Annotated in this window: 43 protein-coding genes and 2 tRNA genes (1 of these 45 cut by a window edge); 26 read left to right on the forward strand and 19 right to left on the reverse strand. The window is 59.3% G+C overall.

The window, feature by feature from the left end:
* The 3 genes in view from wecB to JNM28_00595 are tightly spaced (each overlapping or abutting the next) and all read right to left on the reverse strand, a layout consistent with a single transcriptional unit that may run on beyond the window.
* Positions 1-1,091 carry the 5' portion of a UDP-N-acetylglucosamine 2-epimerase (non-hydrolyzing) gene (gene wecB, locus JNM28_00585; GenBank protein ID MBL8066927.1) on the reverse strand. It extends 46 nt beyond the left edge of the window, so the window shows 1,091 of its 1,137 coding nt (coding positions 1-1,091); it begins with the start codon at positions 1,089-1,091; its stop codon lies off the left edge, out of view.
* Positions 1,084-2,106, reverse strand: coding sequence for an undecaprenyl/decaprenyl-phosphate alpha-N-acetylglucosaminyl 1-phosphate transferase (locus tag JNM28_00590; protein MBL8066928.1), 1,023 nt, complete (start codon positions 2,104-2,106; stop codon positions 1,084-1,086). Before JNM28_00590 ends, wecB begins: the two co-directional genes overlap by 8 nt.
* A complete protein-coding gene (locus JNM28_00595; protein ID MBL8066929.1) occupies positions 2,103-2,579 on the reverse strand; it encodes a cytidine/deoxycytidylate deaminase family protein in 477 nt (158 codons plus the stop codon). Before JNM28_00595 ends, JNM28_00590 begins: the two co-directional genes overlap by 4 nt.
* A 148-nt stretch (positions 2,580-2,727) precedes the next feature.
* Here JNM28_00595 and JNM28_00600 point away from each other — a divergent pair, with 148 nt between their 5' ends.
* The 8 genes from JNM28_00600 to JNM28_00635 all read left to right on the forward strand — a co-directional run bounded on the left by JNM28_00600 (position 2,728) and on the right by JNM28_00635 (position 8,637).
* Positions 2,728-3,642, forward strand: coding sequence for a TIM barrel protein (locus JNM28_00600; protein ID MBL8066930.1), 915 nt, complete (start codon positions 2,728-2,730; stop codon positions 3,640-3,642).
* A gap of 73 nt (positions 3,643-3,715) precedes the next feature.
* Positions 3,716-4,486 carry a carbonic anhydrase gene (locus JNM28_00605; protein ID MBL8066931.1) on the forward strand — a complete coding sequence of 257 codons (771 nt, stop codon included), beginning with the start codon at positions 3,716-3,718 and terminating at the stop codon, positions 4,484-4,486.
* 63 nt (positions 4,487-4,549) lie between these two features.
* On the forward strand, positions 4,550-5,542 hold the full coding sequence (locus JNM28_00610) for a peptidylprolyl isomerase (protein MBL8066932.1): 993 nt from the start codon (positions 4,550-4,552) through the stop codon (positions 5,540-5,542).
* Between the two features lie 4 nt (positions 5,543-5,546).
* On the forward strand, positions 5,547-6,173 hold the full coding sequence (locus tag JNM28_00615; GenBank protein ID MBL8066933.1) for a peptidylprolyl isomerase: 627 nt from the start codon (positions 5,547-5,549) through the stop codon (positions 6,171-6,173).
* 4 nt (positions 6,174-6,177) lie between these two features.
* Positions 6,178-6,732, forward strand: coding sequence for a peptidylprolyl isomerase (locus JNM28_00620; protein MBL8066934.1), 555 nt, complete (start codon positions 6,178-6,180; stop codon positions 6,730-6,732).
* Between the two features lie 40 nt (positions 6,733-6,772).
* Positions 6,773-7,501, forward strand: coding sequence for a DUF3137 domain-containing protein (locus JNM28_00625; protein MBL8066935.1), 729 nt, complete (start codon positions 6,773-6,775; stop codon positions 7,499-7,501).
* Positions 7,501-8,055: a LemA family protein gene (locus JNM28_00630; protein MBL8066936.1), complete on the forward strand. Its 555-nt coding sequence runs from the start codon at positions 7,501-7,503 to the stop codon at positions 8,053-8,055. The genes JNM28_00625 and JNM28_00630 overlap by 1 nt, the downstream gene beginning before the upstream one ends.
* A 24-nt stretch (positions 8,056-8,079) precedes the next feature.
* Entirely contained in the window at positions 8,080-8,637 is a 558-nt protein-coding gene (locus JNM28_00635; GenBank protein ID MBL8066937.1) for an acyl-CoA thioesterase, read from the forward strand.
* A gap of 32 nt (positions 8,638-8,669) precedes the next feature.
* Here the strand turns inward: JNM28_00635 and JNM28_00640 are convergent, their stop codons facing one another.
* The 4 genes from JNM28_00640 to JNM28_00655 are packed head-to-tail and all read right to left on the reverse strand — an operon-like array spanning position 8,670 to position 13,421.
* On the reverse strand, positions 8,670-10,148 hold the full coding sequence (locus JNM28_00640) for a hypothetical protein (GenBank protein MBL8066938.1): 1,479 nt from the start codon (positions 10,146-10,148) through the stop codon (positions 8,670-8,672).
* Positions 10,133-11,113 (reverse strand): NAD-dependent epimerase/dehydratase family protein, encoded by a 981-nt coding sequence (locus JNM28_00645; GenBank protein ID MBL8066939.1) that lies wholly within the window; start codon positions 11,111-11,113, stop codon positions 10,133-10,135. The genes JNM28_00640 and JNM28_00645 overlap by 16 nt, the downstream gene beginning before the upstream one ends.
* A 16-nt stretch (positions 11,114-11,129) precedes the next feature.
* Complete coding sequence (locus JNM28_00650) at positions 11,130-12,026, reverse strand: sugar phosphate isomerase/epimerase (protein ID MBL8066940.1); 897 nt, start codon at positions 12,024-12,026, stop codon at positions 11,130-11,132.
* A 51-nt stretch (positions 12,027-12,077) separates the two neighbouring features.
* Positions 12,078-13,421, reverse strand: a complete 1,344-nt coding sequence (locus JNM28_00655; GenBank protein ID MBL8066941.1) for a hypothetical protein — start codon at positions 13,419-13,421, stop codon at positions 12,078-12,080.
* A gap of 76 nt (positions 13,422-13,497) precedes the next feature.
* On the opposite strand from JNM28_00655, the gene JNM28_00660 reads away from it, so the two are divergent.
* Positions 13,498-14,022, forward strand: a complete 525-nt coding sequence (locus tag JNM28_00660; GenBank protein ID MBL8066942.1) for a redoxin family protein — start codon at positions 13,498-13,500, stop codon at positions 14,020-14,022.
* A gap of 60 nt (positions 14,023-14,082) precedes the next feature.
* Positions 14,083-15,039 carry a hypothetical protein gene (locus JNM28_00665; protein MBL8066943.1) on the forward strand — a complete coding sequence of 319 codons (957 nt, stop codon included), beginning with the start codon at positions 14,083-14,085 and terminating at the stop codon, positions 15,037-15,039.
* Here JNM28_00665 and nrdR read toward each other — a convergent pair.
* Both nrdR and JNM28_00675 read right to left on the reverse strand, forming a co-directional pair.
* Entirely contained in the window at positions 15,036-15,515 is a 480-nt protein-coding gene (gene nrdR / locus JNM28_00670) for a transcriptional repressor NrdR (protein MBL8066944.1), read from the reverse strand. The genes JNM28_00665 and nrdR overlap by 4 nt on opposite strands.
* A gap of 414 nt (positions 15,516-15,929) precedes the next feature.
* Positions 15,930-17,096, reverse strand: coding sequence for a phosphoglycerate kinase (locus tag JNM28_00675; protein MBL8066945.1), 1,167 nt, complete (start codon positions 17,094-17,096; stop codon positions 15,930-15,932).
* Positions 17,097-17,432: 336 nt separating this feature from the next.
* Between JNM28_00675 and JNM28_00680 the strand changes: the two genes are divergently transcribed.
* From JNM28_00680 to JNM28_00700, 5 genes are all read left to right on the forward strand, one after another.
* Positions 17,433-17,508: transfer RNA gene (locus JNM28_00680), tRNA-Cys, on the forward strand.
* A 74-nt stretch (positions 17,509-17,582) separates the two neighbouring features.
* On the forward strand, positions 17,583-18,365 hold the full coding sequence (locus JNM28_00685; protein ID MBL8066946.1) for a hypothetical protein: 783 nt from the start codon (positions 17,583-17,585) through the stop codon (positions 18,363-18,365).
* Positions 18,362-18,949 carry an SMC-Scp complex subunit ScpB gene (gene scpB / locus JNM28_00690; GenBank protein MBL8066947.1) on the forward strand — a complete coding sequence of 196 codons (588 nt, stop codon included), beginning with the start codon at positions 18,362-18,364 and terminating at the stop codon, positions 18,947-18,949. The genes JNM28_00685 and scpB overlap by 4 nt, the downstream gene beginning before the upstream one ends.
* Positions 18,946-20,106, forward strand: coding sequence for a D-alanyl-D-alanine carboxypeptidase (locus tag JNM28_00695; GenBank protein MBL8066948.1), 1,161 nt, complete (start codon positions 18,946-18,948; stop codon positions 20,104-20,106). Before scpB ends, JNM28_00695 begins: the two co-directional genes overlap by 4 nt.
* 4 nt (positions 20,107-20,110) lie before the next feature.
* Entirely contained in the window at positions 20,111-20,872 is a 762-nt protein-coding gene (locus JNM28_00700) for an rRNA pseudouridine synthase (GenBank protein MBL8066949.1), read from the forward strand.
* On the opposite strand, the gene JNM28_00705 is transcribed toward JNM28_00700, so the two are convergent.
* The 3 genes from JNM28_00705 to JNM28_00715 form a co-directional block, all read right to left on the reverse strand.
* On the reverse strand, positions 20,869-21,426 hold the full coding sequence (locus tag JNM28_00705) for a DUF429 domain-containing protein (protein MBL8066950.1): 558 nt from the start codon (positions 21,424-21,426) through the stop codon (positions 20,869-20,871). The two genes, JNM28_00700 and JNM28_00705, sit on opposite strands and share 4 nt — an antisense overlap.
* Positions 21,423-22,115, reverse strand: a complete 693-nt coding sequence (locus tag JNM28_00710) for a hypothetical protein (protein ID MBL8066951.1) — start codon at positions 22,113-22,115, stop codon at positions 21,423-21,425. The genes JNM28_00705 and JNM28_00710 overlap by 4 nt, the downstream gene beginning before the upstream one ends.
* Before the next feature lie 273 nt (positions 22,116-22,388).
* The gene (locus tag JNM28_00715) at positions 22,389-23,678 is read right to left on the reverse strand and encodes an adenylosuccinate synthase (protein ID MBL8066952.1); all 1,290 of its coding nucleotides are present in this window, start codon (positions 23,676-23,678) and stop codon (positions 22,389-22,391) included.
* A gap of 203 nt (positions 23,679-23,881) precedes the next feature.
* Here JNM28_00715 and JNM28_00720 point away from each other — a divergent pair, with 203 nt between their 5' ends.
* Positions 23,882-25,066 (forward strand): thiolase family protein, encoded by a 1,185-nt coding sequence (locus JNM28_00720; protein ID MBL8066953.1) that lies wholly within the window; start codon positions 23,882-23,884, stop codon positions 25,064-25,066.
* A gap of 150 nt (positions 25,067-25,216) precedes the next feature.
* Here the strand turns inward: JNM28_00720 and JNM28_00725 are convergent, their stop codons facing one another.
* Positions 25,217-25,879, reverse strand: coding sequence for a response regulator transcription factor (locus tag JNM28_00725; protein ID MBL8066954.1), 663 nt, complete (start codon positions 25,877-25,879; stop codon positions 25,217-25,219).
* Positions 25,880-25,936: 57 nt separating this feature from the next.
* On the opposite strand from JNM28_00725, the gene JNM28_00730 reads away from it, so the two are divergent.
* A complete protein-coding gene (locus tag JNM28_00730; protein MBL8066955.1) occupies positions 25,937-26,896 on the forward strand; it encodes an ABC transporter ATP-binding protein in 960 nt (319 codons plus the stop codon).
* 31 nt (positions 26,897-26,927) lie between these two features.
* On the opposite strand, the gene JNM28_00735 is transcribed toward JNM28_00730, so the two are convergent.
* A complete protein-coding gene (locus JNM28_00735) occupies positions 26,928-27,479 on the reverse strand; it encodes a TetR/AcrR family transcriptional regulator (GenBank protein MBL8066956.1) in 552 nt (183 codons plus the stop codon).
* Between the two features lie 68 nt (positions 27,480-27,547).
* On the opposite strand from JNM28_00735, the gene alr reads away from it, so the two are divergent.
* Positions 27,548-28,642: an alanine racemase gene (gene alr / locus JNM28_00740; GenBank protein ID MBL8066957.1), complete on the forward strand. Its 1,095-nt coding sequence runs from the start codon at positions 27,548-27,550 to the stop codon at positions 28,640-28,642.
* 55 nt (positions 28,643-28,697) lie between these two features.
* On the opposite strand, the gene JNM28_00745 is transcribed toward alr, so the two are convergent.
* On the reverse strand, positions 28,698-29,660 hold the full coding sequence (locus tag JNM28_00745) for a hypothetical protein (GenBank protein ID MBL8066958.1): 963 nt from the start codon (positions 29,658-29,660) through the stop codon (positions 28,698-28,700).
* 25 nt (positions 29,661-29,685) lie between these two features.
* Positions 29,686-31,761 (reverse strand): thioredoxin domain-containing protein, encoded by a 2,076-nt coding sequence (locus tag JNM28_00750; GenBank protein MBL8066959.1) that lies wholly within the window; start codon positions 31,759-31,761, stop codon positions 29,686-29,688.
* Between the two features lie 85 nt (positions 31,762-31,846).
* Between JNM28_00750 and murJ the strand changes: the two genes are divergently transcribed.
* From murJ to JNM28_00765, 3 genes are all read left to right on the forward strand, one after another.
* Entirely contained in the window at positions 31,847-33,481 is a 1,635-nt protein-coding gene (gene murJ, locus JNM28_00755; GenBank protein MBL8066960.1) for a murein biosynthesis integral membrane protein MurJ, read from the forward strand.
* 290 nt (positions 33,482-33,771) lie between these two features.
* Positions 33,772-34,293, forward strand: coding sequence for a hypothetical protein (locus JNM28_00760; protein MBL8066961.1), 522 nt, complete (start codon positions 33,772-33,774; stop codon positions 34,291-34,293).
* 137 nt (positions 34,294-34,430) lie between these two features.
* Positions 34,431-35,369 carry an aldo/keto reductase gene (locus JNM28_00765; GenBank protein ID MBL8066962.1) on the forward strand — a complete coding sequence of 313 codons (939 nt, stop codon included), beginning with the start codon at positions 34,431-34,433 and terminating at the stop codon, positions 35,367-35,369.
* On the opposite strand, the gene JNM28_00770 is transcribed toward JNM28_00765, so the two are convergent.
* Positions 35,366-36,457 carry a tetratricopeptide repeat protein gene (locus JNM28_00770; GenBank protein MBL8066963.1) on the reverse strand — a complete coding sequence of 364 codons (1,092 nt, stop codon included), beginning with the start codon at positions 36,455-36,457 and terminating at the stop codon, positions 35,366-35,368. The genes JNM28_00765 and JNM28_00770 overlap by 4 nt on opposite strands.
* Positions 36,435-36,884 carry a dUTP diphosphatase gene (dut, locus tag JNM28_00775; protein MBL8066964.1) on the reverse strand — a complete coding sequence of 150 codons (450 nt, stop codon included), beginning with the start codon at positions 36,882-36,884 and terminating at the stop codon, positions 36,435-36,437. The genes JNM28_00770 and dut overlap by 23 nt, the downstream gene beginning before the upstream one ends.
* Before the next feature lie 22 nt (positions 36,885-36,906).
* Between dut and JNM28_00780 the strand changes: the two genes are divergently transcribed.
* From JNM28_00780 to JNM28_00795, 4 genes are read left to right on the forward strand one after another with little or no spacing between them, the layout of a single operon-like run.
* Positions 36,907-37,575: a carboxyltransferase domain-containing protein gene (locus JNM28_00780; protein ID MBL8066965.1), complete on the forward strand. Its 669-nt coding sequence runs from the start codon at positions 36,907-36,909 to the stop codon at positions 37,573-37,575.
* Complete coding sequence (locus JNM28_00785) at positions 37,572-38,330, forward strand: LamB/YcsF family protein (GenBank protein ID MBL8066966.1); 759 nt, start codon at positions 37,572-37,574, stop codon at positions 38,328-38,330. The genes JNM28_00780 and JNM28_00785 overlap by 4 nt, the downstream gene beginning before the upstream one ends.
* Positions 38,327-39,187, forward strand: coding sequence for a hypothetical protein (locus JNM28_00790; protein MBL8066967.1), 861 nt, complete (start codon positions 38,327-38,329; stop codon positions 39,185-39,187). The genes JNM28_00785 and JNM28_00790 overlap by 4 nt, the downstream gene beginning before the upstream one ends.
* Positions 39,188-39,200: 13 nt before the next feature.
* The gene (locus JNM28_00795) at positions 39,201-39,584 is read left to right on the forward strand and encodes a DUF393 domain-containing protein (protein ID MBL8066968.1); all 384 of its coding nucleotides are present in this window, start codon (positions 39,201-39,203) and stop codon (positions 39,582-39,584) included.
* 3 nt (positions 39,585-39,587) lie between these two features.
* On the opposite strand, the gene JNM28_00800 is transcribed toward JNM28_00795, so the two are convergent.
* On the reverse strand, positions 39,588-40,904 hold the full coding sequence (locus tag JNM28_00800; GenBank protein MBL8066969.1) for a PDZ domain-containing protein: 1,317 nt from the start codon (positions 40,902-40,904) through the stop codon (positions 39,588-39,590).
* Positions 40,905-41,002: 98 nt separating this feature from the next.
* On the opposite strand from JNM28_00800, the gene JNM28_00805 reads away from it, so the two are divergent.
* A tRNA-Ala gene (locus JNM28_00805) sits at positions 41,003-41,078 on the forward strand.
* Positions 41,079-41,256 lie beyond the last annotated feature (178 nt).

Genomic DNA, 41,256 nt, shown 5'->3' on the forward strand with positions numbered 1-41,256 from the left:
TTTAAGGCGGCAAACCGGATCCTCTGCGCCGCCCGCCCGTCGCCATAAGGGGAGACCGCGTGTGCCATCTCCTGGTAAGACGCCCCATCTTCCAAGAGGAAAGCGGCCGCAAGGTACACGTCGTCTTCCCCGGTGCCCACCAGCTTAGCCGTGCCACGCTCGACTCCTTCTGGCCGCTCCGTGGTCGTGCGCAAGACGAGCACCGGGATGCCAAATGTCGGGGCTTCTTCTTGAACTCCGCCGGAATCGGTGAGGATCAGGTGTGCCCGTTGCATCAGTTTCACAAAGTCGGCGTAGTCGGGCGGTTCGATCAGGTCGATCCGCTCATGCCCCGCCAGAATCGAAGTGAGGGTTTTGCGCACAACCGGGTTGCGGTGCATCGCCACAACCAGTTTGAGATCGGGGAAATGATCGACCAACCGTCGGGCCGCCCGGGCGATTTGGAGCTGGGGTTCACCCCAGTTTTCGCGGCGGTGGGTGGTCAAGAGCACCACCCTGCCCTCCCATTCGGGATACCAATCCTTGTCGACAGCTTTGGCGGTGTGGAGCACGGCGTCGATCCCCGTGTTCCCCGTCACAAAGATCTTGGAGCTCGGGACGCCTTCTCGGAGCAGGTTTTCGGCACTCCAGGTTGTTGGCGGAAAGTGGAGGGCGGCAAACAACCCCACGGCGCGACGGTTGAACTCTTCGGGGAAAGGGTTAAAAATGTCGGGAGTGCGGAGTCCGGCTTCGATATGGGCAAACGGGATTTGCCGGTAGAAGCTGGCCAATCCGGCAACAAATGTCGTTGTGGTGTCGCCTTGGGCAAAAACCAGGTTTGGTGCCTCGGCTTCCAAGATCCCATCCAGTCCCCCCAGGACTTTTTGGGTAACGCCGGCAAGGGTTTGGCCGTGCGCCATCACGTCGAGGTCGTGGTCGGGTCTCAGGCCAAATGCGGCCAGGGCCTGTTGGAGCATTTCGCGGTGTTGCCCCGTGCTGACCAGCACCGTCTCGACCTGGTCAGAGTACCGCTGGAATTCCACAACGACGGGCGCGGTTTTAATCGCATCGGGCCGGGTGCCGACGACAAAGAGCACTTTGGGCTTAGCCATTTGACCTCACAAGGAACAGGATTACCCCGCTGAGCGCGATGGCAGCCAGGTAGAGGATCCAAACGGCTTGCTTTTGCGTGAATCCAAATTTGAGCAGTGTGTGGTGGACATGCCGCTTATCCGGGCTAGAGATCGGGCTGCCGCTCAACAGCCGCCGGACCACGACGAACCCCGCGTCGAACAAGGGGATTCCAAAAATAAAGATCGGGATCGCAAGCGCCAGGGTGGCGGCCGTTTTCATCGTGCCGACCACGCTCAAACTGGCCAAGAGGAACCCGACGACCGGCGCGCCTCCGGCAAGGAATATTTTGGCCGGGTTGTAGTTGTATCGCAAAAATCCAAGGCACGCGCCGGCGACTGCCATCGCCAAAATGGCCACACGGGGTTGGCCTTCGATCACGCCGATCACCCCGATCGTTCCCGCACTGATGGTGGCGATCCCCGATGCCAAACCGTCGATGCCGTCGATCGTGTCCATGGTTTTTGAGACCACAAAGATGTAGACCGCGGTCAGTGGGTAAGACCACCACCCGAAATCGATCCAGTGCCCGGCCAAGTTGACTCCGGCGACATGCACACGTCCGACATCGCTCCCCAACGCCTGCACGCCGAATCCGGCAGCCAACAAAATCAAAAGCTGGGCTTTGGCCGAAAGCGGTTTGACATCATCCATCAAACCCATGGCCAAAACGATCAGGCTGGCCACAAAGACACACATGAGATAAGGGGGAACCGGAACCTGCGGGTAGGCAAACGGCAACACGGCCGCCCATGCCACAACAATCCCCAACCAAACCGGCAACCCGCCCCACCGAGGCGTGACTTGCGTGTGCACCCTCCGTTCGTCGCGGGTGGGGTCGTCCATCGCGCCGAATTTTTGGGCCAACTTCATGGCAAAGGGGGTTGTGACTAAAACAACGGCCATTGCGATAAAAGCGGTAGCCAGCGGGGTGCCGAATCCCCCCAACCCGCCCTTAGGGAGGCTGTCGCAGAGCATGTGCCAGAAGGCGTTCACCCGGCGGCCCCTACCCTCTCCAGGCCCAGGCCATCAAACCGGAAGAGTTCCAACCCCGATTCCCGGAAAAGCTCTAAAGAAAAATCGTCCGGGTAATCACCTTCATAGATCACCTGCCGAATGCCGGCATTGATGATCATTTTCGCGCAGGTGTTGCATGGCTGGCACGTCACGTACATCCCCGCGCCATCGCAAGGGACACCGATCATGGCGGCTTGCAGCAGGGCGTTTTGCTCCGCATGCAGGCTGCGGATGCAATGCCCGGCCCTCATGCACCCGGTCGGCCAATCGTGATCCGGCCCGCCTTCCGGACAATGGCTGAGTCCCCGGGGGGCACCGTTGTAGCCGGTCGCGAGGATGCGGCGGTCGCGGACGATGACCGCCCCGACTTGGCGCCGGGGGCAAGTCGCCCGGGTTTTGACAAGGTGGGCGATCTGCATGAAGTAGGCGTCCCAACTCGGCCGCTCGGTCATCACCGGCAATTATGACTGCTTGCGGGATGGAACGGCGGGGCTGGGCTTTTACCCCGTTCCGATGGACGGCCATCCCCATCCGCCCTTCACGGAGAATCTGCGCCTTGACTTGCCCCACAGGCCCCGACCCAGCTAAACTGGCCCCGCAATGAACCCCTCCCGCCGCGACGTCCTTAAAGCTTCTGCCGGGTTGGCCGCCGGGCTCGCCGCCGGAACCGGGTTTGCCGGATCCGCCATGCCCCAATCCACCAAGTTCAAACTCAAATACGCCCCCCACTTCGGCATGTTCGAGAACCATGCGGGCAAAGACCCGGTCGACCAACTCAAGTTCGCCGCCGACCAAGGTTTCACCGCGTGGGAAGACAACGGCATGATGGGCAACGACCCCGCCATGCAAGAAAAGCTGGGCAATGCCATGAAGAGCCTGGGAATGACTTTTGGCGTTTTTGTTGCCGATGCCGAATGGAGCAACCCGGTTTACGCCCTTGGCGGGGAGGAAACCCGGGCGAACCTACGGAAAAAAGCTCAAGCCGCCGTGGAATGCGCCAAGCGGGTGGGGGCCAAGTGGATGACAGTGGTTCCTGGCCCTTACGACAAGCGACTGGCCTGGGATTACCAAACCGCCAATGTCATCGACTGCCTCAAGACCATGGCCGAAGTGTTCGAACCGCATGGTCTGGTGATGGTGATCGAATCCCTCAACCCCTACCGCGACCACCCGGGGATGTTCCTCAGCCGAATCCCGCAGGCGTTCCAGATCTGCAAAGCCGTAGGCTCGCCCAGTTGCAAGATCCTGTTCGACATGTACCACCAGCAGATCACCGAGGGGAACATCATCCCCAACATCGACCTCGCTTGGTCGGAAATTGCCTACTTCCAGCTGGGCGACAACCCCGGTCGCAATGAGCCATTGACCGGCGAGATGAACTATCGCAACATCTTCAAGCACATTCACGGCAAGTCGACCGAACTGGTCATCGGCATGGAGCATGGCAAGTCAGTCGGCGGCAAGGAAGGCGAGGTCAAACTGCTCGACGCCTACCGCTGGTGCGACGATTTTTGACGTGAATTCCCCGCAAAATTGCGGGGAAAAGGCTCGGACTGGCCGATAACTGGATCAGGAAGGATCCCCAGTTATGATCGCCTGTCTCACCACTGCCCTGCAGCTTGTGCTGCTCAACAACCAGATTTCCACCCGGACTTCGGTCCAAGTCGACAACGCGACGGTTGCCAAAAAGCTTAACCCGTACGCCGAAAATGCTTTCAAGCGCTTGGTGGAAGGCAATGCCCGCTTTGCCGAGGGCTTAAACGAGCACGTCCGCCAAAATCCTGAAGCCCGCAAAGTGGCCGCTTCGGGCCAAGCCCCGCACACGATCGTCGTCACCTGTGCCGATAGCCGGGTCAGCCCAGAAATCCTGTTCGACCAGGGTCTGGGCGACCTCTTCGTCATTCGTGTGGCGGGCAACGTGGTGGATCAATTTGGCATCGCCAGCATCGAATATGCGGCGGAGCACCTGAACTCCCCACTGCTGGTTGTGCTCGGCCATGAACGCTGCGGTGCTGTCAAAGCGGCGGTCGAGACCTACCAAGCCAAGCTGGAATCCCACAATGAATCCACTGGCGACCATGGCTCTGATCTGGCCAACATCAATGCCCTGATCGAAGAGATCTTGCCCAGCGTGATGGAAGCCGCCCGCAAACCCGGGGACCTGCTGGCCAATGCCGTGGACATCAATGTTGAAAACAGCATCAACCAGGCCATGGGGCGGTCGGCAATCCTCCGAAAACGGGCCGAAGAATCGAAATTCGACGTCATCGGGGCGACCTACGACCTGGATACCGGCCGGGTGGCGTTCACCGCCCCCAAAGACATTCGGTCGTTTGTCCGGCTCGTCGACAAAAAGTAAGAACTGCAAGGACGGGGGCCAGGTCCGGCCCCTTTTCCATCCCGGGACTTATACTGTGTGAATATGAACAAGGTTTTCCCGATGCTGGCCGTGCTTGTTGCCGGAGCATTGCTGGGCGGATGCGCCAAAGACCCCGAACCGATGGCGGGCGGAACCAAGACCGAAACCACCGCCGCACCGGAAGTCAAACACGAACTCACCCTCACCGGCTCGACTTATGAAGGTGAGAAAGATGGCAAGCCGGTCAAATTGGTTCTGACCCCGGACGGCAAGTTCGAAATGGTGCTTCCCGAAACCGGAAAAGATTCCACAATTCTGCTCGCCGGAACGTATTACCGCGCCGACAGCCGCTATGCCCTCCGGGTCGAGACAAACAATGGCACCGCCCAGGAACTGGAAATGGTCGCCACCAAACGGGGGGATGGAACGATGCAAGCCCCCTCCCAGCTGGGCAATGTCGAACTGAAGAATACGGCCAAGGGCGATGAAGTTGCGCCCATCGACCTTTCCGCAGACCCCAAACCGGGCGACGAAGTCGCCGTTTTTGAAACGGGCAAAGGGAAAATCGTCATCATGTTCTATCCCCAGATCGCGCCCAAAAGCGTGGCCAACTTCAAGGAGCTCATCTCGAGCGGGTTCTACAACGGAACCCGGTTCCATCGGTGCATCGAAAACTTCATGGTCCAAGGGGGCGACCCCAAATCCAAAGATGTCAAGTTGGCTAGCGAGTGGGGCACCGGCGGCAACATGAAGGACGGGGTCGAGGTCAACGTCCCCCACGAATTCGGCTATATTCTGCTCCACAAGCGCGGGGTCGTCAGCATGGCCCGTTCGAATGACGTGGATTCCGCAAGCAGCCAGTTCTTTTTGATGCAACACGACTACCCCTCGCTGGATGGTCAATACTCTGCCTTTGGCCGGATCGTCAAAGGATTGGATGTCGTCGACCAGATCGTCAAAACCGGTTCGAAAGATCCGAACGCGAACGGTTCCGTAAAGCCGGATGACGCTGTCCTTTTGAACAAAGCCACCTTGGCCAAATGGCCGGTCAACTAACCCCATGATTTCCGCACTCTTCACCCTCGCCCTCACCCAGCAGGACATCAGCGTCAAGCGCTCAGCCGACATCGACCAGCGAACCATTGCCCCCCAAGCCGGCGACGAAGTCGGCGTTTTGGAGACGACCAAAGGGAAAATCGTCGTGATGTTTTTCCCGAGCGTGGCCCCCAAACACGTCGATAACTTCATCAAGCTCAGCAAACAGGGGTTTTATGACGGCACCCGTTTCCACCGGTGCATACCGGGCTTTATGGTCCAAGGCGGCGACCCCAACAGCAGAAGGATGGAGGCCTCGGATATGTGGGGCACCGGCGGGCCGTTGGATAGCCAAGGTAACCGGCAGACTGTCAACGCCGAGTTCAGCGACCTCAAACACCTGCGCGGGGTGCTGAGCATGGCCCGTTCCAGCGACCCGAATTCAGCGGGGAGCCAATTCTTCATCATGGTCGCCGATTACCCATCTCTGGATGGGAAATATTCGGCTTTTGGCAAAGTCGTCCAAGGCATGGATGTCGTCGATGAAATCGTGAAGACCGGATCTGCCGACCGTTCCGCCAATGGCAAGGTTGCCCCTAAAGACGCCGTTGAAATCACCAAAGCCACCGTTGTCAAGTGGCCCCTGCAATAAAAGAATGAGCCAACTCTCTCCAACCGCTGCCCCGGGGGCCACCGTCCCGGCCGACGGCGATCCGATCGCTGTCATCCAAACCAACCACGGACGCATCGTCCTCCGGTTTTTCCCGGAAGTCGCCCCGAACCATGTGGCCAACTTCATCGAACTGGCCGAATCGGGCTATTACGATGGCATTCGGTTCCACCGGGTTATTCCTGGTTTCATGATCCAAGGTGGCGACCCCCATTCCCGCGACGAACCTCGCCATATGCATGGCAGCGGCGGCCCGGGGTACAGCATCGCGGCCGAGTTCAACGAAATCCCCCACACCCCGGGCATTTTGAGCGCCGCAAGGACGAGCGACCCCAATTCCGCGGGCTCCCAGTTCTTTCTTATGCACCGCACAGCGCCCCATTTGGACCGGCAATATTCCGTCTATGGCCAAGTGATAGAAGGCATGGATGTCGTGGAAATGATTGTCAACCTCCCCAAAGACCACAACGACAATCCGCTGGAAGAAAACCCGGCGATTATGGAAAAGGTCACAATTTCCACTTGGCCTCTGGAGGGCTGAACCTTCCGGGGCCATAGGCCAAAATAGCCTCGGGAGAACTGTGGAATCGATCGCCAAAACTGCGATTTCTTATGCCCCAATCGTGTTTGGGGCAATCGTCGTCTTGGTCATCGTCGCCCAATACCTTAATGAGAAATCCAAGAGCGAGCGGTTCTTCCGGCTGGCCCAGAGCTTGGGGCTCTCCTATGTCCCCAGTCTCGAAGGAGGCACTGGCGGACTGTTTGAAACCCTGTTCAACCAGTATTCGGCGACCACCTCTTTCGTCGCCAAATATGAAGGCTTTGCCCCCATGGGCCGGCCGCGCGACCGTGTTCGGCACATCTTTTCCGGCCACAAAGGAGAGATGGGGGTCGAGGTGTTCCAATACCAATACACCACGAGCAGCGGCAAAAACTCCTCGACCCACTACTATTCGGTGGCCAGTGCCACGTTCGGATCCGCGCTCCCGGCGATGAGTGTGTCTCCAGAGGGGTTCGCCGACCGGTTCATCAAGTTTTTCGGGGGCCAAGACATCCAGTTCGAATCCAACGAATTCAATGAACGGTTCGTGGTCACCGGTGCCGATGAGCAGGCCGTTCACGCTATCCTCCACCCCCAGATGATGCAATGGATCATGGATCGCAAGCCGCCATCGTTACAGACCGGGCTCAACCGGGTGGTTCTCCACCAAAGCGGCAAGTTGTCCGACGGGTTCTTGACCGACAGCTTGGCCATCATGGCCGAGTTTTGGAGCCTCGTGCCGCCATACGTCAAAGAGGAAGGGGCTTGATGCAGAACGCCATTTTTTTGCTTCTCGGGTCGGTGGCTGTTTTTGTCGCCTGGTTCCTGGCGACGTTCAACCGGGGGGTGCGGCTCCGCCAGAACATAGTGGAAAGCCGGGCCAACATCGATGTCCAACTCAAGCGTCGGCATGACCTCGTGCCAAACCTGGTCGCGGTCTGCAAAGGGTATGCCAGCCACGAGCAAGCCGTCTTTGAATCGATTTCAGCTGCCCGAGCCAATGCCATTGAGAGCCTGGCCCACCACGAAACCGGCTACGAGACGGAAGCGCAGCTCGTCTCGGCGATGAACCGGCTGGTTGCACTGGTTGAAGCGTATCCACAGATCAAAGCCGACTCCCAATTCCTCGCGCTTCAAAAAGAATTGGTCAATACCGAAGACCGCATCGCCGCCGCTCGGCGGTTTTACAATGCGAATTGCCGGGGGTGGAACGTGCTCCGCGAGTCGTTCCCCAGTTCCCTCGTGGTCAAAGGGCCAGAAGCTTTTTACTACGAGGTCGAAGGCGTGGACTTGGTGCCGGTCATCGACCTGAACCGTTCCTGAACCCGCCGGTAGACTCGGTTACCCATGGAAGCCAAACGCGTCCAAGAGACCAAGCTCCGCATGGCGCAGGTGATGACCCCCAACGACGCCAACTTCCTTGGCAAAGTGTTCGGCGGTTCCATCCTCGCCCTCATCGACCTCACCGCCAGTGCCGTGAGCTCCAAATTTGCCGGACGGGTCTGCGTGACAGCCGCCTTTGAGCGGGTGGACTTTTTGGCCCCGGTGGAAATCGGAGAGCTTTTGGAACTCGACGGATACGTCTCTTATGTTGGCCGGACTTCGGTGGAAGTCACGATTGACGTCCATGCCACCCATTTGCGGACCGACACGACCCGCCACGTGAACACGGCCCGGGTCACGATGGTCGCGGTGGAAGATGGGCGGCCCGTCGCCGTCCCCCGGTTGATCTGCGAAACCCGCGAAGAGAAGCTCCGATTCTTAGAAGGCCGGCTGAGGCGGGAACTCCGATCAGAGCGGTCACGCCAGATGACCGGGCTGCTCGAAAAGCTCTCTGGCCTGGATGACACCCAAGTCGAATCCCTTTACGCCAACGACGCGCCGCTCGAACTGCAACTCATCTGATTGACAATCTGAGGAGCGTCCAGGAGAGCAGGTCAACCTTTGCCGAAAAAGGATTCAAAAACCGCTGTCGCCTCTTCCCCGGCGTTTTCTGATTTCACGAGGCGGCCGTTGCGATCCGCTAACCCGGCAGATTGCAACATCCTCGCCCATTCGATCGGTTTTGCAGTCTCCACCCAGTCGGTGTAACTGGGGGGAATCATTTCATGCCGGGAATCCATGGCGATGGAATAGTAAATCCAAAAGCTGTCTTCGGCATAGCCCTTGCCATCCTGGCAATCGGCATAAATGCGGCGGATCATGTCGTCGATAGATTTTTGGCCTTTCGTCGCTGACCTGATCGATATATCTAACAAAAAGCCGACTAATTTGCCTTTAGTGTAGTAACTGACGCCGCCAAAGCCCTGGCTCCCGCTGTTGTCCCAAACCTTGAGGCTCGCCTCTTGGGCGCTGATCTGCGAGTAGGCGGCATTCCGGGATACCGATTGGTATTTGCGGTTCATTTCGTTCAAGAACCCGTCCTTGTCCAGCAGTCCAGCCCGGAGTTGCAACAGGTCGGCAAAGTAGTCCGTCACCCCTTCCAGCCACCAAAGGGTTTTGAGCCGGGGCGCGCGCAACGGGTCGATGGGGCGCAGCTGGGCGGGCCGGATGGCTTTGACGTTCAGAGAGTGAAAGTACTCGTGGAAGATGATGCCGGCCGCCTGCTTGGGATCCCGGCTCCACATGCCGATCCGGCAACTGGTCCCATGCTCCAATCCGGCCGGGAAACTGGCCCACAACCCAAAAAAGGTGTATTCCTTGTAAGGGAGTTCACCGATCAACAGGTGGGTTTGTTCAACCGCCGATTTGGCCACAGCGGCAAAAGCTGCCACATCCACGCCAGACGTGTTGCCAACGGCCACAAAAGTGTGCTTCCGGTTGTCCACCATGAATTCGGATCGTTTGATTTCGGGCGCGAATAAAAACGGCGAATCGCCCAACGTCTCATGGTCTTTGGCCTGCATCGATAAGATGCCGCCTCTATTGGAGCTTGGGATCGAACCTTGGAAATCCCACCCTACGGGTCCGCTCACAGTCAGCTCGACCGGCTTTTGGAGGTTGCCATCCGCAAAGCCGATTACGCCAGCCGGGTTGACAAAAACCAAGTTCGGGGAGATTAGCAGGTTGTCGCTGAAATTGCCTTTGCTTTGGCGGACGGTATAGCGGACAGTGTCCCACTTCCCTTCAGCGACGAATCCGTTTGCCCCGTCGCGGCCGGAAAGTTTGACGGGTTCTCCCTCTTTGGAGAATTCGATTGCGGTGACGGTGTTGCCAAAATCCCACACCTGGTAGTCGCCGGGAATCCAGGCGCTCATCCAAAACTTGGTGGCGGTCTGGCCGTCGGGCAGGCGCATTTCGACTTTGGCGACCCCTGCTTCTTGGTCGAACGTCATGGCATACCGCACATCGTTCGGTTCCGCCCACCCCAGCGCGGCGGTTGCCGCCAATGCCATTCCAATCAGCCATTTCGCCATTTTTCCAACACCTCTCTTTCTTGTTCGACGGTCAACCCGGCCTTGAGGGGTCGGCCCCTGCCGGTTTCTTGCATCCACGCCCAAGTGTCGCGGATGGATTCGATGACCGGACGCTCCGTCAACCCGTTCGACACGGCCGCCGAGACGTCGCCGGTCGCTGCGCCTTCTGGCAACAGCCCCGGGAGCTCCGCCCACCTGCGCACCCCCAGATCGACAAGGTGTTCAAGGGGGATTTCAACCGGGTTGAGTTGAACCCCGATCTCCTGGGCAAAATCGAAGATTGCCGAGCGGAGGTCGCCAAATGTGGCGGCGCGCCGATCCACATTGTAAATCCCCGTGATCCCCTTTTCGATGCAATTGCCCAGGAATCTGGCAAAGTCTCGGACGTCGAGGCAGGTGATCGCTAGGTGATCTGCATCTTGCGGAATGACCATATCGCCCCCCTCGCTGGCGCGCAAAGGCCAATAGGCGAACCGGTCGGTGTGGTCGTTGGGGCCGACGATCACTCCCGGCCTCAATATCGTCGCTTTGTCGCCCCAGCGCTCCTGCACAAGCCGTTCGCAGATGACCTTGTACGGGCCATAGGTTTCATTGGTGAGTTCGCCCGTGTCCTCCTTGAGTTCAAGGAGCTTGGCCGACTCGGGCAACCGCTGGCCATCGCCTTGGTCGTAGACGCTGATTGTGCTGATGTAAATGAAGTGCCGCACCGAGTCGTTCAGGGCTTCGTTCAGCCTTTGGGTCTGGTGGGGGAAGTAGGAATTCACGTCCACGACGGCATCCCATTCCCGGTTGGCAATCAAATCGAGCGGATTGTTCCGGTCACCGACGAGTGATTCCACCCCGGGGAAAAGTCCGGGGTTGGTTTTGCCCCGGTTGAAGTGGGTGACTTGGTGCCCAGCGGCCAGAAGGGTTTCGGTGAACGCGCGCCCCACGAACTGGGTGCCGCCCATCATGAGGATGCGCATCCCCTTACATTACCGGCTAAGGGTTGGCGACGAACGGCCCGCCCCGGCAAGCCTTGAGAAAGTTGAGCCCGTAAACCTGCCCCGTCATCTCCAAGTCGTCTCGGTACACGGGGTCGTGCCATCCTTCGATGTCGATGCACCCTTCCCAACCGGCCTGCCGCAGAATGGAGATCACGTCGTGCCAGTTGGTGTCCCCAAAACCGGGAGTGCGGTGGAAGACCACGTATTCGCCGCACCGGATTCCTTCGGATCTAATTTTTGCCCAGTCGATGGTGGCGTCCTTGCCGTGAATGTGAACGACTTTGCCAACCCACTTCCTCAGTTGGGGCAGGGGGTCGATCAGGCTGACCATTTGGTGGCAAGGCTCCCATTCCAGCCCGATGTGTGCGCTGTCCACGGTGTTGAACATCATTTCCCAGGCCCGAGGTGCGTGAGCAATGTTCCAGGCCGGCTTATCCCAAGTTCCCCCCATGTCGCAGTTTTCAAACCCGATCTTGACGTTGTGGTCTTCGGCCATTTTTGTAAGGGGACCGAAGACTTCGCCAAACCGGGCCATGGTGTCGCCGACGGCGGTGTCGGGCAGGCACCCGGTGAAACCGCAGACCGTTGTGGCACCCCACGCAGCCGCCGAGCGGATCAAAACCTCCCACGCTTCACGGGTCGCCTCTTCGGTCATCGGGTTGCCATAAATGCCGATGCTGTCGATAACCGCTCGTCCATCGAGCATGTCCAAGGTGCTTTTGGCCAATTCGGCCTGGCCCTCAACGGTGTCGGCCCCTTCTGGAAGCTTGGCCCAGTTCGTCAGTTCAAAGCTCTCAAAACCATGGCCGACAATTTGCGAGAGGTATTCCCTGCACCCCTCCATTTTTGCCAGCGTCCCAATGCGGATATCCCGATGCCCCGTGCGATCCATGACGATCCAGGTTTACCAGAATCCGCCGGGGAACCCTGGGGGATTTCTGCCTTAACCCGGTCGGGCTGGGGCCGCCATCGGCGGAGGGCTAACCGCTTCGGCCACCCACCGCAAGACGATCTGAGCAAGCACCGCCAGGAAGAGGCAGTAAAAAACGGCCGGGAAATAGTGGTAATGAGCAAAGAACTTGAGCCAGGCCATTGGGAGGAAGGCGACAAACCCCATGAGCAACAGACCGATGGCCAGCCACCGCCTCCGGTCGTGCCAGATCCCGGCCACCGATGCGATATTTCCGGCCACAAGCGCCCCGTAGAGCCAAGGTGCTGCCGTCAGAAGGGAAAAGAGCCCAGTTTCGAGCGTGATTTGGAGCTGCGGCAGTACCGTCAAGCCCGGCACCAGATAGTTCCCCAAATCAAGGAAAACCCCGGGGCCATCCCGGAATTGCTGCGCCTGATACCCGCTGACCTGGCTGGGCACAACTTGATGCCGCAACACCAAGTAGCCGACCAAGACGGCCCAAAACAAGACAGGACACACCCAGTGAACCCGGCGCCCCTGCAAGGCGAACATGACAGCCACGCCGGTCAGCAATCCGGGCAGCACGACGGCTTGCTCATAGGAGCCCAAGGCCAGGGCAAGGGCCAAGGCGGAAACAACCACCCAAATCCAGGGCATCTTCCCGGGCTGGGCGGCGACCGTCCCCTTCGTCGCCGGCAGATCCATCGGTGTCGGCGGAGAGGGTTTTTGCCCGGCTGTCAACCGCTCATATCGGGCATAGGCGGCGACGCTGGCCAAGGCAAAAATCGCCATCACGCTGGCTGTCCTCCCCGGGAGCCACCCCGTGATCCGGCTGGCAAAACCCAATGGGCCCGGAACAAGAGAGGCCAAAAAGACACAGCCTAAAAAACCCAGCGCCACCGGAACCACCTTGAGTTTCCAAGGACCCCGAGCGAATCCGGCCAGGCACACCCAAGCCAAAATCCAGAACAAACCGAATGCGGCGGCCACCCATTCCAGCCGAACGTGGGCGAGCCCAAAGGCCAAAGTGGCCAAGCCGACGGTCGGAGCATGGTCGGTCAATTCCCGACCTACCCAAAAAGCAACCCAAATGCAAACACTGGCAACGGCGGCGTTGGTGAGGCCAAAACCCGAACCGTTCATACCCCACCGCCAAAGGTCGAACTCAAAAGCGAGCGTGGAAACCGGCCGATAGAAGTGGTTGAACAGCGGCCAGTCCCCGGCAAACCAACTCAACGGGTTGTGGCGGGCTTGGATGTTGGCCAGCAAGACCTTGGTGTCCGTGTCCTCCAGCAAACCGTTGCCGCGCGCATGGGTGACTAACACCCAAACACTCAAAACCAGTGGGATCACCAGCCAAGGCAGCCAACGCTTCATGCCGAACGGATTATCCCCTATGCTCCCGGGACGCAGAACTCCCAACCACGCCAAAGCGTTATCATGGTAAGGAACCATGTCAAGGAAGCTCGTGAAACTCAGCCTCACCGCCGCCGTCCTCATTGCCGGCACCGCGCTTGTTGCAGTGGCGCAAAACAAGACCGCGACGTTTGAAGGCAAAACAGCCCCGTCCTTTAAGCTCAAAATCACCGACGGAACCACCGCGACCAACGCCAGCTTGAAAGGGAAAGTAGTTCTCCTGGACTTCTGGGCAACATGGTGTGGCCCCTGCAAAAAAGCCAGCCCCACCATGCAAAACCTCCACAAAACCTATTCTTCCAAAGGGTTGAAGGTCATTGGCGTCAGCGTCATGGAAGAGGAAAAGGGCAAAGCGGGGGTCGTCAAGTACAAAACCGACCACAAATACACGTACCCGTTTGCCTACGAAGGCGACGACCTGGCCAAGTCTCTCAAAGTTTCGAGCATCCCCCAATTCGTCCTGATCGACAAGAAGGGCAAGATCGTCAAGACCTGGGAAGGCTACAGCGAATCCATCATGGGTGACATCACGGCCAAGGTCAAGGCCGAAATCGCCAAGTAACCCCCGATTGGCCACGCCCCGAACCAGATTTGCGTTTGGGGCGTCTTTGCCTATGCGCCTATGACAAGCCTAATCCTGAGCATTGCCGCGATAGCCGCCGACGACACCTGGCACGACGTCCGGGTTGGAAAGTCGGGCCTTGTCCTGAGCCTGCCGGTGGCGCCTGAAATCGCCACCACCCGCGAAGAGATCCATTTAACCGGCAAATACAAAAGCGTGGTGGTCTCGGTGGTGGCGGCCGAAAAATCCGCCGACCAAACCCAACCGCTATCTGCCGCCCATTCGGAAAAACAAAAGGCGCTCCGAGAACTCTATGGCCGGAAGATTACGGCCACGATGAATGAACAACCGGTAGAAGAAGCCGCCACGTTTGGTGCCGATGAATCGATCGGCTTCGTCGTCGAGGTCAACGACGGCCCGGGACGGGCGGTCGCCTGGCAAAGGGTTTTGGCCGATGGCTGGGAGTACGACATCAATGTGACGTGCGACCGCCGTGACCAACCGGTGTTGGAGCGGATCCTTGGCTCGGCCCGCTATGTCGACCCGGCAACCGGCGATTTCCGGATTACCGCCTTGGGCGCTACTGGCCTTCAAAGCTATCTTGGGATCGCTTTCCTGCCAAAAGAGAATGTTGCCCGCTCAGAAGCCACTAGCGTTGTCCTGGATTCGGGTCAGTTTCCGGCGATGGTTTTGGCGACCCTGTGGCAAAACCCCGAAGTCGATTACGAAAACGAAGCCCAACTGCGCAAAGCGATGACGAAGTGGCTGAGCGCCTTTGTGCAAGGGGCCGAAAGCCGGCTGGAATTCAAGGCGGAAAAGGGTGAAGGCGAAACGCATTTCGACATTTCGGGGACGGTTGTGATCCAGGGGATCGAGATCAAACTGCTCGGCGTCGCCTACGGCCACCGGGACGATGCCCAAGCCGTGATTGCCGTCATTGACCCGCGCCAAGAAGGAGCCGAAGCCTTTGCCCGCAAAATCCTGGCATCTGTTTCAAAACTGCCCGCCAAGGGCTAAACCGGCGTCGTCTGCTTTCTTTTGCCGGGCTTGGGCATCCGGCGGACGATTTCGGCAAAGTCGCTAGGGCAATCGAATGCGCGATAAACACTGCTGTAGCGGATGAAAGCGACGGCATCGATTTCGAAAAGCTCTTCCATGGCCCGTTCGCCGATTTCGCTAGAAGCCACCTCCAAATCCGACTGATCGAACAGATCCCGCTCGATGTTGGCCACGGCCTCCTCAAGCCGTTCGGCGCTGACCGGCCTTTTGCCGCAGGCGAGCAAGAGCGAGTTGAGGAGCTTGTCGCGGTCGAACAGTTGGCGGCCCCCGCCGCTCTTGATCACATAGAGCCTCGGCCGTTCCGGTTCTTCAAACGTTGTGAATCGCCGCCCGCAGGATTCGCATTCGCGCCGGCGGCGGATGGCTCCACCGTCTCGGGCCGGTCTGGAATCGAACACCTTTTGTTCGGCGTGGCCGCAATAGGGGCACTTCATGGGCGGATCACTGAGGATACAAGCCGACTTATGGACGGGATCCGGCTTGCCCACATAGTTTTCCACAGGCCTTTGGGAGAAAACCGGGGATGTTTTCCCCATTGTTAACGGGCTTTAGAAATTTTTCCGGGCGGGCCAAATTGTAATAGGGATCCACATCGGGCAACTTTCGATCATTTGCATTGGCGCACTATTCTCGAAACCGAAGCACCATTGATGCGCCCCCGGCTCAGTTCCTGCTTGTGAGCGCAGCCAAAAGGCCAAGAAGGGCCCCTGCGGCAACCGGCACCGCCGGTTGGTGGCAACTGATTCATCCGGAATTGCCGGCTTTCATCAACAGGTGGTATCCAAACCCACAGGCCGCCCCGATCGCGACCATCGCTGTCGCTTTTAAAAGGTGAGTCCCCATTTCTGTCACTTATCCATTAATGCGGCAATGCCAGGCAAAGTTCTCCCTTCCAAAAACTCAAGAGAAGCACCGCCTCCGGTTGAGACATGCGTGACCTTGTCGGCAAGGCCAAATTTTTCGATGGCCGCTGCAGAATCGCCGCCTCCGACGATAGAGGTGCCGTGGCACTCGGTCAGCCCCATGGCGACCTGTTTCGTCCCATTGGCAAAAGCATCGAACTCGAAAACGCCCATGGGACCGTTCCACAAAACCGTCTTGGCATTCGCGGCGATCTGCCGGAATGTTTGGGCGGATTCCGGGCCGATGTCCAAACCCATCTGGTCGGCCGGTATGGCATTGCTGGCCACAACCGTCGGCTGGGCATCGGGAGCAAAGGCGGGGGCCGCCACCGTGTCCGCTGGGAGCACGATCTTTGGGTTCTCCATCAATCCTCGACAATAGTCGAGCGAATCTTCATCAAGCAAGGATTTCCCGATTTCATCGCCTCGGGCTTTGAAAAAGGTGAAGGCCATTCCGCCGCCGATGACCAATTGGTCGACCTTTGGCAAAAGGGAGTCGATCACCTGGATCTTGTCTTTGACCTTGGCGCCTCCCATGATGGCACCGACCGGCCGTTGAGGGTTTTCCACGGCATTCCCCAAAAAGTCGATCTCCTTTTCGATTAAGAACCCGGCCACGGCAGGGAGGAGATGGGCAACCCCTTCGGTCGAAGCATGGGCCCGGTGGGCCGTGCCGAAGGCGTCATTGACAAAAACCTCCGCCAATGAGGCGAGTTTTTGGGCAAACACGGGGTCGTTGTCCTCTTCCTCCGCGTAAAACCGGACGTTTTCCAGCAGGACGGCATGCCCCGGCTGCAAATGGGCACTTGCCTCCTCGGCATCCGGCCCGATGCAATCCGCTGCGAGCGGCACTTGTTGGCCCAAGAGTTCGCTGAGCCGCTTGGCCACCGGCCCCAGCGTAAACTCCATGTCGCGCTTCCCTTTTGGCCGGCCGAGGTGAGAACAGAGCAAAACCGCCGCGCCCTGATCCAAACAGTAGCGGATGGTGGGGAGACTCGCCGTGATTCGGATGTCATCGGTGATTTGGCCGTTTTCCATTGGGACATTAAAATCGCACCGCATCAGCACTTTTTTGCCATTCAAATCAATGTCGCGGACGGTTTTCTTGCTCAGGGCCATGCCGGCATTTTACAGGTCAGGGGTTCAGGGTCGGGCCGTCTTGCGATTCTTGGCAGGATTTTCGAACCATTGGGGGTGGAACCGCATTCCTGGATGGCAAGGAAGTTTTTCCTTTCCTTAAACCCTCAAGGCCCTCGCTTGTCGGGGGCCTGCATTTTTGTTGGAGCATTGGCCGACAGGCACCAATCAAAAGGGGAACTCATGACACCGTGGTGCAACTTGCCACTTCGGGTGGCAAGGATGCAAACATCTGGCCCATGCCCATGATGGCTGGCTCTGCCGGCGTCCCCTTCACCAGTTCAATTGCCCAGGTATCATGGCTCTCCCCGAGGCGACGTACCCAAGTGGTTAAGGGGAGGGACTGCAAATCCTTTACGCACCGGTTCGAATCCGGTCGTCGCCTCCACTTTTTATTCTTCTGGGGTGTGGAAAACCCAAGCCCCGTTCCCCGCTCTCCATTCGTCTTGAACGCTCAGACCGATGAGCGCCATCGCCCATGTGCCGTACCAACCAACCCAGCGTCAGCTGTCGGCGGCATTCGGCGTCATCGAGCCCCCGCCGATCCAAATCGACACCGCCGCCTTCCAAGGCCCGTTGGCGACATTGTTCGTGATGGTCCGGGATCATAAGGTCGATCTCCTTGGCGTTCCGCTGGGCCCAGTGTGCGAGGCCTACCTCCGCTACCTTCTGGAAGGGGCGGCCGACTGCTTGGAATCCCATGCGGTTGCCGTGAGTGCCCTTTGCTGGCTATTGGAGCGCAAAGCCTGGATGCTCCTCCCCGTTGAGGCCGCAGAAGAAGAGCCCGAAAGCCACGATTCGTTCGAGCTGATAGAGCCTTACGTCCAAGAATTCCTGCCCGCCATCGATTCCTTGATGGGCAAAAAAGGCGAACGGGAGCATCTGTTCTTCCGCACCGGCGACCAATCTTCGTTATACGAACTGCCGTTTGAGACCTCGGCCGTCACTACACTTGACTTGGCCAAAGCGCTGGAGGCCGTGCTTGCCCGCGCCAAACCGGACACGGTGGAACGGCTCGACAAACCTCGGCGCAGCATCAGCGAGCAGATGGTTTTGGTTTTGCGCGAATTGCGGGACATCCCCTTGCCCTTAGAGGATCTGATTCCGGGCGAATTCACCCGCTCCGAGGTAGTCTGGTGGTTCTTGGCCTTGCTGGAATTGATCCGGCTCGGCCAGGCGTCCGTGACCATGCAAGACTGCACCGTCCGATTCAGCCGGTTCCAGCCGCCCAAGGAGCGTGGATGAGGCTGGCCCAAGCGTTGGAAGCCCTCCTTTTCGTTGCCGATAGCCCCGCCACTCCCGAAGAACTCGCCCGCGCACTGGGAGTTCCGATCTTTGAAGTCGAAGAGGCGCTCGAAAAGCTCGGCGGACGGCTCCACCACACCTCGGCCCTCCAATTGGTGCGCATCGCCGGCGGATACCAGCTTTGCACCAAACCCGAATTCGCCGAACCGGTGGCCCGGTTCACCCAACCCCAAGGGAGCAAGCTCTCCCGTTCGCTGATGGAGGTTCTTGCCGTTGTCGCCTACAAGCAACCGGTCACGCTCGCAGAATTGGAGCAAGTCCGTGGGGTGGATAGCGGTTACGGGATTCGCCAACTTGTGGACCGCCGCCTGGTCTGCGAAATTGGCCGCCGCTCAACCCCCGGGCGGCCCGCCGAATATGGGACGACCCAGCAATTCCTCCACGCCTTCAATTTGCAATCGCTTGAGGATTTGCCGGTCGTCAATTTCGAATCCCCGATGCTCCCCCAAGCCGTCGGCACCGCCGAGCCGCCCGACCAGCCGTCGCTGCTTGAAGCCGAGGACGGCCAGCCCAGCCTGGCATGACGCCCTTTGTCCTGTTGTGTGCCATCCGGCATGTCTGCACCGAAGTGGGGCAACCGGCCGGCCCAACTGTCACGGCCGATGCGGCGATCGTGGTGCACGCCGACACCGGACGCATCCTATGGGGCCGCAACATCCACCGTAAGACTTATCCGGCAAGCACGACCAAGATCTTGACCACGCTGATCCTGCTCGAAAACTCCAATCCGGACGACCGGATCACCGCCCCCCAAGACACCAAGAAGATCCCCGAGTCGTCCCTCCATCTTGTCCCGGGGGAATCGATCTCCGCCAAAGATGCGGCCTACGCGTTGATGCTCCGCAGCGCCAACGATGTTGCGCACGCGGTCGCCGTCCATTTCGACGGGTCTGACGCGGGGTTTGCGCGCCGCATGGACGCCTACGCAATCAAGATCGGGATGCGGGATTCCCATTTTGAAAACCCCAACGGTTTGCCATCTCCCTGGCACAAAACAACCGCCTATGACCTTGCGGTCTTGGGAATCCATGCCCGAAAAAACAACCAATTGGTGGAAATTTCCCGCACTCAAACCTACAGCGTGACCAGGGATCCGTTGCAGAAAGACACGTTGTTGGTCAACCGGAATAAGCTCCTGAAAGAAGATCCAAACAATTGGGGGTTCAAAACGGGATTCACCAACGATGCCGGGAGGTGTTTTGTCGGGTATGTCAAGTCGCCGGTCGGTGATTTGGTCACGGTCATCTTGGGAAGCGTGGATTGGGCCGGAGACCAGACCGCCCTGTCCCGGTGGGCGGCTGGGACATTCAAACTCATTCCGGATATCGCCGAGGCTCACCCGGTCAGCATCCGGGCCCAGAACCAAAGCGGCGACATCCCCCTCAGCCTGGCGCCCGCCAAACCGGTGGCTGCCATTCTCAGCCAAAACGACATGGATAAGATGAAGGTCGAATTGCCAGTCTTGAAGGCTCCCATCAAAAAGGGTGAGCCGGTCGGGATGGTCGCCTATTCCCTGCCGGATGGGACGGTGTACAAGGTGCCCGTGGTCGCCGCCAATGCCGTAGAAGCCCAGTTTGCCCCCGCAGATGCTTTGCGGAATCCGGCGGCTTGGGTGTTTCTTGCGGCTGCCGGCGGAGCCTACTGGTACCGCCGCCGGGCTTACGACCGGCTAAACTCCTGAGCCTATGGCCGGCGGCGAACCAGAAACCGATGGCGCAATGCGCCTCCACCGTTACCTGGCCCAATGCGGCGTGGCAAGCCGGCGCAAAGCCGAGGAGATCATCGCTCAGGGGAGGGTTGCGGTCAACGGCGAAATCGTGGTCCAACAGGGATCCAAGGTTAACCTCGGAGATGTTGTCGAAGTAGACGGGGCCCGAGTTGCCCCTCCGGAACCCAGGCTTTACCTGCTAAACAAGCCTTTGGGGGTTGTGACGACCATGGATGACGAACGCGGACGCACCGCCATCGCCGACCTTTTGCCCCCCAGCGCTCAGGGCGTTAAGCCCGTCGGGCGATTGGACATGAACACCGACGGGCTCATTTTCCTAACCAATGACGGCGACCTGGCCCACCGTCTCTCTCACCCCAGATTCGGGATCGAAAAAGAATACGTCGCCACGGTGCAAGGCATGCCAACCGACAAAACTTTGCAAAGGCTCAGCCGGGGCATCACCATCGACGGCGAAAAAACCGCACCGAGCCGTTGGGAGTTCATCAGCCAGGTGAAGAACGAGAATCAGGCCCGGTTGCGCATCATCTTGCACGAAGGGCGTAACCGCCAAATCCGGAAAATGGCGGATGCGGTCGGTCATCCGGTCATCGCCCTCCGCAGGGTGAGAATCGGCAGCTACAGCGTCAAGGGGATGTCACAAGGGGAACTCCGGCTGATCGGCAAAAAAGACTACGACGCCCTCCGCAAAAAGCTCGGCCTTCCCCCGATGGGTTAAACCCAAATGGGTCCCAATTCGTCGCCCAATCCGTAAGGTTTGGCTTGCCCGAGCAGGTACCTCTCGGCAACCCAGGCGCAAAGGCATGCGTCGACGAAATCTTTATATCCTTCCCGCTTTGCGATACCCCCTTCCAACAATTTCAGGGGAAGGATGAAATCACAATCCCCCAATTGCCGGCTGACGGCAGTCGGAAATGTTTCGATGACTTTCACTTGGGGGATAAGTGTCGCGATCGACTCCCAGAGGATTTCCCCATTGACCATCCATTCAGGCGGGACGTTTTCCGGCCGCCTTGTCCATTGCATCCGGAATCCCAATCCGCTAAGTGCCCTCTCGGCTTCCCGAGATTTCGGTCCGACGATCTCCGCTTGGGGCGGGCAATCGATGGCGATGCACGCAAGAGAATCGAACTCCAACAGAAGCCGGGCGGCTTGCCCCGGGTCGTGCACGTTGCCCAGATGGATGACCTGACGGCTCGCCGTATCCAGTATCGCGATATGGAATCCCCGCCTTTTTCCAGCGACGTCTATTCCGGCGACGACTTGATTCATCCAGTCAGCTTTTTGAACAGCCCCTCGCCAAACCACACTTTTTTGCGCTCCATTTGAAAATGCCCGGCTTTGAGCAGCGGGTCGGCCGCATTAAGTTTGTCGATTTTCTCATCGCTGTCCGTCAGGAAAAGATAGAACCCGCGCCCTCGCTCGTTTTTGTCGGCGGCTGGTCCAACCAATCCGGCATCGCCGTTCCTCATCAAATCCAAATTGTGGTTGATATGCCCGGCCATGGCCTTGTTGAACTCGTCCCCCTTCATCTCACCATAATGGGGGCCTTCTTTCACCCAGGCCAGGGTGCCCCGAATCATCTTGGTTTTGCCCTCCACCCATTCATAGGTGAATAGCCCCTTCGGAGCCATCCACGAGTACAGCTCGAGCTTCAACAACCCATTTTTGACGAAGGGGTCGGATTCGAATTCTGCGGCGACTTTGTCTTTTGGGAGCTGCAATATGACGATCCCCCGGTCGTCACCGCCGTCGTCGAACGGCCCGGCGCAAGGCGACTTGCGTTCATTAAAGAGCCGGCCTAAGTTGGCGATATGCCCTTTTTGCATCTCCTCCAACGCTTCTTCGGTGATGCCCTGGGGCCGGGTTCCCCGCTTGAAGATCAGCAGGGTCACCGTCTCCATCGGCGGGAGCTTGACGTCTTGGGCGGCCATTGTGATTCCTAGGATTGCGGCGAGCATTGTGGTTCCTCAGTTTACTTGTCGCACCAAGTTCGGCGTTCCCGACAAAGTCCGTTGCAATTTCCCCAGGAGCGATAGATTTGACCAGCGAACCGTTCGTTTGCTGCTTTGAAACGGTTTGAAGCGCCGGTTCCCCGGTCAGTTTCACCCGCAGAGACACAAAGCAGATTGCCCCCTCCCCAAGTTTGGGGAGGGTTGGGGAAGGGTTACCGCTTTCTTAACAAGGGCGGGACTCTGAGAAGGGCACTGGTTTCACCAGCGGCACCCCCGCACTCAGCTCCAAATCAAATCCGTGCGCAAGACAATCGTCTGATCGCGATCCGGCCCGACGCTGAGAATCGCCGCCGGCGTTCCGGTGTACTCCTCAATGAACCGGACGTATGCCTGCACATGGGCGGGTAAGGCATCCCACGACTTCACCTCACGGATGTCTTCATCCCAACCAGCCAAAGTTTGGTACTGCGGCTGAACCGCCGACCATTCGCCGATTGAGCCCGGCACGTAGTCGATCGGCCCCGCGCCCAAGTCGTAAGCCGTGCAAACCTCTGGATTCTTAACCCCCGCCAGGGTGTCCAGACGCGTGATGATGAGCCCGCTCATCGAATTCACCCGGGCCGAGTGACGCAGGGCCACCAGGTCGAGCCAACCACATCGGCGAGGGCGGCCGGTGGTGGTGCCGTATTCGTGCCCTTGTTCGCGGATCTGGTGGCCGATTTCGTTGTCCTGCTCGGTCGGGAACGGCCCTTCGCCCACACGGGTCGCGTACGCTTTGCACACCCCCAGCACGTTGTGGATGTCGCGCGGCCCGATGCCCGTGCCAAGGCACGCGCCGCCCGCTGTGGGGTGGCTACTCGTGACATACGGGTAGGTGCCGTGGTCGAGGTCGAGAAAGGTGCCCTGCGCCCCTTCGAACAACACCCGATCGCCCCGGCGGACGGCCTCTTGCAAAATAGATTCGGTGTCGCTGACATAGGGGGCAATCCGCTCGGCATAGCTGCAGTATTCGGCGTAGAGCGAATCGAACGCCACCGGCTCCCCGCCCAGCAGTTGGATCAACCGGTTCTTGAATTCCAAAACTTGGCGCAGGCGTTCGGCAAAGACCTGCTGATCCACAAACTCGCCCATGCGGATGCCGACGCGTTGGACTTTATCGGTATACATGGGGCCGATTCCGCGCGAGGTCGTGCCGATCTTGTTGTCACCCCGGGCGGATTCTTCAAGTTGGTCGAGCAGCCGGTGGTACGGGAACACCACATGGGCGGCGGGCGAAATTTTAAGGTCGCCGAGTTCGGGTTGCAACTCGCGGGTACGGTCGATTTCCTCCAGCAGGGCCTTGGGGCAAACCGCCATGCCGCCGCCCAAAATGCTGAGCGTGTTGCGGTGGAGGATGCCCGCGGGGAGCAGGTGGAATTTGAAGGTCTTTCCGCCCGTGATGACGGTGTGCCCGGCATTGTTGCCGCCTGAATACCGGACGACATAGGCGGCTTGGTTGCCGAGCACGTCGACGATCTTGCCTTTGGCTTCATCGCCCCATTGGGCGCCGACGATGACGAGGGTGGACATGGATTTTGGTGTTCTCCGGTCTCCGCCGGGCACAAATAACGAGCCGGCGGGTCTGTGATGCCGGTGGGTTCAACCACCGCATCGAGGATCCGCCGGCAATTGCCGATAGCCTTATCTCGACTGGCTTATTGTATCGGAATCTGCGCCGGAGGGTGTTGCCCCTGGGACCCCGGGTCTCGGAGACGCATGGGTAACCTCCAATCATGAACGACAGCGCAGTCTATATCCTCGGCGGCAAGCGGACGCCGATCGGCGCGTTCCAGGGGGCCCTTGGCACCCTGACGGCCCCTCAACTCGGAACCGCCGCCATCCACGCCGCCCTTGAAGCCAGCGGTGTCAACGCCGACCAGGTGGACGAAGTGCTGATGGGCAACGTGCTCAGCGCCGGGATCGGCCAAGCCCCCGCCCGCCAAGCCAGTCGAGGGGCCGGGATCCCCGATTCCACCCCCTGCACAACCATCAACAAGGTGTGCGGGAGCGGGATGAAAACCATCATGATGGCGGCCCAGGCGATCAAATGCGGCGATGCCCAAATTGTTGTGGCCGGGGGCATGGAAAGCATGACCAATACCCCCTATGCCCTGCCGACTGCCCGGGCCGGGATGCGCATGGGCAACCAATCCGCCGTTGACCTCATGATCCACGATGGGCTTTGGGATCCTTACGACAATATGCACATGGGCAGCTGCGGCGACCTGTGCGCCAGCGAAAAGGGGTTCAGCCGAGAAGAACTCGATGCCTACTCTGCCGAAAGCTACCGCCGTGCTCTGGCCGCGCAAGAATCTGGCAAGTTCCAAGATGAACTCACGGTTGTTGCGGTTCCACAGCGCAAAGGCGACCCCGTGATCGTCACTGCCGATGAAGAGCCTGGCCGCGGAAATCCGGCCAAACTCCCGGAACTCCGGCCGGCCTTTAGTAAAGACGGCGTCACCACCGCCGGCAACGCCAGTTCCATCAACGATGGGGCTGCCGCCCTGGTTTTGGCCTCCCAAGCCGCGGTGGATCAAAACGATTTCAAGCCTATCGGCCGGGTTGTGGCCTATGCGCAGCACGCTCAAGAACCCAAATGGTTCACCACCGCCCCCGCTCAGGCCGTGCTCAAATTGCTCAACAAGACCAACCTCACAGTAGCCGATATCGACCTGTTCGAAATCAATGAAGCGTTTGCCGTGGTGGCCATGACCACCGCCAAAGATGTGGGCATCCCCCACGACAAGTTGAACGTGAACGGGGGCGCGGTTTCCATCGGCCACCCCATCGGCATGACCGGAACGCGCTTGGTTTTGACCGCCCTCATGGAGCTACGGCGTAGAGGCGGGAGATATGCCATTGCCTCTCCTTGCATCGGCGGCGGCGAAGCCACTGCGGTTCTTGTGGAAGCCCTGTAAACCACATTTCCCTCCTCAGGACTGGGGAGGATCTGAGAGGGGTTGGCAACGTCTACCGGCCCCTGTCACTTCTTGTTTGAAAGCGGGTTGTCCACAAAAAAAGGGCCCGGACTTACCAGTCCGGACCCTCTTCATCCGTGTTGCCAACCGTCAGTTTCCCGGGACCAACTTGGCCCGCACGGCCTTCATTGCGGCTTCGGTGCGTGAGTTGACCTGAAGGGCTTTCAGGATGTTGCTCACGTGGTTTTTGACGGTTTTCTCAGCAATGCTCAGGTGGTTGGCGATTTCCTTGTTGCGCATGCCTTTGGCGATGAGCTCAAGGATTTCGGTTTCGCGGTCGCTCAGGACGTAGAGTTCGGTGTCGTCGGTCTCATCGTCGTCCTTCACGCGTCGGAAGTCTTCAATCACCTTAGTGGCGATCCGCGGCGTGATCTTGGCCTCGCCCCGATGGGCAAGCCGGATCGCGTCGATGACTTCTTGGGGGGTCGATGTTTTGAGGAGGTAGCCCAGGGCTCCAGCTCGGAAGGCCTCGAACACCACCTCGTCTTCCTCGTTGATCGTGAGCACGACCACTTGGATGTCTTTTTCTTTCTTCAACACGCGGCGCATCAATTCGATGCCGTCGAGGCGGGGCATGTTGATATCGGTCAAGAGAACGTCCGGCGGATCCGCCAGCACGGCATCCAGCGCCTCCTGCCCATCTTTGCAGATCGCCAGGATCTGGCATTCGGGCATCAGCGTCAGGGTGCGTTGGATGGCGTTCCGGTAAGCCGGTTCATCGTCGGCAATGACAACACGGATGGTTGACGACATGCCGACGAGTATACACATAAGGCCCTGATCAGGTCGGCGGGGCCATAATAAAACTCCATGCCCCTTTTGGAAGTCGATAACCTGTGCGTCGAAATCGGTGGGACTCCGATTCTGCGGGGAGTGACCCTGAGCGTCGACGCCGGGGAAACTTTGGGGATCGTCGGTGAATCGGGATGCGGCAAATCGATGACCGGGCTCGCCGTCATGGGGATGCTCCCGCCAGGCGGCAAGGTCGTCGGCGGGTCGATCAAGCTCAATGGGCGGGACATCGCCCACCTTCCGCCCCGCGAATGGCAAAAGATCCGGGGGCAAGAAATCGGGCTGGTGATGCAGGACCCGTTTACCAGCCTCAACCCATTGATGCGCGTGGGCGAACAAATCGCCGAAGTGCTGCAAATCCACAAAGGGGTCGCCAAAGCCGAGGCCCTGACGCAGGCGGTCGAAATGCTCCGCACCGTCGGTGTGCCTTCGCCAGAAGCTTCGGCCCGCAAATATCCCCACCAAATGTCTGGCGGTCAGCGCCAAAGGGTCGTCATCGCCACCGCGTTCATCGCCCGGCCAAAACTCTTGATCGCCGACGAACCCACAACCGCCCTCGACGTCACACTCCAGGCCCAGATCTTACGGTTGCTCGAACAACTTCAAAAGGAGGAACGCACCGCCGTCGCCGTCATCAGCCACGACATCGGGGTCATCGGTAGCGTGGCCGACCGGGTGGCCGTGTTCTATGCTGGCCGGGTCGTCGAATCCGGCCCGGTGGAAGAAGTCTTGCGCCGGCCCCGCCACCCGTACACCAAAGCGTTGCTGGAAGCGATTCCTACCCCGGGGCGCGACCGCCTGGCCACCGTTTCCGGCCAGCCGCCCCTGCTTGGCGACCTCCCGGCCGGGTGCCCGTTTGCGCCGAGGTGCCCCGACCGGCACGACCGTTGCGACCAAGAACCGGGGTCGTTTCCTAATGGAGCCGCAGAAGTCGCCTGCTGGCTGGCCGAATCTGGTTCCATCGCGGCAAAACCATAGGTCTCCGCTGGTTGCACGCGCTTTGGCCCGGTCAGGCGAGCAACGATTCAAAAACGGCGTCGATTTTTGCGGTTGCGTCGAATTTTTGCCCCGTCAGGTGCGCCGCGGCCATGAACCCCAGCAGTGTTGCCGCCAACAGTTCGGGATCGGCATAAGGCGAGCCTTTCTTGGTTTTGGCCGCCTTGAGGGCTTCTGATAGTGCGGCCACCCAATCGGAATACAAGGCCAGAACCTGCTTCCGCAATTCGGCATGTTCGACAGATGCTGCATAAAGGCTGAGCAAGACCTTGGCGAACCGGCTTTGCTTTTTGCAATAGGCTTCGGCCAGCGCCAGTTCCCCTTCGGCCTTTTCCGCGGAGGAGCCGAGGCCATCATAGAACTTGGCCCGGTCCGTGGCAAATTGGTTGCGGGCAAATTCGGCCACCCCCAGCAGCAAGTCGAGCCGCTTTGGGAAGTAGTAGTGGATCGTGGCGTGGTTCATCCCCATTTCCGCTGCCACTGTGCGGGCATGCAGGCTTTCCAACCCTTGGGTGCCCACAATGTCGTAACACTTCTGCAGGATTTCCGGACGGCGCTTTTGCATGCCCCATTTTAACCGACCAGATGGTCGATTTGCCATCGACTGCCGATACGGCGTGCCAAAATGGGGCTGTGGAGCCGTATCCCCGGACCTGGGCTGAAATCGATTTCCCTGCTATGGCCGGGAACATCGCAGCGATCCGGGACCGCGTGGGGCAGGGGGTGCAGATCGGCCTTGTCTGCAAAGCCGATGGCTACGGACACGGATTGGTCCCCGTCGGCCGGTTTGCCAGCCGCAACGGGGCCGATTGGCTTTGCGTCGCCAGCGTGCAAGAAGGCGTGGCCCTGCGGGACGCGGGGGTGGATTGCCCGGTCATGGTGATGTCGCCGACCCTGGCGGTAGAAGCCCGTCAGGCGGTGTTCTACGATTTGGACGTCTTCGTTGAATCGTTGGAGGCCATCCACATTTATCAACAAACCGCCCAATCGCAAGACCGCCAGGCCCGGCTCCACCTCAAGGTCGATACCGGGTTGCACCGATTTGGGTGTCGCCCAGACCAGGTCGGGACGCTCGCCGAAACCATCCTCAGGCTCCCCAACACGGAACTCCGTGGAGTCGCCCAACACTTCTTGAATTCCTCGGGCGACCCCGCCCGGACATCAAGCCAACTTTCACTGTTCAACCAAACGATCAAGGACTTGGAACTACCTGCCGGTACGCTCACTCATGCGGCCAATTCGGCCGCAACTGCCCTCTATCCCGAGTCTCGCCAAAGCCTGGTACGTGTGGGCATGCACGCCTATGGCATCGATCCCGACAACCTTTATGGGGGACGCCTCAGCCCCGTGATGCGGTGGTTTGCCCGGATCACGTCCCTCCGCTGGATCGAGGCTGGCGAGACGGTTTCCTACAATGGAACATGGCAGGCGGAGCGGCAAACCCACATTGCCACACTCGGGGTCGGCTATGGCGATGGATACCCCCGGGCCCTGAGCAACAAAAGTCAAATCTGGCTCAATGGGGGCTCAGCGGATATTGTGGGCCTGGTCTGCATGGACCAGATGATGGCGGATGTGTCACGCATACCCGGCGTTGCCGTCGGGGACACCGTCGAACTGCTCGGTGAGAACATCCGCGTGCCGATCCTGGCCAAGCTAGCCGGCACCAACAGCCACGAAATCGTGACCCGTGTGATGACCCGGGTTAATCGCCGGTATGTTTTTTGAGCCCCGGGCACCCGCACGGTTCGGCCGGGTTGCCGATGCCAAGCAGGCACCGAGCCTAGTCACCGTTGACAAGATTGTGAACCACTCCGGAAGCCTTGTAATCGGCGACGATCCGGACCACTTCGTCGGCAACCGCTTCTTGGGCCTGATTAGTGGAGGCTCCCACATGGTGGGTGCAGATGACGTTCTTCGCCGTTTTAAGGGGGCCGTCGTAATCGCCTTCTGCGGCAGCCGGTTCACCCTCAAAAACGTCCAACCCCGCCCGCAACACCCCAGATTCGCACGCGGCGAGCAGGGCCGCCTGGTCGACCACCTCCGCCCTGGAGGTATTGATGAAGTAGGCACCAGGTTTCATCTTGGCGATCACCTGGGCAGAAATCAACCCTTTGGTGGAATCATTGAGCGCGGTATGGACGCTGACGATATCTGACCGGGCAGCCAAATCTTCCAAGCTGTCGGCCATTTTCACCCCGAGGGATAATGCCGTTTCGGATGGCATCCACCGGGAAAACGCGATCACATCCATGCCGAAGGCTTTCGCCCGGGGAACCATTTCTTGGGCGATGTTGCCCATGCCGACAAGGCCAAGGGTGAGCCCGAAGAGACCCTTCCCTTTGCTGTAAGCCTTTTTGTTCCATTTGCCTTCGTGCAAGTCGGCGGCGCACTCGGGAATGAACCGGTCTAAAGCCAACATCAACCCAAAGGCAAGTTCGGCGACGGCAATCGAGTTCTTGCCGGGGCAATTGGCGACCGAAATCCCATGTCCGGTGGCGGCAGCGATGTCGATGGTGTTGTATCCGGCACCAGCCCGGATGACCAGCTTGAGTGTGGGGGACGCCGAAAGGGCGGCGGCATCGACTTTGGTCGACCGGACGACCAAAACTTGGGGCTGAGTTCCGGCGATTGCGGCAACCAATGAATCGCCGTTTAGGTCGGCATCCTGAACAACTTCGCACCCGAGCGCGGCCATGCCATCCAACGCGGACTTCTCCAACTTGTCAGCAACCAAAACTTTCATGCCTCGACTTTACCCTTGGCCACTGTCAGAGGATTTCTCCCTTAACCGTTGCTTGACTTGGTGCATAACATTCGGTTTCCGAACAGAGTTGCCAAAACACAACCACGGTGAACTGCCTTTCCGCCCCCCTGGGTTTGACCCTTAGGTCAATTTCGGCAGTTCCGTCATACCGTCCATTTGGACTTTCCGGGAACGAGGCTTCTCCATAGACGCCGTCCAGTTCGATCCGGGTCGGGGAGAGCCAGTCGGCAGCCGGAGAATCGCTGTTGACGTGCAACCCCAAGGGGATATCCAGGATGAGCCGCGCATAACCCCATCCGTCTTCTTCCAAGGGGATCAGCGGGGGATCGAGCCGGATCGCCACTGCCGGCGACTCCATTTGGGCAAGTTCCGATGCCCGGCCCAAGGCCAACTGCTCCAGGCACTCCGTCAGAACCGTCCCGGCCGAAGCCGGAGCCCGTTGCGCCCAACCGAATGCGGCCGTCAGGTGCTGCAACGCCTCATCGTTCCTGCCAGCACGGCGCAAAACCCTGATGGCGACCCCATTGGGGCTCGGGACGGCCTGGTCGAGGAACGGCTTCTGGCGTCCGATGAGTTGTTCATGGCCGATCCCGGTGAACCAAAAACCTCGATTGTCCGAAAACTTTGCGACCATTTGGTCGATAACGGGGTCCGCATCCATTCCTGCATCCAAAAGGGCCTCGGCAAAATAGGCGTATCCATCCAAAAACGCCTCGTGGGAGGCAAAACCTTCGACCCATTGGTGGGGAAGTCCATTACGGGCAAGGCCCAGCCAACGGCTGGCCAACTCTCGTGCCAAATCGGTATGGCCGGCTTCGGCAAGCCCCGAGATGGCCAGCGCATTGGCCGAAAGCAACGCTTTGTCATCCCGGCCTGGTTGTGGCCGTGCGTTGCGGATGGACAGCAGGTCATCCAGTTCGTAGAGCCGGGAGCCGACCGTTGACCGGAAAAGGATGTTCTGGCCCGTCCGTTCCCCGGTTGCTTCTTCAGCGAAGTTGCCGTCCCTTTCCATCTCGTAAACTTCGGAGACCACTGCCGGGACTTCGTCGATCCGCCAGGTGTAGGTGGCCCCTTCGATCCCCTCCGTGTCGGCATCAAGGGCGGTAGCCAAGAATCCGCCCACGCGCATTTCCCGTTGAATCCAATCGATGATGCCGTCAGAAACTTCTTCAAACAACAGCTTTAGCCCCTGATCGTCAACCAGGCGGGCAGCGCGGGAGTAAAGCCACAGCATCTGCCCGTTATCGGTAAGCATTTTTTCGAAATGGGGCAACCGCCATTCGGCATCAGTCGAATACCGGTGGAACCCACCGCCAACATGGTCGCGGATGCCCCCCATCGCCATGGATTCCAAAGTCCTGAGGAGCATGAATGCGGCGGCCTCGAGGTACCCGACCCCAGGCAGGCCCTCCCGGACCTCCAGATAGCGGATCAAGAACCGCAAGCTGGCGTACGGCGGGAACTTGGGAGCACCCCCAAAGCCGCCGTTCACGTCATCGAACTCTTCGCGCAGGGCTACGACGGCCGAATCGGCCAACCCCACGTCGATTCGGCCACCGGCCGCCGGGATCGGCTTTTCAAGAACTTGGCGGAGCCCATCAGCGAACGAAGCCGCCTTTTGACGGATCTCCCGTTCTTCATCCTGCCAAGCACCGGCGAGGGCATGGATGATTTGGAGGAACCCCGGGTGCCCTTCCATGGGGTGCCGGGGAAAATAGGTGCCGGCAAAAAACGGTTCGGCGTCCGGGGTCAAAAAAACGCTCACTGGCCAGCCCCCACGGCCAGTTGCGATTTGAACGGCCGTCATGTAAAGGTCGTCGATGTCCGGCCGCTCCTCCCGATCCAGCTTGATGCTGATGAAATTGCGGTTCAGTGCCTCGGCGACTTCTGGATCCTCAAAGCTCTCGTGGGCCATCACATGGCACCAATGGCAACTGGAATAGCCGACACTCAAAAAGACCGGCTTGTTTTCAGATTTCGCGGCCTCCCAAGCTTCGGCCCCCCATTCCCGCCAATCCACCGGATTTTCGGCATGCTGCCGTAGGTAGGGCGATGCGGATTGGAGGAGTCGGTTGGGCATGGTCTGCCCCGAGATTACCGGTCAATCCGTTAGCCCCGGGGGGAACCTGAGCGGCATCCCCGGACGCTATACTTTCGGGACCGCTGTGCCGCAAGCTGAAAAACCTGATCCGACGATGCCGAACGTGGCAAAGGCGGGCGGCATCATGGTTGCCTCGCTTTTCCTGTCGCGGGTGCTCGGGCTCATCCGCGAAATGGTCATTGGCCGGATGTTTGGCCAATCGGTTTACACCGAAGCCTACAACGCGGCATTCCAGATCCCGGATCTCCTGTTCTATCTCATCGCCGGCGGGGCGTTGAGTAGCGCGTTCATACCAGTTTTCAGCGAATACCTGCACACGGGTCGTGAAGATGATGCCTGGGAAGTCTTCAGCGCGGTGACCAGCATCATGGCGGTTCTCGTGACCGCGTTCATCGTTGTTTGCATGGTATTCACGCCGGCATTGGTGCATCTCATCGTTCCAGGGATCAAGGGCCCAGAAGCCGATCGGATATATGAGATGGCGACATACATGGCGCGCATTATTTTGCCGGCCCAGTTCGCCTTCTTCATCGGCGGCATCATGTTCGGCACCCTGTATTCCCGGCAGATTTTCACCGTGCCTGGTCTTGGTCCCAACATCTATAACATTGCGATCATCCTGGGTGCGGTGGCCCTGGCACCGTTCACGGCGATCCCGACGGCCGGGATGAGCTGGGGGGCATTGGTGGGGGCATTTGTCGGGAATATCTTGGTTCCCTTGTGGGTGATGCGACGGATCGGGCTCAAGTTTCGGTTCACGCTCAGCACCAAGCATCCTGGTGTGCGCAAAGTGTTCAAACTGATGGCCCCGGTCGTCTTTGGGCTCTCACTCTCCGGGGTTTTTGGGATGTTCCTGGCCAGCTTCGCCAGTTTCTATTCGCGGGAAGGGGAAAGCTACATCACGGCGTTCAAGAATGCCAATACGTTGATGCAGGCGCCAGTTGGGATTTTTGGCCAAAGCATGGCGATCGGCGTCTTTCCGGCCCTGAGCCAATTTTTTGCCCAAAGCCGCATGGACCTCTTCCGTGACCAGCTGGGCAAGACCATGCGGAGCGTGCTCTACCTGTCGATCCCGGTAAGCCTGCTTCTCATCTTTTGCCCGCATGAGGTGATCGGGCTGGTCTATGAAGGCCGGGCGTTCACGCCAGCCGACACCGCCCGGACGGCCCCCTTGTTGACGGCTTTGGCAATCGGTGTGCCGTTTTGGTGCCTGCAACCCGTGCTGATGCGCGCCTTTTTCAGCGTCCAAAACACCCTCAGACCCATTATTCTGGGCACGGTAGCGACCGCCGTCTTCTTTGGCGGTTCGTGCTTAGTGGTGTGGGCAAAGCTCCCGCCGCTCATGTTGGCCCTTGCCGGCTCGGCGGCGGCAATCCTGATGGTGGTGCTCCTCCTGGCCAATGCCAAGCAGATCGTGGAGGGCCTCGCGATGCCGGCGATCCTCAAGACTGGCGGTCAATCGATTCTGGCTTCTTGCGTCTCGACTGCCATTTTCTGGGGGCTTTCCCGGGGGTTCCATTTGCTTCGGTTCGATACCAACCGGGCCGTGGACATGGTTGTCGGCCTCGTTTTCATCACCGTATCGATGTGGGGTTATTACTGGGTGACCAAACGCATGGGGATGCCAGAAACTGATTACCTGGATCGGGTCGCCAGAAAACTCAATCGCCAAAGAGCAGAAAACGATTCTGAAAAGTGAACCGTTTCGCAATCCCAGCGTTGTTCCCCTATGACCAACAATTCAAAGGGACATGCCTAAAATCGGGGAACCCAAAGCCCCCGGAACCGGTAAGTACGGTAGGCATGCGACAAAGTTAGCCGATTTGCAGTCCACTGTGGATCGGCATTTTTTTTCTTAACATCCGTATAACTTATCGGTACAAAACTCATAGTTTTCTCACGATTCCATGGAACAGGCCAATCAAGATTTCGTCTCAATCCGATAGGGCGGCCCCTGGAGGGCTTCGGTGCCGTCCGGAGAGAGAAACCATGAAACACTTGAAGACATTTGTCGTTGCTGCCGCCTTTCTTGTCTTTGGCTGTGCTTTTGCCCAGCAAGACGCCCACCCAAAATTCGTCGAGGGCAAAGGGCTTGCCCAAAACCGCGAGATCGGGGGCAAATTCGAGCTCCGCGCCACCCACAACGAACGGGGCGAAACTGTAGGGCGGTTCCTGTTCCAGGCCGGGAATGAAGAGACCCCGCGGCAAGTCACGATTGAATTGAAGCGCCCCATGTCATTGGAATTCGCCGGCGACGGATCGGTGTTCAAAGGCCGTGGCATCATGGTGGTTCGGGAAGGGCGCGATATCCGCCGCTTTGAAGGCAACATCACCGTGCGAGCCGCCGACTTGGCTCCCCCCGCCGGAGACAACGGCAGCCCCGATCCCAACGTCCCCCACGACCGCCTTGTCGTCCGATTCGAGGCCGACCGCTCGGATGTCACCTACACGTTTGAAGGAATCGTCACCCGCGGCGACATCAAAATCGGGCCAAAAGCCACCGCCGGCTAAGGGTTTTCCCACCCTCCACTCAAACCGCGGCCCCCGGAGCAGGGGCCGCCTTTTTTTGCTGAACCAGTCTGGGCGATCATGTCAAAACGGGGCGGGGCGACGATATCCCCGATTCGTGGTAAATACGCTTTTGGCCAATGAAGACTCAGTTGTTGGGAAAGTCGGACTTGCGAGTGACCTCGCTCGCCTATGGCTGCATGCGGATCGCCCGGACTTGGAACCCGGCCGAATTCACGCCAGCCCACGAAGAAGCCGGACGGCAATCGCTGATGGCCGCATATGAAACAGGCTATACGTTTTTCGACCATGCCGACATCTATGGCCGCACCCTGTGCGAATCGATCCACGGGAGGCTCCTAGCCGAATCGCCGGAGCTCCGGGCTAAAACCTTGGTCGCCACAAAATGCGGCATCCGGTTCCCAGGCGAACCGGATCCCGATTCCCCGCACCGGTACGATTTTTCGAAGTCGCATATCATCGAGAGCGCCGAGCGATCCCGTGATCGACTACAGGTTGAAACAATCGACCTTTACCAGCTGCACCGGCCCGACATCCTAATGGATCCCCGTGAGGTGGCGGAGGCGTTTGAAACGCTAAGCCACCGGAAGATCGTGCGGTTTTTCGGGGTCAGCAATTTCCGCCCCAGCATGGTAGATCTCCTCAATGCCAATTTGGATCAGCAGCTGTTGGTGAACCAGATCGAGATCTCATTGGGCCATCCCGCTCCATTTGAGGACGGGGTGGTCGACAACTGCATGATCCACGACTTGACCCCCTTGGCCTGGTCCCCACTAGCCGGCGGATGGTTGGCCGATGCGGACGCCGACCTATCGGCCAAATCTCAAGGGCAAGCCGCCCTCCATGCCTTGGTGGGTGAGGTGGCGGAAAGGCACAACACATCCCGACAAAACATCTGTTATGCCTATCTGCTGGCCCACCCCAGCCAAATCATCCCAATTGTGGGAACGACGGATCCTGCGCGGATTGCCGACTCCGCCAAGGCGTTGGACATTGCACTTGGGCGGGAAGATTGGTACCGGCTCCATGTGGCGGCCCGGGGCGCTCCTCTGCCTTAAGTGCCGGTCGGAGCGGCGGGGCTGCTGCTTTCCGTGGGCTCCGGTTCATGGCGGGATTGGGGCTCCACCGGGCTACCGGGCTGGGTTTGCCGGTCGGCATGCCAGCCGCTTGGGAACGCTTGTACCGCCAACTGATCCACGGGGGTGTTGCCGCTCAAACCTTGCAGTTCGTCATAAGAGTCCCTGGCCAAAGTGCCGACGAACACAACCCTTCCCGATTTGATCAACCGGGTTGTCACGATTTTGGTGGCGGCCCTGCCGACAAAAACGTCGGCACTGATTAGCAAAGCGGTTGTTTCGAATGGGACGCCGTCTTCTGGTTCGGCGGAGATCAAGATCTCTTGGTTTGATGGGTTCAGGAGCAAAGTGAGGATCAAGTTGCGCTTTTGTGAGTTGGCCACAACTTCTTCCAAGGCGGTTCTGTCGTCCGCGGGGGCACTCCCCAGCCGCTCGTTCAAGATTTTGGACAGGTCTGGCACAGCCGGTTCGGCGTTGGGGTTATCTGGCTTGGATTGCGCCGGCAGCCGGAGGGGGGCCGCAGGTTTTTGGCCCGTTGCCACCGCCTTAGAACGCCCCGAATTTTGACCGATGAAATAGCTCGCTGCCGCTACGGCCAGGATCACGGCGACCATTCCGACCCAGAGTGCGGTCAAGCCAGACTTCGGTTTGACTTCCAGCTGTTGGATCGTCGCCTTGTGGTCGGTTTCCTCCATCAGCTGTTGAACCCTTTCCAAAAGTTGCCTTTCACGGGCCGCCGCCGGGTTCAGGTCGAGGGTCATTTCAAACCATTCGGCCGCCTGCTTGAGTTCCCCGTGCTCCAAATAGATTTCGCCGAGCAAGGAATGCGCGGTGACATTGTTGGGGAAGGCCCGCAAAACCTTTAGGCAATGATCGATTGCGGCTTGTTTGTCCCCGCGCATCCGCGCCAAGTTGGCCTGGGCAAGGTCTTGGTAGACCCCGGTGTCGGTGTCGGCGGCGGTGTTAGAAAGCGCATACCCACATTCGGGGCAGACTTCTGTCTCGCCGGGGACGACCGCGAAACACCGCGGGCATGAAATCTTGTGATTACCGGAGTCCTGTGCTGCCAAATCCGCCCTCTCCACGCTCGGTGGCATCCAAATCGTCGACCAAATGGAGAACGGCCCGGGCCACCGGGCACACCACCAATTGGGCGATCCGTTCGCCTTTGGCTAATTGGACGACCGAATTGCTCAAATTGATCAAAATCACCCCGACTTCCCCCCGATAATCGGAATCGATCGTGCCAGGCGAGTTCAAACAGGTGATGCCCTGTTTGAGTGCCAAACCACTGCGGGGCCGGACTTGACCCTCGAACCCCGGAGGGATCGCCAAGCGGAGCCCGGTTTTGACCAGTGCGCGCTCCATGGGCGCCAGGGTCACTTCGTGGGTGCTCCGCAGGTCGAGCCCGGCCGATCCCGCGGTCGCGTAGCTGGGGAGTTGCGCATCTGGCTCGGCGGCAACTGGCAAGGAGACTTCAATCGGCTCGGTGGTCATCGGAATTTGCGTATCATGGGCCATGCGGTTCAAGCGCCTCGGCGAAGGTTGCCTCATTCTACAAGGCCTGGACTCCCCTGCGCACGCTGCTGAACTGTTTGAATCGGTTGAAGGCGTTTTGGAATGTGTTCCGGCGTTCGATCAACTGGCCATTTTCTTCGACCCAGATTCGAATGCACTCGGCCTTCTGGAGCCGGTTTTGGAGGGATCGGCCGGGCAGCCGGCGCTCCTACTCCAAAATGGGGGGGAGCAACCTGAGGGGCTGCCGCCGGCATCATCCCATGTCCTCCCGGCCTCATACGATGGCCCGGACCTGGAGGAGTGCGCCAACGCCCTAAACATAACTCCCCACCAATTGGTGGAGCTCCATGCGTCGGCCACCTTCACAGTGGAAGCCATCGGGTTTTGCCCGGGGTTCCCATACCTTTCGGGACTCCCGGCCAATCTCAGCGGGCTTCCCCGGCGTCCGACCCCCCGGCCCCAAGTCGGCCCCGGAAGCATTGCCATCGTCGGCAACCAATCGTGCATTTACCCCCTTCCCCGGCCCGGCGGTTGGAACCTTATTGCCCGCACCCCGTTGGTTTTGGTCGATCCGGAAGAAGGTTTCTTCCCCATTTCCGTTGGCGACACGCTGCGATTCGAGCCGGTTGACATCCATGAGTTCAACCGATTGGAGGGGGAACGCCTGTGAAAACGATCGACCTCAATGCAGACCTCGGCGAGGGCATCTCCTGGGAAGGAGAGTTGCTGGATCTTGTTACCAGCGCGAACGTCTGTTGCGGGGCCCATGCCGGGTCGCCCGAGACCACGCGCGCCACGGTAGAAGCGTGCCTCGCCCGAGGCATCCGGGTTGGTGCCCACCCGGGCTACCCTGATCCCAGCCACTTCGGCCGTCGAACCCTCCACGCCCTAGACATGAAGTCTCGGGATGTCGCGCATCACCTAGCCAAGCAAGTTGGACTCATTCCGGAAGCGGCATACATCAAACCCCATGGAGCCCTCTACAACGATTCGGCAACCAGTTTCGGGGGCTCCCGCAATCCCGAGGCTTGGCAAGCGTTGGGAGAAGATGGCGATTCTTGGCAAGACATGGACGACACCCTCGTCCCCGCTGCGTTCCTATTGAAATTCGTTTTCGTCAAATACCAGCTCCCCCTCATGGGGCTATCTGGCACGTACCACGAGGAGATCGCGTGGTTTTCCGGACACCCTTTGATCCGCGAAGGCTTTATCGACCGCCGATACGGTGAAAACGGCTTGTTGCTTTCCCGCTCCCACCCGGATGCCCTGATCCTCAACCCTGGGGAGGCCGCCGACCAGGCGCTGCGACTGGCCGAAACCTGCGATTCCTTGTGCATTCACGGGGATAATCCGGAATCCCCAAGGATCCTCGCTTGTGTCCGTGGTGAATTGGAGCGCGCCGGATATTCGGTGAAGGCACCGTGATCCAGATTCTGAGCACATATTCCGGGAATTTCCTGGTTCCTCAGGCCCGGCCCGGTTGGCGATCCAAGGGCGTCCCCCCCGGGGGGCCTGCCGATCCTTTTCTCGCTGGTTTGGCTCTTGGCCTAGCCGGCTCCGATTTCGCCCTTGAACTCACCGCCCCGGTCATCGTCCAATCAGATTCCCCGGTCCTCGTCTACCTTTCCGCCCCGGTTGGCTCGGCGATGCTTCCAGGTCATCCGCTGGCCGCTCTGGCGGCGATCCCCTTGTTGCCGGGTGAACCCCTTTCCCTCAATGCCCCCCATAGCGGTTTCCGCGCCTACCTTTCTTGGGATGGGATGGGAGCAGGGCGCCGGTTTGCCACACCCCTGGAGCCCGGGATGGGATTCTTTAGTGCGGGGTCAGGAACTGGGGGAAGGCTCGTCTTGTTGGACCCGCCGGTGCCGCCGGAGATGCCAGACCACCTCAGATACATTCCGGTTGGCGATCCGGCGGTCTTTGATGCGGTTGCGACGCCTATGGCAGATCGGGTCGGATCACGGTTCCGAGGCCAGACCCCTGATTTTTCGCCGCTCGCCCGGTCAGAGCCATCATTCCACGGCGCGGTTCAAGTGGCTCCGGGAGGCGAGTTCCTGATTCATGGTCCAGACGGGCCCACTCTTGGCGGGTATCCCAAAATCGGGGCCGTGATCGCGGCTGACCTCCCCGTTTTGGCGCAAATCCGGCCTGGCCAAAAAGTTGTCCTCGAACCCATGACCGCAGACGGGGCAAGCGTGGCCAGGCTTGCCAGGCAAGAATTGCTGGCCAGTTCGCTGGCAAGGGCGCGGAATGCCCTCGCCATTGCCGGGATTCGGCCGTAGAATAGGAGTAGGGATGCAAAGCGATAAGCCGATCCTTCTCTATGATGGCGATTGCGGATTCTGCCAAGCCGCTGTGGAATGGTTGCGCCGCCGCGATGCGTCGGGCCAGATCAATTGCTTGCCCAGCTTTTCCTATCCGAAACTGACCCCGGAATTGCAAGCACAGGCGCAGACCGAAATCGTTTACCTGGACGGCGGAAAAAACTATGGGGGGGCCGACGGTGCTTTGCGGGCCTACTGCTTTTTGCGCCCCTATAGCCCCTTGCAAATTTTCCGGGTGCCGCCCATGATCTGGGTGGCCCGGCTGGCCTACCGGTGGATTGCTCGGAATCGGCTACGGGTCAGCAGGTGGCTGGGGATCCCCGCCACCTGCCAATTGCCAAGCGCTCAGGATTGACGCTCAAAAAAGCCGGCTGGAAATGGGCGACCGGAGGGCTTGGACAGCCGCTTCCAAGACCGCGTCGCCATCTTGACCCCGTCCCGCTTCGACAGCCAAGGTCGGCGTGACCGGGTTGCCTTCAAGGCGGACTCCTTTGATCGTCACATAATCGCTGATGGGGTACTGGATTTCAAACCCGCCGGCCAGCCGGCCATAAACCGAAGCCAACACGGCTCCCCGCGAGGGTTGACCGACGATCTCCGCGCCCCGGACGTCCTTCATAGCCGCAGAAAAAATCTCGCTGGCACTGGCCGACCCACGGTTGATGAGCACAGCAACCCGGCCCTCGTAGCGGGGGATGCTGGGCGCACGGGGCCGGAACTTGCTGGTTCCCCAGGCCGCGATCTCGTTCACGGTGGCCGTCTCCAGATTCTTTTCCTTCAAGTAGCCCGCCATCATTTGACGATTGACAAACGTGCCGACGGCCTCATTGGAATCGATGAACAGCCCCATGAGGTGGGCGAGGTTGCTAACAGCCCCGCCTCCGTTGTTCCGGAGGTCGACGATTACGCCCTTGGCCTTGGCCGCTTCCGACATCATTTTGTTGATGTTCTCGATCTCATATCCCCGGCTGAACGAATTGATGCGGATCATGGCGATGTCATCGCCCAGCCAGGTGAGGGTGTCGGCGCGGGGTGGGGCGACGAAAGAACCCGATTTGATACTGACTTCCTTGGCGTCGTCCATTCCTCGGACGAACTTGATTTGCAGCGGCTGCTCCCCGTCGGCGCTCAGTTTGGAATCTTCTTTCACCGGCTCCCCGTTGATTTCCACGATCTTGTCACCGACCTGCAACCCGGCCTGGGCGGCTGGGCTCCCCTCCGTCACCGACTGGACAACCATGGCGCCATCTTTGAATTGCGCACTCATCCCCAGCCCGCTGGTCGTTCCCGTCCGCCGGAACTCCGCCGATTTGGGTGTCCGCAGCCCGATGTGGGTGATGCCGAATTCGCGCAAGAGTTTGTTGACGCCGTTGGTGAAGGCGTTTTCGGTATCCAATTTCACCAGGTCGTCGTGGCTTTTGGCGAGTTCGCCATCCCATTTTTTGAAGTCGACATTCGGGACAAACGCCCGGTTTTCCAAAATGTCAGTAACGCCTTTCAGGATTTCTTCCCGCACGTCTTGGGTGAACTCGACGTTTTTCTTAACCAGCTCATCGCCATTTTTGAACTGGGCGAAAGCCGTGAGCGGGGCAAGGGTGGTGAGCACGGCGATGGGGCCGGCCAACCAACGCAACGGATGGGCCATGAAGAGTGAATACGCAAGACCGTGGGTCAAAGTTCGGCAGAATTTTAACGATGTGCGGTCAAAAGCCCCCGAATACGGGCGGGGCCTTGATTCTTCCCCCGTGTTTGCGGTTCAATTCCGTTCCCTGTGGGGATATAGCTCAGTTGGGAGAGCGCTTCCATGGCATGGAAGAGGTCAGGGGTTCGAGCCCCCTTATCTCCACCACTCTACAGATTTGACAAAAACGAGCCGTTTTTCTTCTTCCGGCTCTTCTTTCGGAAGCTCCGAAATCACGGTATTTAGCATCAAATCAAAGAACTCATGAAGCTCGACTTCGAGTTTTCCGTCCCTCCAAACCGAGTTCGAACACATGTATCCGACCAGTTCGTGCTTTTGGTTGGAA

The organism is Armatimonadota bacterium (assembly GCA_016789105.1).
In the GTDB taxonomy this organism is placed as follows: Bacteria; Armatimonadota; Fimbriimonadia; order Fimbriimonadales; family Fimbriimonadaceae; genus UphvI-Ar2.

Bases quoted from the DNA above. Each gene is read 5' to 3' on its own strand.
- JNM28_00760 (MBL8066961.1), top strand. From the start codon at position 33,772: ATGAAACACTTGAAGACATTTGTCGTTGCTGCCGCCTTTCTTGTCTTT.
- JNM28_00705 (MBL8066950.1), bottom strand. From the start codon at position 21,426: ATGAATCAAGTCGTCGCCGGAATAGACGTCGCTGGAAAAAGGCGGGGA.
- nrdR (MBL8066944.1), bottom strand. From the start codon at position 15,515: ATGAAGTGCCCCTATTGCGGCCACGCCGAACAAAAGGTGTTCGATTCC.
- JNM28_00635 (MBL8066937.1), top strand. From the start codon at position 8,080: ATGGAAGCCAAACGCGTCCAAGAGACCAAGCTCCGCATGGCGCAGGTG.
- JNM28_00795 (MBL8066968.1), top strand. From the start codon at position 39,201: ATGCAAAGCGATAAGCCGATCCTTCTCTATGATGGCGATTGCGGATTC.
- JNM28_00715 (MBL8066952.1), bottom strand. From the start codon at position 23,678: ATGTCCACCCTCGTCATCGTCGGCGCCCAATGGGGCGATGAAGCCAAA.
- JNM28_00595 (MBL8066929.1), bottom strand. From the start codon at position 2,579: ATGACCGAGCGGCCGAGTTGGGACGCCTACTTCATGCAGATCGCCCAC.
- JNM28_00685 (MBL8066946.1), top strand. From the start codon at position 17,583: ATGAGCGCCATCGCCCATGTGCCGTACCAACCAACCCAGCGTCAGCTG.
- JNM28_00605 (MBL8066931.1), top strand. From the start codon at position 3,716: ATGATCGCCTGTCTCACCACTGCCCTGCAGCTTGTGCTGCTCAACAAC.
- JNM28_00700 (MBL8066949.1), top strand. From the start codon at position 20,111: ATGGCCGGCGGCGAACCAGAAACCGATGGCGCAATGCGCCTCCACCGT.
- JNM28_00765 (MBL8066962.1), top strand. From the start codon at position 34,431: ATGAAGACTCAGTTGTTGGGAAAGTCGGACTTGCGAGTGACCTCGCTC.
- JNM28_00645 (MBL8066939.1), bottom strand. From the start codon at position 11,113: ATGCGCATCCTCATGATGGGCGGCACCCAGTTCGTGGGGCGCGCGTTC.
- JNM28_00630 (MBL8066936.1), top strand. From the start codon at position 7,501: ATGCAGAACGCCATTTTTTTGCTTCTCGGGTCGGTGGCTGTTTTTGTC.
- JNM28_00710 (MBL8066951.1), bottom strand. From the start codon at position 22,115: ATGCTCGCCGCAATCCTAGGAATCACAATGGCCGCCCAAGACGTCAAG.
- JNM28_00640 (MBL8066938.1), bottom strand. From the start codon at position 10,148: ATGGCGAAATGGCTGATTGGAATGGCATTGGCGGCAACCGCCGCGCTG.
- JNM28_00745 (MBL8066958.1), bottom strand. From the start codon at position 29,660: ATGAAAGTTTTGGTTGCTGACAAGTTGGAGAAGTCCGCGTTGGATGGC.
- JNM28_00780 (MBL8066965.1), top strand. From the start codon at position 36,907: ATGCGGTTCAAGCGCCTCGGCGAAGGTTGCCTCATTCTACAAGGCCTG.
- JNM28_00665 (MBL8066943.1), top strand. From the start codon at position 14,083: ATGACAAGCCTAATCCTGAGCATTGCCGCGATAGCCGCCGACGACACC.
- JNM28_00650 (MBL8066940.1), bottom strand. From the start codon at position 12,026: ATGGATCGCACGGGGCATCGGGATATCCGCATTGGGACGCTGGCAAAA.
- JNM28_00725 (MBL8066954.1), bottom strand. From the start codon at position 25,879: ATGTCGTCAACCATCCGTGTTGTCATTGCCGACGATGAACCGGCTTAC.
- JNM28_00720 (MBL8066953.1), top strand. From the start codon at position 23,882: ATGAACGACAGCGCAGTCTATATCCTCGGCGGCAAGCGGACGCCGATC.
- JNM28_00655 (MBL8066941.1), bottom strand. From the start codon at position 13,421: ATGAAGCGTTGGCTGCCTTGGCTGGTGATCCCACTGGTTTTGAGTGTT.
- dut (MBL8066964.1), bottom strand. From the start codon at position 36,884: ATGACCACCGAGCCGATTGAAGTCTCCTTGCCAGTTGCCGCCGAGCCA.
- JNM28_00730 (MBL8066955.1), top strand. From the start codon at position 25,937: ATGCCCCTTTTGGAAGTCGATAACCTGTGCGTCGAAATCGGTGGGACT.
- JNM28_00695 (MBL8066948.1), top strand. From the start codon at position 18,946: ATGACGCCCTTTGTCCTGTTGTGTGCCATCCGGCATGTCTGCACCGAA.
- JNM28_00610 (MBL8066932.1), top strand. From the start codon at position 4,550: ATGAACAAGGTTTTCCCGATGCTGGCCGTGCTTGTTGCCGGAGCATTG.
- JNM28_00615 (MBL8066933.1), top strand. From the start codon at position 5,547: ATGATTTCCGCACTCTTCACCCTCGCCCTCACCCAGCAGGACATCAGC.
- JNM28_00660 (MBL8066942.1), top strand. From the start codon at position 13,498: ATGTCAAGGAAGCTCGTGAAACTCAGCCTCACCGCCGCCGTCCTCATT.
- JNM28_00620 (MBL8066934.1), top strand. From the start codon at position 6,178: ATGAGCCAACTCTCTCCAACCGCTGCCCCGGGGGCCACCGTCCCGGCC.
- JNM28_00750 (MBL8066959.1), bottom strand. From the start codon at position 31,761: ATGCCCAACCGACTCCTCCAATCCGCATCGCCCTACCTACGGCAGCAT.
- JNM28_00735 (MBL8066956.1), bottom strand. From the start codon at position 27,479: ATGCAAAAGCGCCGTCCGGAAATCCTGCAGAAGTGTTACGACATTGTG.
- JNM28_00600 (MBL8066930.1), top strand. From the start codon at position 2,728: ATGAACCCCTCCCGCCGCGACGTCCTTAAAGCTTCTGCCGGGTTGGCC.
- scpB (MBL8066947.1), top strand. From the start codon at position 18,362: ATGAGGCTGGCCCAAGCGTTGGAAGCCCTCCTTTTCGTTGCCGATAGC.